The following is a 56693-nucleotide window of genomic DNA, read 5'->3' on the forward strand; positions in this document are numbered from 1 at the left end:
CGGGCCGTACGACGTCATAGCCGGTGGGGCCGCGGTTACTGTTTCGGGCCCGATACTATTTATACCTGTTTTCTATCATGTTATTAGGGGAAAGATTTTCCTGAGCAGCAGAGTACATGATTTTAGTCGGGACTTCTATAGTACACACCAAGCATCTAGTCTTCTTAGCTGTTGCTAGGACCAGCAACTTTTGCCGTTACACTCAGGTACAGTTTACGCCGTGCTTTTTGTGTTTATCTTCACGGAATTACTGATTCTGTTGCATGGTATTTACTTATCCGTGGTTTTTGTGGGGGCTGATGGCTGTTGCCATTCCTATTGCTATTCACCTTTTTGAGTTGCGTCGGCCTCAGCGGGTGTTGTTTTCCAACGTTGAATTTATCCGGGAAGTAAAGCTGGTAACGGCCCGACAACGCAAGTTGAAGCATTTGTTGGTATTGGCTGCCCGCATAGGGCTTGTTGTTTTTCTGGTATTACTATTTGCGCAGCCTTTTATTCCGGCTCCTGAGCAAGTTGCTACCGGTAATGTATTGCAGGTGGTACTTGACGACTCGCCCAGCATGCGCCAGTTGGGGCCTAATGACCAGCCGGTATTTGAGCAGGCTATTGATCAGGCAACAGATCTGCCCTTGGCTTTTCCGGCATCGACGCGATTTGTACTTGCGACAGGCAGTCCTGATTTGCTGAGCGCTGCGGCTTTCCGCAATGCTGTTGAAAAAGTGGAAATAAGTAGCCAAGCAGGTGAGTTGGCTAGGGCCTTGGCTCAGCGCCAGCAATTGAGCCAAAGACTTGGCACTGGGCCATTGTTTGTGTTTTCCGATTTCCAAAAGAACGACTTTTCGGCTCGAAGCCTACAATTGCTTGATTCAACTCAGCAGGTGTTTTTGGTGCCTGCAATGGCTAGGCCCTCGGCTAATGTGTTCGTAGACAGCGTGTGGCTGGATGATGGTTTTGTGCGAAACAATGTTGACCTGACTTTGCGCATCCGGCTGAAAAACGGGGGACAGGAACCAGCTGAAAAGTCTCCGGTCAAATTATTTGTTGGGTCAGGCCAGGCCGCTACCTTTCAGGCTACTGTGCCGGCAGGGAAGACGGTTACAACGCAGGTACGCCTGCGCCTGACCGGGCTAAATGTGCAAGAGTGCCGCATAGTGGTTGATGACTTTCCGGTGGATTTTGATAATACATATTATTTCACGTTGCAACCTGCGGCAAAAATCAGTGTGGTAGAAGTGGCTGCTACTGAGCAACTCGACCGGTTGTATGGTAATGAGCCTTTGTTTGATTACCAGTTTACCAGTGCCCAGACTGCCGACTACCGTAAACTCACAGAAGGAAACCTGTTGGTATTGCGCGAAGCGCCAGTGCTGAGTGCCGGCCTGCGCGAAAACCTGCGTCGGGCAGTGCAGCAGGGGGCTACGCTGGTCGTAGTTCCTCCGAAGGAGAGAAACCGCCAAGATGCATACGGGCAGTTATTCCGTGAACTGGGATTGGGGCCGGTGCAATGGCAATCGGTGCCGTCAACTGGGCCAGTGCTGCAGGATGTGGCCTTACCCGATAGCCGTAATCCTTTCTTTAAGGATGTATTTGCGGGTGTTAATCCGCGTGCGGATATGCCTAAAGCCGCTCCGGTGCTGCGTTGGGCGCGCACGGGTACGGAGGTACTGCGGATGCGTGATGGGGAAAGCTTCCTGGCTGGCTTCTCGAGCGGTGAAGGTATGGTGTACGTTTTTTCGTCGCCCTTTAGCGCTCCTTATTCCGACTTCGCGCAACACCCGTTATTTGTGCCGGTGCTTTATAAACTAGCCATGCAGAGCTACCGGCAACAGCAGCAACCTGCTTATCGGCTTAACCAAGCCGTTGTGAATGTACAACTACCAGCTGCCGGAGCCGGACCAGAGACGGTGTACCGCTTGGTGCAGGACAGCCTGGCATTTATCCCAGGGTATCGTCGTCAGGGAAATATACTACAACTGGAAATGCCGCCGGGACTGCAGCAGCCCGGATTCTATAAGCTAGAGCAATCAGGCAACCCGATTGCTACACTGGCTTTCAATGTTGACAAGCGCGAATCAGACTTGGCTAGCTATTCGGCGACGGAGCTGCGGGCGTTGATTGGCCCTAACCGTCCTAATGTGCAGGTATACGAAACCAGCGGAAGCCAGACGGCCGCTGCTCAGTATAAGGCCACGCGGGTAGGAACGCCGCTTTGGCAGTATTGCATCTGGGGGGCGCTGGTCTGTCTGCTGTTGGAGGCGCTGTTGCTGCGCTGGCAGCGGCGACCTGCACCTGTGCCGGCTATAACGGCATAAGCCGATAGGTTCCGGTTTTGCCCGGCAGGAAGCAGGGATATGGTAAAGATTGGTTGCGGCGGCGGCTGTATCTTGCAGCTTCATTTTACTTCTGCTTTGCAATCTACTACTGCTTCTGTCCCGAACCCGATACTGCGCACTGCCATGCTGTGCGGGGCCATTACTGGGGTGCTGTGCTTTGCCTGGGTACTGTTTCTGTATTTCAGCGACAACAACCCTTATGGTCCTAAACGGACACTGGCCGACTTTTTCCCACCTTTGGCTGCCATTGCCAGCCAGGTGATGTTGCGGCGCTATTACCAGCCCGATGGACCAGGGCTCTGGAAAAGTATTGGAGTGGGGCTGCTGACAGCATTAATAGGCGCAGTAGTGTCGGCAACGGCTTTTTACCTGTTTTCGCGGCTTACAGGGCCGGAGTTGATCGAACAGCATTTGGCTGAAGTATATAAACTGCTGGAAAGCACGAAGGCGCTATATCTGAAAGAGGCCAACGGCTTGCAGCAGTACGAAGCCACGCTACGTAACCTAGCCCGTACGCCGGCTGAATTCGCGCAGGATGAATTTTCAAAGAAGTTGTTTTTCGGGGTGCTTATCAGCATTCCGGGTGGAGTGTTCTTGCGGAAATAATATACCTTCCCGCATTCATTCACTCACTTTCCCATTTTGCTCATGGAAAACACCGCTACTCCTGCTGTAACCCCCGTTTCCGTTGGTATTCGCTACGGTCTGCTGACGGGTATCGTCACCGTTATCTACTCCCTGATCCTGAAGGCAGCCAACCTGGAGCAAATGCCCGTTATGGGCCTGTTGACGTTTGCTATCTTGATTGTAGGAATTGTGTTGGCACATAAATTCTACAAGAAGGCTTCCGGTGGTTTTATGAGCTACGGGCAGGGCCTGGGTATTGCCACCGTTGCCGGTGCCGTTATTGGTGTCCTGAGTGGCATTTTTAATTATATATATGTCAATTTTATCGATACAGAATATGCGCAGCGGGCAGTGGCTGCAGCCCGGGCCAAGATGGAGGCCGACGGTCAACTCAGTGAAGAGCAGATCGATCAGGCAATGGAATGGACGTCGAAAATGATGCCCACCGGCCCGTTAAGCATCTTCTGGACTATTCTGGCAACGGCTTTCTTCGCCTTCCTGCTGGCCCTTGTTATATCCGCCTTCACCAAAAATACCCGTCCTGAGTTTGAGTAAGCGCCTGCCGCAGCACTTTCCGGTGGAGCTGTCCATCGTCATTCCGCTGCTCAACGAAGCCGAGTCATTGCCTGAGCTAACGCGCTGGATTCACCGCGTGTTGGCTCAGTATGGGCTGACCTACGAGGTCATTCTCATTGATGACGGCTCGACCGACGACTCCTGGGAAGTTATTGAGGAGCTAGCGGCCACCAACACGCACCTACGGGGCATCCGTTTCAACCGTAACTATGGCAAGTCGGCGGCCCTGAATGTGGGCTTCAAAGAAACCACCGGCCGGGTGGTGTGCACCATGGACGCCGACTTGCAGGACTCGCCCGAAGAACTGCCCGAACTCTACCGCATGATTACCCAGGACGGGCTTGACCTGGTGAGCGGCTGGAAGAAAAAACGCTTCGACCCGCTCAGCAAAACCATTCCTACCAAGCTTTTCAACGGCGTCACGCGCTGGATTTCGGGCATCAGTCTGCACGATTTCAACTGTGGATTGAAAGCGTATGACAGCCGGGTGGTGAAAAGCATAGAGGTGTACGGCGAAATGCACCGCTACATTCCTGTTATTGCTAAATGGGCCGGTTTCCGGCGCATCGGCGAGAAGGTGGTGCAACACCAGGAGCGTAAATACGGCACCACTAAGTTTGGGCTGGAGCGGTTCGTGTATGGCTTCCTCGACCTGATGAGCATCACGTTTGTGAGTCGGTTCCGGCGGCGGCCGATGCACTTCTTCGGGGCAATGGGCTCGGTTTCCTTTTTATTCGGGATGCTGATTACGCTCTGGCTGGTGGTGGATAAGGTATGGCACTCCTGGCAGAACGTGGCCACCCGCGCCGTTACCGACCAGCCGCTGTTCTTTCTGGCCCTGGTCGCGGTTATTGTGGGTGTACAGCTGTTTCTGGCTGGTTTCCTGGCCGAAATGGTGCAGCTAAACGGCGACAACCGCAACGACTATTTGGTCAAGGAACGGCTGAACCTGAAGTAAATCAGACTGTCATCCTGAGCATTCCCAACAATATGCGCGTCGTAATCATCGGGCCGGCATACCCGTTGCGGGGAGGCCTGGCCAACTACAACGAACGGCTGGCCCGGGCCTTCCGGGAGGCCGGCGACGAGGTGCGGCTCGTGACATTCTCGCTACAGTATCCCGACTTTCTATTTCCGGGCCAGACCCAGTTTAGCACTGGTCCCGCGCCCGAGGGTTTGGCTATTGAGGTCAGTCTGAACTCGGTGAATCCACTTTCGTGGTGGAAAGTAGGGGAGAAGCTGCGCCGCGAGCAGCCCGATTTGGTGATTTTTAGGTTCTGGCTGCCGTTTATGGGGCCGGCGCTGGGCACTGTGGCCCGCCTCGTGCGCCGCAACCGCCATACCCGCGTAGTGGCCATCACCGACAACGTAATTCCCCACGAGGCCCGCCCCGGCGACGGGCCGCTGACGCGCTATTTCCTGAGTGCCTGCCAGGGCTTCGTGACCATGAGCCGGGCGGTACTGGCCGATTTGCGCCGCCTCGGCTTCCAACAGCCCGCTCTATATCGCCCGCATCCGCTCTACGACAACTTCGGCTCCATCAAACCCAAAACCGCCGCCCTGGCGGCCCTGCAACTCGATCCGGCCTTTAGCTACCTACTGTTCTTCGGTTTCATCCGCGCCTACAAAGGCCTCGATATCCTGCTCGAAGCCTTCGCCGATGAGCGGTTGGCCAAACTACCGGTTAAGCTGATAGTTGCCGGCGAATACTACGAGGACGCCGCACCATACGAGGCGCTCATCCGACAGCACAGGCTGGAAAACCGCCTTGTCCGCGCCACCGACTTCATCCCCAACGAGCAGGTGGCCGACTACTTCTGTGCCGCCGACATCGTGGTGCAGCCCTACAAAAATGCCACCCAAAGCGGCGTCTCGCAGATTGCCTACCACTTCGGTCGCCCGATGCTGGTAACGGACGTGGGCGGGCTGGCCGAACTGATTCCGGACGGGGAAGTGGGCTACGTAGTGCCGCCCGCGCCCCGCGCCATTGCCGACGCGCTGGTGGATTTCTACACCCAGCAGCGGGAGGCCGAGTTTATGGCCGGAGTGGCGGTGAAGCGTAAGGAGTTTTCGTGGGAGGTGATGGTGGCCGCCTTAAAGGAAGTGGCGGGCTGAGCGCCTGTCATTGCGAGGCCGGAAAATATAACACGTGAAGTCCTATCCATCAGGAGTCCCTCGCATTCCATTGTACCGGCCAACCGTCCATACCTAAATAGGTGTTTCAGCCCCGGAGGGGCGACATATCGGTAGCCAGAACGAGCTGAGGAAAAACTAGAGCCCCAGCGGGGCGACACTGGTCTTTGGACGATTGATGTCGCCCCGCTGGGGCTTTAGGCTGGAGGAACGGGTAGTTTCCTACCGATATGTCGCCCCTCCGGGACTGTCCCATTCGTAAGGGTGGAGAGTAGTTAGTCGCTCAGCGGATACCAGTCTGCGGCAAAAAGCCAGAAGACCATTGCCAGCAACCAGAACAACCAGAGGCGGCGGCGGAAATGAGATTTCTGCTTGGTTGCGGCGGCAGCAACCTTAGATACTACGAGCACCAGCAGTGGCAGGCTCATCACTAGAGCCACAGCGGCAGCACTTCTTCGTAGAACCGCTACGGGGTTTGGCTTTATAAACAGAATGGTCCCAGTATCCGGATCGCCGTCCCTAATAAAATCACCAGGTGAGTAGATGCCAATCAACAGGCTAACCAACACCGCTGTGATGAGAGTCAGAAAGAATACGGTTTTGTAGGGGCCTTTCACTGGCAAAAGCACCTAAATGTTAGCCACGCTCGCCTTTACCGCCTCAAACACCTTTTCCGCCGGCAAATCCTCCATGCAGCTCGTGCCCAGCTTACAGGTGCCGCGGTAGAAGCAGACGCAGGGGCGGTTGGGCTGCACGAGCTGGCCGCGGCCGTAGAGGTCGAATTCGTGGGGGTTGAAGATATTGTTCATCAGAATCGTGGGCTTTTGGAGGGCGATGCTGATGTGCATGCCCATAGTTACCTGCGTCACGATACCCTGCATCTGGTGCATGAGGTTGATGAACTGAGGCAGCGGAAACGTGCCGAGGTAGGCCGCGCCGGTGGCGGCGTGCAGCTCGCGGTTGCGGGCGTCTTCGGCCTCCCCGCCCAGCAGTACGGGCGCGTAGCCGGCTGCTTGCAACTGCGTGATGAGCGTGGTCCACTTTTCGGTGCTCCACAGGCGCGTCGTCCATCGGTCGCCGCAGCCGGTATTCAGGCCGATGCGGGGGCCGGCGTCGGTGGGAAGCCGGCTCCAGTCGTAGCCCTTGTCGTCATGGGTGTCGAACACGTATTCCTCGCCCCGGAAATCGAAGCCGCAGAGCTCGAAAATCTCCTGCACGTAGGGCTTGGTGTTGGCCAGGCTAAGCTGGTCGAACACGCCGGTGAGGTACTTGTGGCTGGCCAACTCGTTCACCGGCCAGGGCACGCCATCGGCGGGGCGCAGGGCGTAGCCGAACTTCTCGGGGGCCTTAATCGTGTTCAGCAGCGCGCAGGCTTCCTTTTCCTTGTCGAGGTTGATCACGATATCGAACTCGCGGGCCTGCAGCTGCAGGGCGCTGGCGAAATCGAACTTCAGAATTTCCTCAATAGCGTGCTGGGGCAGGATGGCGGGCGTGAGCGTGAGCCAGGTGATGAAGCAGCCCGGCCGCTCCTGCCGCAGCCGCCGCAGCAGCGGTGTGGTCCGAATGACGTCGCCGATGGCCCCAAGCTTGATAATCAGAATCCGGCTCGTAACGGGCGCGTACACCGGGCAGTCGGCGCAGGTGTAGCCGTTGGTTTTGTTGGGCCGGCAGGGCAAATCGCCCCGGAAATGGCGGCAGTCGGGATGCACGGGCAGGCCGTTGAGGTCGGGCATGGGAGAGAGAAACGAAGGAAGCGGGCTGGCGGTAGAGACTACAACGGCCACGAATGAGCTGGTAAAAGTAGCAGGATGGGGGCAACCGCAACGGCATTGACTGCTTGCAGCAAACGTGTGTCATTAGTATGTGTGGCATTGTATATTGACACACAAATTAATGACACATATTTCGCCGGCTGCTTTTCGCTTCAGACTATGCGCAAATTTTCCCGCCACCATCCACCTTCGCCTTACCTGAATACGTCGAAAGCGGTGCAGGCCGGTTTTGGCCTGACGCAGCAGCAGTTGGCGTACCTGCTGGGCGTGTCGCGCTCGACCCTAACAATGGACGGCCAAGACGGCACGGGTCCTGGCAGTATCCGCTATCTGCCAACGGCGGCCGAATTGCGGCTGGTGGCCCTTCAGCAGCAGCTGCCCGCCCCCTACGGCCCGGCCCCTACGCCCGCCGCCGCCACCGAAGCGCCCGCGCCGCTGCTGCCCGATGAGCGGGAAACTCTGGAACTGCGGCAGCAAAAGATAGCGCTGGAGAAATATCCATTGGAAAAGCAGCTGGCCCGCTGCCAGACGCGCCTGGCCCAGGCCCGGCTCCGGCAGCAGGCCCTTCCCCAGCTACAGGCCACGCTGGCCCCCGACGATGCCTTTGTTGCGCAGGTAATCGACCACCTCACGCAGCAAGCCGCCCAAACGCTGGCCTACGACAGCAGCACGGCGCAGCTGCTGGAGCTGCGCCTGCGCCTGCTGGACTATGAAACCGCCGAAATCGAGCGGCTTCTGGAAAATTAGGACCGTATGCCTGTACCACGAAATAGAATTTCGCGGTACAGACCTCTACATGCCCACGTAGTTCTGCGGCGTGATGGCACGCAGTTCCTGCTTCACGGCGTCGCTTACATCGAGGCCGTCGACAAACCCGCGGATGGTGTCCTGCGAAATGGCCTCGCCGGTGCGGGTGAGGGCTTTGAGGGCGTTGTAGGGGTCGGGGTAGGCTTCGCGGCGCAATATGGTTTGCAGCGCCTCGGCCACCACGGCCCAGTTGGCTTCCAGGTCGCGGTGCAGGGCGGCTTCGTCGAGGGCCAGCTTGCCGAGGCCACGCTGCAACGCCGTGAGGGCGATGAGCGTGTGGCCCAGCGGCACGCCCAGGTTACGCAGCACCGTCGAGTCGGTGAGGTCGCGCTGGAGCCGGCTGATGGGGAGCTTGGCCGCCAGGTGCTCCAGCACGGCGTTGGCCAGGCCCAGGTTGCCCTCGGCGTTTTCGAAATCGATGGGGTTCACCTTGTGCGGCATGGCCGAGGAGCCCACTTCGCCGGCCTTTACCGTCTGGCGGAAGTAGCCCATGGCAATGTACTGCCACACGTCGCGGGCCAGGTCGATAAGGATGGTGTTGAGCCGCTTGAGGCCGTCGCAGAGGGCCGCCAGGTGGTCGTAGTGCTCGATTTGGGTGGTGGGGTGGCTGCGCTTGAGCCCCAGCCGGCTTTCCACGAACTGCTGGGCAAACTGGTGCCAGTCGAGGGTGGGGTAGGCGACGTGGTGGGCGTTGAAGTTGCCCGTAGCGCCGCCGAACTTGGCCCCAAACGGCACCTGGCCCAGCAGCTCTACCTGGGCATCGAGCCGGGCCACAAACACCTCAATCTCCTTGCCCAGGCGGGTAGGGGAGGCCGGCTGACCGTGGGTGCGGGCCAGCATGGGCACAGCGGCCCACTCCTGGGCGCGGGTGGCCAGCTGGTTGCGCACGGCGGCGTAGCCGGGTAGCAGCGTGTGCAGCAGGGCGTGTTGCAGGCTTAGCGGAATAGCGGTGTTGTTGATGTCCTGCGAGGTAAGGCCGAAGTGGATGAATTCCACGAACTCGCCCAGCCCCAACGCCGAAAACCTGTCGCGCAGAAAGTACTCCACGGCCTTTACATCGTGGTTGGTTACGCGCTCATGGGCTTTCACGGCCTCGGCATCGGTGGCGGTAAAATCGGTGTAAATAGCCCGCAACGACCCAAACGAGGCCGCATCTACGCCCGCCAGCTGGGGCAGGGGCAGCTCGGCCAGGGCAATGAAGTACTCTACTTCCACCAGCACGCGGTAGCGAATCAGGGCCAGCTCCGAAAAATAGGCCGTTAGCGGGGCCGTCTGGCGGTGGTAGCGGCCATCCAGGGGCGAAACGGCGGTAAGCGGCGTGAGGGTGGCGGTGTCAGGCATCAGCAAGAAGGGAAGGAGTGAGTTCGCAGGCAAATATACTCTCATCCGTAATCCGGCGTCCGTAACGCCAACAACCTACTTAGCGGATGCTAGCCGGAAATAGTTTCCGGCCACGCTGTTCACCTTCCGGATGTCGAATTGTCCATAACAGGAGTTTTCGTTCATTTAGGCACTTAGGGCGCAGGGCTTTTTGTTTACCTTTGCCCTTAAGCTACTTGGCCGGTGGCGGGTTCGGCCCGTTGCTGGTTCGCCCGGCTCTGGCCTTCCGCTTTCTCCCCGATTCGTGCACATCACTCCCGTCATTAAGAAAAGAATTGGTATCGGCCTGGGCATCCTGGCGGTGCTGCTGCTGGCTGGTTTGGGCCTGTTTCTGGTTAAGCGCCAGCAGTTGCTCGAAGCGGCCCTGGTACGAGTGAAGGCCAAGGTAGAAGCCAAGTTTCCGGTAACGCTCACGCTGGGTCCGGCCCGATTCACAGACCTGAATACGGTAGAGCTGCGCGGTATCAGTGTAGTGCCCACGGCCCCGCTAACCGACACGCTGCTGCGCGCCCGCACCGTGCGTGCCTCGCTCAGCGTGCGTAGCCTGTTTGCCGGCCGGCCCGTGTTCAGCAACCTCGAAATTGATACCGTGCGCCTCACGGCCCGCCAGACCGCCAACGGAACCGACAACTACTCCTTTCTCTACAAGAAGAAAAAGGGAGAGCCTACCGTGGTCCGCGACACAACCAAGGGTACTAACTACGGCCTGTTAGCCAATCAGCTGCTCGAAGCCACCTTCGATAATGTGCCCGACGAGGCCGATTTCCGCGAATTTCTCATTACCTACGACGCGCCGCGCCACCGCGCCCGCCTCGTAATGCCGCGGCTGGCCATCCAGAGCGGTGAAATTTCGGGCGAGATGACGGCCCTGATTGACTCGGTGGAAAACCGGGTGGGCATTACCGGCTCCATCGACGCCGGCAGCTACGAGGTGGACGCCCAGGTGTTCGGGCTCGATAAGCGGCCGGTGGTGCTGCCTTTTGTGCAGCGCCGCTACGGCGCCCGGGTGCAGTTCGATACCGTTCGCATCAGCCTTTCCGACAAGACTTTCCGGCGCGATGAGCTGCTGCTGACCGGCACGGCTTCGGCCGTCAATTTCATTGTTAACCACCCCAAACTGTCCGATCAGGATGTGCGCTTCCCACGCGGGGGCATCGATTTCGTGACCCGGCTGGGGCAGGCGTCGTTTGCGCTCGAAAAGGGCACCCGGGTGCTGCTCAACCGCATGGAGTTCTTTCCGGAGCTGAGCGTACGCCGCCGGCCGGTGCCCGAGCGGGTTATCGGCAAGAGCATCAATGGCCTGACCAGCCGCAGCCAGGCGCTGGCTGGGATGGTGGTGAACCTGGATGTAGCGTCATCGGAAACCAAGGCCAACGACTTTTTCGAGGCCCTGCCCGAGGGCATGTTTGAAACCCTGGAAGGCACCCGTGCCGAGGGCACGCTGCAGTACAAGCTGCACGCCGCCCTCGACATGAACCAGGTAGATAGCCTGGAGTTCGATTCGAGCCTGCGGGCTACCAAATTCCGCATCACCCGCTTCGGGCGCGAAAACCTCAACAAGCTCAACGAGTCGTTCCGCTACACGGCCTACAACGACAAGGGCGACTCGGTGAAGGTGTTTACCGTGGGCCCCGAAAACCCTGAATTCACGCCTTATAACCAGGTTTCCGATTACCTGAAGTACGCCATCATGACGGCCGAAGACCCGCGTTTCATGACCCACCGCGGGTTTATGGAGAAGGCCTTTGTGAAGTCGGCCATCCAGAACCTGAAGGAGCGGCGCTTCGCCCGCGGCGGCAGTACCCTCTCGATGCAGCTGGTGAAAAACGTGTTCCTGACCCGCAAGAAAACCATTGTACGCAAGGTCGAGGAGGCGCTTATCGTCTGGATTATTGAGAATACCCGGCTGGCCAGCAAGCAGCGGATGCTGGAAGTGTACCTGAACATCATCGAGTGGGGCCCGAAAATTTACGGTGTGCACGAGGCAGCCGAGTTTTACTTCGACAAGTCGCCCGCCAACCTCAATCTGTCCGAAAGCCTGTATCTGGCCAGCATTATTCCGAGCCCGAAGCGCTTTAGGGCCGGCTTCAACCAGTACGGCGACCTGCGCAGTTCGTCGCGTTATTTCCGCCGCCTGATTGCCCAGCTGATGGCCCGTCGGGGGTACATTTCGGAGAGTGAGGCAGAAAGTGTGGGCGGCCTGAGTTTCAGCGGGCGTGGCCTGCAGGCCATGAACTTTAGCGCCCGTCCCGATACCACCCGCCTGTCTCTGGCTCCCGACTCGACCCGATTCGACGAACCCATCGACCTGCTCGACTTGCTCGGCACCGATGTGCCCGTCAGCCAGGAGGTTCCGGCAGGCACGGCCGTTCCACCGAAGCCGGAGTAGCAGGAGGGGTGATTTCCTGTAATCTGTGGTTCATTCCTGCCTCTATTGCGCCCTAGCTCAAGGCGCAGTGGCCGACGTAGGAGCGGGGCTTGTCCCCGCCCGCCGTTAGAACAATTCGTTGGATGACTTCTTAGCTGCCTGGCAAAGCAAGTAGTAACGGCAGACGGGAACAAGCCCCGCCCCTATATCGGTCACTGCCGAGCAACCTACCCAGCAATAGCAAAAGCCCCAGTGAGGCGACACCCATTGTTCAACGAATGGTGTCACCCCACTGGGGCTTTTGCTATTCTTGGGTAGGCTGATGCTACTGATATGGCGCGGATCTGTAGCAGGCTAACCCAAATGGTCCTTAGTCCAAGCTATCTGAATCGTTGATTGGCGGCGGCCGATGTGCCCTACTGGGGTTTGACCAGCGCACAGCTACTCGCCTGTTGTCTTGCTTTCCTGCGCAACAGGTTTCGGGAACAGCAACGACAGAACCACCGACATGACCAGAATGAACCCCACCGTGCCCAGCGACCAGCCCATCGAGACATGCACGTCGAATCCTTCTGCGAGCAGCTTGCCACCGATAAACACCAGGATAAGTGCCAGCCCGTAGTGCAGGTAATGAAACAGGCGCATCAGGCCTTCGAGGGCGAAATACAGCGCCCGCAGGCCCAGTAACGCAAACACGTTGCTGGTGTACACGATAAATGTGTCGCGCGAGACGGCCAGAATAGCCGGTATGGAGTCGGCGGCAAAAATCACGTCGGTGGTTTCCACCATCACCAGCACCACCAGCAGGGGCGTGGCGAACAGGACGCCGTCTTTGCGCACGAAAAAATTGCCGCCGTGCAGCTGGCTGGTGATGGGCAAATGGCGACTCAGGAACTTGACTATTGGATTATTGTCGGGGTCTATTTCGGGCTCGGAGCCACTGGTAGCCATTTTGATACCTGTATACACCAGGAAGGCCCCGAGCACATACATGAGGAAATGGAACTTGGCCAGCAGCGCCGCCCCCACCAGAATAAATACTGCACGCAGCACCAGGGCCCCGATAATTCCCCAGAACAGGATTTTATGCTGGTATTGCGCCGGCACCTTGAAATAGGTGAAAATCAGTAGAAATACGAACAGGTTGTCAACGCTCAGCGACTTCTCGATGAGGTAGCCCGTTAGAAACTCCAGCGCCGCGGCTTTACCCAACCACTGGTAAACCAGATAGTTGAAGCCCAGCGAAAGCGCAATCCAGAAAGCGCTCCAGCTCAAGGCTTCGCGCATACTCACAACGTGGTCTTTGCGGTTGAAAACGAGCAGGTCGAGCAACAGCAGGGCGAGCACAACTACGTTGAAGCCAACCCAGAACAGCGGGGAAATTTCCATTAGTGGCAAGATACGCGGCCGCCGCCAAAAGGCCGGGCCGGGGCATAACGGTTAGGCGGTTGTCTGGTGCGTTTACGAGTCGGTGGGGCCGGCCGTGGCAGCCGTCGTCAGGGGGCTGGGTTGGTGGGCAGGGCTGGTAGCCGCCGCCGTACGGTCGAAGCGGCGAAACAGGCTACTGAGTTTCATTTGTACTACGCCAAAAAAGGCTTCTTTGAAGATGCCTTTACTCATCTTGGACGTGCCCCGGGTGCGGTCGGTAAATACAATCGGTACTTCCTTGAGCCGGAATCCATACTTATGGGCCAGCCACTTCATCTCAATCTGGAAAGCATAACCCACAAACCGGATTCGCTCGCGCATAATTACCCGCAGCACCGGGGCCGTGTAGCACTTGAAGCCGGCCGTAGCATCCATGATGGGCATACGCGTTACTAAGCGCACATAGGCCGACGCGAAATACGACATCAATACCCGGCTCATGGGCCAGTTTACTACATTCACCCCCTCAATGTAGCGCGAGCCGATGGCCAGGTCGTAGCCCTGGGTGGCGCAGGCATCGTAGAGGCGCGTCAGGTCCTCGGGGTTGTGCGAGAAGTCGGCGTCCATTTCGAACACATACTCGTAGCCGCGAGCCAGGGCCCAGCGGAAACCGTGCAGGTACGCCGTGCCCAGCCCCATTTTGCCGCTACGCTCCTCTAAAAACAGCCGCTCCGGAAACTCCGCCATCAGCTCGCGCACAATGGCAGCCGTGCCGTCGGGCGAGCCATCGTCGATGATGAGCACGTCGAACGGCTGGGGCAGCGAGAATACCTTACGGATAATCAATTCCGCGTTTTCTCGCTCGTTGTAGGTTGGTATCAGAACGAGGCCGTCAGTCATTGCCGTAAAGGTAAAATTTTGCGCGAGGAGCGGGGCCGCCGAACGAAATACGGCTGCCGACAGCGCAAGTGATGAGGCAAAAGGCCGGCAAGCTGTCCGAAAGATGCGCCTGGCCCGCCGCGGGTTGCTTGTCGCAGGCCAGATAACCGCTCTGCGGCCTGTGGGTTCAGCGAATATAGGGTTTCGGCGCTTGTTGCCGTTGGGTTGATCTGAGGTCTAATGAAACCCGGTGCCACGCCCTCGAACCGTTATACCTGGCCCGGCAGCTGACCACCCCGAGCCTACCGGACCGCCGCCAGCGTGGCGGCCAGCTGCCGGGCATGGCGCACGCAGTCGGGCACGCCGGCGCCTGCCCGCCAGTTGGCTGTGGCATACAGGCCCTGGGCCTGCAAGGCATCGGCGGCGGCGTGAGCGGGCACAATACGGGCATCGAACTGCGGGATGGCACGGGGCCAGAAATAGCGGTGCTGCCAGACGGGCGCCGCCCCGGCTTTCAACCCATAAAAGCGGCTAAGCTCGGCATGTACGGCCGCCAACTGCTCGGCGGCGGGCTCCAGGGCCTGGGGCTCGTACTGGGTGCCGCCCACAAACGTGGTGAACAGTACCTGTCCGGCCGGGGCGCGGTTGGTAAAAAGCGAGCTGGTCCAGATGCTGCCGGCTGCGTAGGGCTGCTCGGCCTTGGGGTGCAGGGCCCCAAAACCATTGAGCGGATGGCCCACATCGGCGCGCTGGTAGGCGGTGTACACAGCGGCCATAGGCGGGTAGTACACGGCGGCCAGCGCGGCGGCCTGCTCCGGAAACTGCTCGGCCAGCAGCGGCGCGGCGGCGTAGGTGGGCAGGGCCAGCACCACCTGCTTGTACAGGCGCGGCGCGGGGCCGGCAGTGGTTTCCAGCTCCCAGCGGCCGTCGTCGTTGTGGCGGTGCAGGCGGGTGGCGGCCTGCCCGAAATGGGCCCGGCGCAGCTTGGCGGCCAGCGTGGCGGGCAGCGTTTGGAGGCCCCCGGCCAGCGACACCACGCGGCGGCGGCCGGCTTTGCTTTTTCCCTGCATCAGCCCGCGCAGCACCGAGCCGTGCTGCTGCTCCAGGGCGGCCAGTTGCGGGAAGGTTTTGTGGAGCAGCAGCTGCGAAGGATCACCGGCGTAGATGCCTGAAATGAAGGGGTTGAGCGCATACTCGACTACCTCGGGGCCAAAGCGCCGGGTGAAAAACGCGCTTAGCGTTTCCAGTTCGTTTACGGGCTCCGGCTTGCGAAACAGCTCCCGCACAATATAGTAGCGGCCCTTCAGGCTGAAAAACTTGCTGGTGAGCAGGCCGGGCGGGGTGCCGGGCAACGGTTGGTAGGCGCCGCCACGCAGCACGTAGCGGTTCTGGCTCACGGCGGCCGCATCCTCAATTTTATCGTTCAGCCCCAGCTCGCTCAGCAGGGCCGCCAGCTCGTCGGAGAGCTGCAGCGAGTTGGGTCCCACTTCGAGCAGGTAGCCGCCGTGCTGTTCCGAGCAGATGGTGCCGCCCGGCCGCGTACTGGCCTCAAACAGGTCGTAATCAATACCCGCCCGCTGCAGCCCCCAGGCCAGTGTAAGGCCCGAAATACCCCCGCCGATAATTGCAATAGCCATTTTCGATATGCTGATTATTTGGTGTGCCGCTGTGCTGATGCCCGGGCAAAGATACGGCCCTGCTTGGCGAGGTGAACAGTGAGCCCCCCGCCAGCGCGGCCGTAGGAGCGACTAGTTCGACCAGCACCAGATCCTGTGGTGCGCTGCCGTTCGAGAAAACACGCTTCTATCTTTGCCTGCGCATCAGCTCAACAACCTCATGAACAAAGCCGTTTTTCTGGACCGCGACGGAGTGCTTAACCGCGAAATCGGGACGTATGTATGGGAGCCGAGCCGTTTTGAGGTGCTGCCGGGGGTGCCCGAGAGTCTGGCCCGACTAAAGGCCGCCGGTTACCTCCTGATTGTGGTAACCAACCAGGCGGGTATTGCCCGTGACCTCTACACGGCGGCCGATGTGCAGGCCTGCCACGCCAAGCTGCAGCAGGCCGTGGGCGGACTTATCGACGCCCTGTACTTCGCCCCCGGCCACCCCAGCGTGTCGGAGAGCCTGCGCCGCAAGCCCGATTCGCTGATGCTGGAACAGGCGCTGGCGCGTTTCGGGCTCGATGCGGCTCGCTGCTGGCTGGTGGGCGACCGGCTTCGCGACATGGCTGCTGCCGAAAAAGCAGGCGTACGCGGCTTGCTGGTGGGCCCCGACGAGCCGGCCGGCTACACCCCCCGCACCGCCGACCTGCCCACCGCCACCGATTTTATACTGGCTGCTGACGCGGCAGTAGTAGTAGCCCAATAAAGCAACCGGCCGCCGACGTTCTGCGGTGGCAGAAGCCGGCGGCCGGGCGAGGCAGCTGCGGAGCGAACTGTTACGGCTGACCGGAGGCAGCGGCCGCGCTGGCCAGCCAGGGCGCCACTGGGGTAGCCTGGTGCGAAGCAGGCTTTACCGAAGTGAAGGCGGGGCACTGCGTACGGCAGGATATGGCTCCGAAGGACAGGAAGAGTCCGAAAATAAGAAGCTTTTTCATGGCAAAATGCTAACTGGATGGTAGAGGGTGGGTGCTAAGCGCAACGCTTGCAGCTCCCAAACGATTCAATTGCCACCAAATTGCCCTGTTAGCCAAAAGTATCTACCCGCCGTAATGCAAAAACGCCTTCCCGGATAGAGAAGACGTTTTAAAGGCGTGAGGCCGAAGCGGGGCCGCTACTGCCGGTCGGGGGCGGCAACCGGACCCTGGGCCGTGATGGTCGACGAAACCCGGTTGGCATCCTTGATGCCGCTGTAAGCCGGGCAGTTGGATTTTTTGTTGCAAGAGCCGAGGCCGAGGCCGGCAATGCAAGCGAGGAGTAGGAGTTTTTTCATGCGTGAAAACAAGAGTAAGAGCACCGCCCAAAGAAGATATCGGCCATAAAGATAACCGGCTGGAACCCGCCTTGCAACTACCCGGCCAACGCTGTGGCCGTAGGCCATGCGGAGGCCCAAAAAAAGCGGGAGCCCCGGCCTGGGACTCCCGCTTCTGAGCTGGGTAGGAGAGAGGACAAGCCCCATGTCGCTATACCTGATAGCCCAGAATCCGCAGCATCGACTCGCCGGTCTGTTCCTCGGCAAACACCCGGTCGGTGAGGTTGCCGTCGGCGTCGCGGTCGAGAATTACCATTTTGGGGGCCGGAATCAGGCAGTGCTTTACGCCGCCGTAGCCCGAGAGGCTTTCCTGGTAGGCGCCCGTGTGGAAGAAACCCACATACAGCGGCTCGGCGTCGGTGGCGGGCTTGCGCTCGGGCAGAAACACTTGGTAAATGTGCTTCTCGGAGTTGTAGTAGTCCTGCGAGTCGCAGGTGAGGCCGCCGAGCTGAATTTTCTTGTATTTCTTGTCCCAGCCGTTGAGGGCCAGCATGATAAAGCGCTGGTTCAGGGCCCAGGTATCAGGCAGGTTAGTGATGAACGAACCATCAATCATGTACCAGAGCTCCTTATCGTTCTGCAGCTTTTCGTCCAGAATCGAGTAGATGGTAGCGCCGGATTCGCCCACCGTGAAGATGCCGAACTCGGTGAAAACATCGGGCTCGGGCACGCCTTCTTCGGTGCAGATGCGCTTGATGGTCCGCAGCACCTCCTCAATCATGTACGGGTAGTCGTACTCCTTCTGAATGGAGGTTTGGATGGGCAGGCCGCCGCCGATATCAATGGTTGTGAGCGTGGGGCACACCTTGCGCATCTCGCAGTACTGGTGTACAAACCGGCTCAGCTCCGACCAGTAGTAGGACGTGTCCTTGATGCCGGTGTTGATGAAGTAGTGCAGCATCTTCAGCTCGAAGCGCGGGTCGTCCTTGATTTTGCTTTCGTAGAGCGGCAGCGCATCGGCGTAGCGGATGCCCAGGCGCGAAGTATAGAACTGAAAGCGTGGCTCCTCATCCGACGCCAGCCGCATACCCAGGCAGCACGATTCGCGCACGTTTTCGTGGTAGTAATCCACCTCGTTGGGCGAGTCGAGGATGGGCATGCAGTTGCCGAAGCCGTCGTTGATGAGGCGGGTGATTTCGCGCTTGTACTCCTCGGTTTTAAAGCCGTTGCAGATGATGTAGGTGTCCTTGGTTACCCGGCCCTTGGCGTACATGGCCCGGATGATATTGGTGTCAAACCACGACGAGGTTTCGATGTGGACGTTGTTTTTGAGGGCTTCCTCCACCACAAAGCTGAAGTGCGAAGCTTTGGTGCAATAGGCGTACGAGTACTTACCCCGGTAGCCCGTCTGCTCGATGCCGCGCCGAAACCACTCCTGGGCCCGCTGAATCTGGGAGCTGATTTTGGGCAGATAAGCCAGCCGCAGCGGCGTGCCGTGCTTTTTTACCAGGGCCATTAAGTCGATGCCCTCGAAGCGCAGCTCGTTATTCTCAACCTTAAACTCGTCGGTCGGGAAATCGAAGGTTTGGGAAATCAGGTCGTGGTAAGTGTCCATGTAAGGCATTGGAGGTTTTTAGAGCTTAGGGCCTGAAGCATACTGCTTAGGCAGGAAACAAACTGGAGCAGAACAATAAAGCGTGAAGCAACAGGGAGCGGCGGATGGAGAAAAACTTTTCTCGGCGCACAAAGCACAATCAACTAAGCCTTAAATTGCAGATGCAAAGATACCCCCTCGCGGGGGTTTTGGTTGTGCTCTGTTCGTTGGTTGCGCCGGAAGGACCGTGCGCGTCAAGCCTGAGAGGATTTCCCACCCACTCAATCGGCAAGCATTTGGTCAGTATTGAGTAATCGGTATTGCGTAGGGAAATGACGTTCTACTAGGCCACGCAGGTCAAGCCAACGTCATCTCACTACTCACTACCTACCAATCAATACGCCACTAACCACCCTAACCCTTTTTCTGCCAATGTAATATGCGACGTATCAAGCTGCTGGAAGTCCGCTCCGAACTTGGGGCCGGAACCCGGGGGGCCAGTATGGGCATCGATGCCCTGAAGGTGGCCTGCCTCAACAAGGGCTCCGATTACTTCCGCCGGTTCAACTCGGTGCAGGTACCCGACCTGAACCATGTGCTGTTCGAGAAAAACCATTTCCCCTTCGCCCGCCACATCGACTCTATTTACCAGGTGCAGAAGGGTATTGCCAGCACCGTGGAGCAAACGCTGCGCCTGGGCGAGTTCCCGCTGGTGCTGGCCGGCGACCACAGCAACGCCTCGGCCACCATTGCCGGCATCAAGGCGGCCTACCCCCACAAAACGCTTGGTGTCATTTGGGTGGATGCCCATGCCGACATCCACTCGCCCTACACCACGCCCTCGGGCAACATGCACGGCATGCCGCTGGCCCTGAGCCTGAACGACGATAACCGCGAATGCCAGCGCAACCAGCCCGCCGCCGAAACCGAATTTTTCTGGCAGCGCCTGCGCGATTTGGGCGAGCCCGGCCCCAAAGTAGCCCCCGAGCACCTCGTGTATGTGGTTGTGCGCGACACTGAGGCCGAGGAAAACGCTATTATCGAGCGCCTGGGCATTAAAAACTACCAGCTCGATGAAGTCCGCAGCAAAGGCATCCGGCAGGTAGCCCGCGAAATTTATGAGCGCCTGCGCTTCTGCGACATGGTGTACATCTCGTTCGATGTAGACTCGCTGGATTCGCGCTTCAGCAAGGGTACCGGTACGCCCGTTGAGGACGGTCTGAACGTGGAGGAAGCCATTGGCCTGTGCCGCGCTCTGCTCGAAAACGACCGGGTAGTGTGCTTCGAGATGGTGGAAATCAACCCCACCCTCGACCAGGAGAACACTATGGCCAATAACGCCTTCGACATCCTCGAAGCCGCCACCGACGCCATTCAGACCCGTCTGCGCCTGGCCGAAGTGATAAGCCGGTAGCGATAATCCATTGAAAACCAATAGCATGTTGCGCTCAGCGCAGCATGCTATTGGCTTATACCGGCATTGCGGTAGCATAGCTACTCCGCCGCCTGGCCATCGGCTAACTATTTCATCCCTCTCCCGTTATCTTGCGACAAAGTTTGCCTTATGCCCAATCAGTCGCCGACTCCTTTGAGACCCCTTTCTCAGTTGCCTAAAGCCCGTACCGGCATCGAGGGGCTCGATGAAATAACCGAGGGAGGCCTTCCGCTGGGTCGGCCTACGCTGGTGTGCGGCAGTGCGGGCTGCGGTAAAACCCTGCTCGGCATCGAGTTTCTGGTGCGCGGCATCCTCGATTACGACGAGCCGGGCGTGCTGATGGCCTTCGAGGAAACGGCGGCCGAGCTGGCCGCCAACGTGGCCTCGCTGGGCTTCGATCTGCCGCAGCTGGTGGCCGATAAAAAACTGCGCCTCGACCACGTACACATCGACCGGGCCGAAATTGACGAAACCGGCGAGTACGACCTCGAAGGGCTGTTTATCCGGCTGGGCTACGCCATCGATACCATCGGGGCCAAGCGCGTGGTGCTCGATACTATCGAGTCGTTGTTTTCGGGCTTCACTAACGAAGCTGTGCTACGCTCGGAAATCCGCCGGCTGTTCCGCTGGCTGAAAGACAAGGGCGTTACCACCGTTATTACAGCCGAGCGAGGCGAGGGCACGCTTACGCGCCAGGGCCTGGAGGAGTACGTGTCGGACTGCGTAATTCTGCTCGACAACCGCGTAATCGACCAGATTACCACCCGGCGGCTGCGCATTGTGAAGTACCGCGGCAGCACCCATGGTACCAACGAATACCCCTACATCATCACCGAGGAGGGGCTCTCGGTACTGCCCGTTACGTCGCTCAAGCTCGAACATAATGTGTCCGACGAGGTGGTATCGACCGGAGTGGCTGACCTGGACGCCATGTTCCGGCGCGGTGGCCTTTACCAGGGCAGCAGCAGCCTGGTTACAGGTACAGCGGGCACAGCCAAAACGACGCTGGCCGCCTCGTTTGCCCTCGAAGCCTGCCGCCGCGGCGAGCGGTGCCTGTTTTTCGTCTTTGAGGAGTCGCCGGCCCAGCTGCTGCGCAACATGGCCACGGTGGGCCTCGACTTGCAGCCGTTTATTGACAGCGGCCAGTTGCGCATCGAAGCCAGCCGCCCTACACTCAACGGCCTGGAGCGCCATTTGGTCACCATTCACCGGCTCATTGGGCAGTTTAAGCCCCAAACGGTCATCATCGACCCCATCAGCAACCTTGTTTCGGTGGGCAGCCATTCGGAGGTGAGCAGCATGCTCACGCGGCTCGTCGACTTTTTAAAGGTGCAGGGCATCAACGCGCTGTTTACGGCCCTTGTGAGCGGCAACCGGGGCCAGCAGGAAATGACGGATGAGGGAATTTCTTCGCTCGTAGATACCTGGATTCATGTGCGCGACCTGGAGGGGGTGGGCGAGCGGAACCGCGGCATCAGTATTCTGAAGGCCCGGGGCATGGCCCACTCCAACCAGGTGCGCGAGTTTGTGATAGGCGAGCAGGGCATCCGGCTGCTTGATGTGCTGGTGGGCCCAACCGGCATTATTACCGGAGCCAGCCGCCTTGCCCAGCACATTCAGGAGCAGGCCCGCCAGCTGGCCGCCGCCCAGGAAGCCGAGCGCCGCGACCGGGACCTGGAGCGCAAGCGCCGGGTGCTGGAAGCCACCATTGCCAACCTGCGCACCGAGTTCGAATCGGTGGAGGAGGAGCTGCGCCGGGTGAACTCGGAGGAGCAGCAGCGCCACGATACGCTGGCCGAGGAGCGCCGGCAGCTGGGCCACAGTATCTCGGCCCAACTGCCGGCTACGCCCAACGGTTCGGGCGCGTAGCCGTTAGCAGGTGAGGGAGGATCAGGTGGCAGCTTCCGACTGGCTTGAATTTCCAGTCCTCAAAACCCGTAAATGAAAACTATGAGCGAGGATATGTGGGAGCTGCGGTTGTACGTAGCCGGGCAGACGGTAAAGTCGATGACGGCGCTGGCTAACCTGAAAACCTATTGCGAAAAGCACCTGAAAGGGCGCTACCGCCTGGAAATCATCGACCTGCTGGAGCATCCGCAGTTGGCCGAAGGCGACCAGATTCTGGCCATTCCTACGTTGGTGCGCAAGGTGCCCGCGCCCATCCGCAAAATCATCGGCGACCTGTCCAACCACGAGCGGGTGCTGGTCGGACTCGATCTGCGGGCCCTCGACCCCTCCTAGGCGCGCCATGATGCAGCAATGGCCCCCCACCGATGCGCGTCCGCCCGACTACGTGCTGGAGCTCTATATTACCGGTGCCACGCCCAACTCAATGCGGGCCGTGCGCAACCTCAAAGACATCTGCGAGCAGTACCTGGCCGGGCGCTACGAGCTGACTATCATCGACATCTACCAACAGCCCGAACTGGCCCAGACGGCCCGCATTGTTGCCGCGCCTACGCTTATTAAAGTAAGCCCCGAGCCGCAACGCTGGCTGGTGGGCGACTTATCGGACCGGCCGCGGGCGTTACGCCTGCTGGGTCTGGACCCCGGTTTCGGCCCCGAGCTTGACCCCGAATCATAACCAGCTCAACTCAGCTAAGCTACCAGGCAATGCGTGCCGATTCCGACCCTACCTCTCCAACGCCCGCCCAGCTGGCCCGCGAAAACGAAGAGTTGCGCCAGCAGCTCTTCGAAGCCGAAGAGCTGCTGACGGCCATCCGCACCGGCAGCATCGATGCGCTGGCCGTACAGGGGCCCGAGGGGCCACGCATTTTCACGCTCGAAGGCGCCGACCAGAGCTACCGTACCCTGATTGAGCAGATGAACGAGGGCGCGCTGCTACTCTCGCCCGATGCCACGGTGCTCTATTGCAACGCCTGTCTGGCGGGCCTGCTCGAAGCGCCGCTCGAAACGATGATGGGCAACTCGTTCAGCCAGTTTGTGCCCGCTGATTTCCGGGAGTATTGGCATCAACTGGTAGCAAACGGCTGGGCCGGGAAAAGCAAGGGCGAAATGCCACTGCTTACCGCCGGCGGTCGGCTGCGGCCCGTGGCGTTGGCCCTGAACGTGCTGGGCTCGGCCGCCGAAGCACCAGTGCTGGCCGTTATTGCCACCGACGTATCGGCGCGGCGCGAAATCAGTGTAATTCGGGCGCGGGTAATGGCCCAGAACGCACTGCTGGAACTACAGCAGCAGGAGCTGCGGGTGCAGGCGCAGGCAGCGGCAGAAACCAGCCGCATTCTCGAAGGTATTCCGCACGTTACCTGGACGGCCGACCCCCAGGGCCTGCCCACTTACCTCAACCGCCACTGGTACGACTACACCGGCCAGCCGCCGGCAGTGCGTTTTGCGCCGGGCAGCACCCTTTCGTATCTGCATCCCGACGACCTGCCCAGTGTACTGCAAAGCTGGCGCGAAGCCATTGCCAACGGCCAGGGCATAGAAGTGGAGTGCCGCATTCTGAGCGCTCAGGGCCATTACCGCTGGATGCTGGGCCGCATCCGGCCCTCGCGCAACGAGGCCGGCGAGCTGGTGCAATGGATTGGCACCTACACCGATATGCACGACCAGAAGCTGGCCCTGGCCCGCGTGGAAGAAACCCGGCAGGAGCTGCGCGACAACAACGCCCAGCTCATCCGCATCAACGCCGACCTTGATAATTTCATTTACACCGCTTCCCACGACCTTCGCTCGCCCATTACCAACATTGAGGGGCTGCTGGAAACGCTGAATCAGGAACTGCCCGCCGAGCAGCGACCCGATGCCGTGGAGCCCGTGTTGCGCATGATGCAGGACTCGGTGGACCGCTTTAAGCGCACGATTGAGAACCTGACCGATATTTCGAAGCTGCAGAAAGACAGCTCCCTCCCCCGCACACCCGTGGCGCTGGCCCCGCTTATCGAAGATGTGCGCCTGGACCTGCAGCCCCTGATTCAGACGGCGGAAGGCGAGCTGGAGGTGGCTATTGAGGAGTGCGCAACCGTGGTGCTGGCCGAAAAAAACCTGCGCTCCATTGTGTACAACCTGCTCAGCAACGCCTTCAAGTATCACCACCCGGCCCGGCCCGCCCGCGTGCGCCTGCACTGCGGCCCAGCCGAGCCGGGCTTTATAGCCCTGCAGGTGCACGACAACGGCCTGGGCCTTGACCTGCGCGAAGACCGCCAATTGTTTACCATGTTCCAGCGCCTGCACGACCACGTGGAGGGCTCGGGCATCGGGCTATACATGGTGAAGAAAATAGCCGAAAATGCCGGCGGCCGCGTTGCCGTGGAAAGCCGGCTGGGCGAAGGGTCGGTTTTCACGGTGTTTCTGCCCGAGTAAGGCACGGCGTAGCCGGCTTTGGCAGGCCGGGAGGGGCGCTGCAAAAAATCGGTAGGCATCCGGCCGCACTTTCTACCTTTGCATACAAGGAGGCCCCGGCAGTTTCGGGGGTGGCGGCCGTTGCCGCGGCCGCAGTGCGCGCCTTCGTTTCCCGCCGCTCGTGCCGCTGCGGCCCCTACGATCCTATCCTGTGCAGCAACTCGAACAAAGCCTCAAAACCGCCCTCAGCGCGGCCATTCACCACGTATTCGGGGCCGATGTGCCCGCCGCGCAGCTGCCGCTGCAGGCCACCCGCAAAGATTTCGCGGGCCAGTTTACGCTCGTTACTTTCCCGCTCACCAAAACCCTGGGCAAGGGCCCCGAGCAAATCGGGCAGGCGCTGGGCGAGTACCTGCTGGCCCACGAGCCGCGGGTTTCGGGCTTCAACGTGGTGAAGGGCTTTCTCAACCTGGAAATTGCCGACAGCGAGTGGATGCGGGTGTTTGAGGCCCTGCGCCAGCGGCCGGCCGGCACGCCCGTAGCCACCGGCGGCCCGCAGCGCGTGGTAGTCGAGTACTCGTCGCCCAATACCAACAAGCCCCTTCACCTGGGCCATTTGCGCAACAACTTTCTGGGCTACTCGGTGGCCGAAATCCTCAAAGCCACCGGCGCCGAAGTCACCAAGGCCAACCTGGTGAACGACCGGGGCATCCACATCTGCAAATCGATGCTGGCTTACCAGTACTATGGCCAGGGCGAGACCCCGCAGAGTGCTGGCATCAAGGGCGACCACCTGGCGGGCAAGTATTACGTGCTGTTCGAGAAGCATTACCGCGAGCAGGTGCGCCAGCTCGAAAACGAGGGCGTGGCTCCCGAGGTAGCCAAAAAGAAGGCTCCGCTCATGCTCGAAGCCCAGGATATGCTCCGGGCCTGGGAAGCCCAGGATGAGGCCGTGGTCAGCCTCTGGAAGCAGATGAACGGCTGGGTGTACGAGGGCTTCGACGCCACCTACCAGAACATCGGCGTCGATTTCGACAAGTTCTATTATGAGTCGCAAACCTACCTGCTGGGCAAGGAGCGCGTAGAAGAAGGCCTGCAGAAAGGTGTGTTTTTCAAGAAGGACGACGGTTCGGTATGGGTAGACCTGAAAGAAGAAGGTCTCGATGAGAAACTACTGCTGCGCGCCGACGGTACCAGCGTCTACATCACCCAGGATTTGGGCACGGCCGAGCTCAAGTTCGAGCATTTCGGCTACGATTTGAGCGTGTACGTGATTGCCGACGAGCAGAACTACCACATGCAGGTGCTGCGGGCAGTGCTCCAGAAGTTGGGCAAGCCCTACGCCGACGCCATCCATCACCTCAGCTACGGCATGGTGGATTTGCCCTCGGGCAAGATGAAAAGCCGCGAAGGCACCGTAGTCGACGCCGACGAGCTGGTGCGCGAAGTGGTGGACGCCGCCCGCGCCGCCACCCTCGAAAAGGGCAAAACCGAGGGCCTGAGCGACGACGAGCTCGAACGCCTTTACCACATGCTGGGCCTGGGCGCGCTCAAGTACTACCTGCTGAAGGTGGACCCCAAGAAGCGCATGCTCTTCAACCCCGAGGAGTCGGTGAAGCTCGAAGGCGACACCGGCCCGTTCATCCAGTACAGCCACGCCCGTATTTCCAGCATCCTGCGCAAAGCCGCCGAGCGCGGCGTAGTGGCCGGTGGCGGCTCGTTGGAAGGGGTTACTGAGCTGCAGGGCACCGAGCGGGACCTGATTCAGGAGCTGGCACGCTACGAGGTCGTGGTGGCCGAAGCCGCCCGCGTGCAGTCGCCTGCTTTGGTAGCCCAGTTCGCCTACGATGTGGCCCGCGCCTACAACCGCTTCTTCGCCGAAGTGCCCATCGTGGCCGAAGCCGACGAAACCAAGCGGGCCTTCCGCGTGGCCCTCTCGGCTCAGACTGGCCGCGCCCTCAAAACCAGCATGGGCCTGCTCGGCATCGAAGTCCCCGAGCGGATGTAAAAAGAGCCCCAGCGGGGCGATATATCGGTAGCTATGAAGAAGCTGTAAAATCCAGAGCCCCAGCGAGGCGACACCAGCCGTCGAACGATGAGTGTCGCCCCGCTGGGGCTCAAAACTACGCTTGTGCGTTGGTCGTGAAACCCCAAATTTCTGATCCCTAGAGTTTTCAACTTAAAATTTGTCCCTAATGAAAAGCGTTGCCGTGTACTGTGGCTCGGCCACCGGAACCAACCCTGCCTACCAGCAGCAGGCCGTAGAAATGGGCCGCCTGCTGGCCGAGCGCGACCTGACGCTGGTGTACGGCGGTGGCCGCGTGGGCCTGATGGGGGTGGTGGCCGACAGCGTGCTGGCCCACGGCGGCCAGGTGGTGGGCGTGATTCCCGACTTCATGATGGGCAAGGAAATTGAGCACCGGGGCCTTACGGAGCTGCACATTGTGGCCAGCATGCACGAGCGGAAGCTGCTGATGGCCGAGCGGGCCGAGGCCTTCTTGGCCATGCCCGGCGGCTACGGCACGCTCGAAGAACTGTTTGAGGTACTTACCTGGGGCCAGCTGGGCCTGCACCCCAAACCCATCGGGGTTCTGAACGTGGAGGGTTTCTACGACCACCTGCTGCGCGCCCTCGACCACATGGCCGACGAGGGCCTGTTGCGCCGCGAAAACCGCCAGCAGCTCCTGAGCCACCCCAGCCCCGCCGCTCTGCTCGACGCCCTGGCCGCCTACGTGCCAATTCCGGTAGAGAAGTGGCTGCGGCCCGGCGAGGAATAAACTATAAGAACGTCATTCAGAGCGAAGCGAAGAATCTCGCGGTCCAAGGTAATCCTGTCGTAGGAAATTACTTTGGCCCGCGAGATTCTTCGCTTCGCTCTGAATGACAAACTACTTACTTAGTCATCAGCTCACGCATTCACCGCTTCCGGCACGCGGTAGACCACGGCGTTGCAGTTCATGCCGGCCCCAACGGAAGCAAAAACCAGCACCTCGCCGGGTGTAATGGAGTATCCTTCGAGCTGGCCTTTGGCCAGCAGATCGAGCAGGGTAGGGATGGTGGCTACCGAGGAGTTGCCGAGCCAGGAGATGGTCATGGGCATGATGTCGGCGGGAGCGGGGGCGTCGCCGGCCAGGGCGTAGAGCCGCTTGAGGATGGCCTCGTCCATTTTGCCGTTGGCCTGATGAATGATCAGGCGGCTCATATCGGCTACCTGCAGGCCCGCTTTTTCCAGGCAGTCTTTAATGGCCTGGGGCACGGTTTTGAGGGCGTACTCGTAGAGCTTGCGGCCTTCCATCTGCAGGAAAAGCTCGGTGCCGGTGTAGGCCGGGTTGCGCGAGGTGGCCATACGCAGCAGCAGTGCCGCCTGAACCGTGTCGGAGCGCGAGCTGTGGGCTAGGATGCCCTCTGGCAGACCCGTCGCCGTGTCGGTATCGGCGGTTTCACGAGCCTCGAGCAGCACTGCGCCGGCCCCGTCGGAGTAAATCATGCTGTCGCGGTCGTGCGGGTCGCACACGCGCGAGAGGGTTTCGGCCCCGATGACGAGCACGCGCTTGGCGTCGCCGGAGCGCAGGTAATAATCGGCCTGAATGACGCCCTGCAGCCAGCCGGGGCAGCCAAAGGGTAGGTCGTAGGCCACGCAGTGCGGGTTTTGGATGCCGAGCCTGTGCTTGACGCGGGCGGCCAGGCTGGGCACGAAATCGGAGCGCCGGTTGTCGGCCGTAATGTCGCCGAAGTTGTGGGCGACCAGAATATAATCGAGCTGCTCGGGGTCGGCGGTGGGGCAGGAGGCAAACAGGTCCTGGGCGGCCAGCAGGGCCAGGTCGGAGGCCACTTGGTGGTCTTCGGCGTAGCGCCGCTCGCGGATGTCGGTAATCTGGGCGAAGCGCTCCACGATTTCGGCGCCCGGCTTGTCGAGTCGTTGGCCGTTGCCGTCGAAAAAAGCGCTGTCGATGAAAGCATCGTTGCTGACGATGCGGGCCGGGATGCAGGACCCTGTTCCGGTAATGACTGAGTGCAAAGCCTTACGCATGAGCAGGTTGGACTGAAGAAACTGATGTGCTATTCAACGAAAGTAAGCCCTTTTTAACTAGGGCTGAGCTCCGATGTTCAAAATTCCGGCTTTTATAATGGCTGATGTTGGCGGTCATCCTCACTCGAACATTCGGGAAGTTGGGTGTGTTGTCAGCCGCAAACTTCGCACTTCCCGTATGAAAACGCTACTTCTGTCCGGCCTGCTGCTTGTTGCCACGCTGGGCACGGGGGGCTGCACATCGGCCCCCGGCACCTCGCCCGTATCTGCCACTTCCCCTGTTACCCCCACTTCTATGTCCGAAACCACCGCCGCTTCCGTCTACGATTTCACCCTCAACGATATCAACGGCCAACCCGTGCCGCTGAGCCGCTACCGGGGCAAGAAGCTGCTACTCGTGAACACGGCCTCCGAGTGCGGCTACACGCCGCAGTACCAGGAGCTGGAGCAGCTTAGCCGCCAGCACGCCGACCAGGTAACGGTGCTGGGCTTTCCGGCCAACAACTTCGGCGGCCAGGAACCCGGTTCCGACGCCCAGATTGCCTCCTTCTGCGAAAAGAACTTCGGCGTTACGTTCCCGCTGTTCAGCAAGGTTTCGGTGGCCGGCCCCGATGCCGCTCCGCTTTTCCAGTACCTAGGCAGCAAGGCCCAAAATGGCGTAACCGACGAGAAGCCGAACTGGAATTTCTGCAAATACCTGATTGATGAAACCGGCCACGTGGTGGCGTTCTTTCCTTCGAAGGTGAACCCCATGGGTGAGGAACTGCTGTCGGCCATTGGCAGGTAGAGCTATCAGCACGTTGTAGGGGCGGGGCTTGTCCCCGCCCGCCGTTGAACGATTATCGTTGAACAAGTACCGCTGAAGCGGCGCGAATGGCGGGCGGGGGCAAGCCCCGCCCCTACAGCGTGCTGATACCGGTTCTGGGCCCCACGCTATGCGCCGTAACGGTTCTGGTATATTCGCGGCTGTTCTACCAACTTCCCTGCTGCGCCCAATGCAAACCGTTATTTTCGATATGGACGGCGTGCTCGTCGATACCGAGCCCGTACACCGCTATGCCTATTTCCGGCACTTCGATGAGTTGGGACTGGCCGTGACGGATGCCGAATACGCCACGTTCACCGGCCGCTCGACCAAGAACGTGTACCAGCACCTCAAAAGCCAGTATGGCTTAGCGCAGGAGGTGCAGGAGCTGGTGCTGGCCAAGCGGGCGCACTTCAACCGAGCTTTCGACGAGAAGCCCGACTTCGACCTGCTGCCCGGCGTGCGCGCCCTAATGGAGGACCTGCACCGACACGGCCTAGAAATGCTGCTGGCCTCCTCGGCCTCGCACTCCACCATCGATAGGGTAATGCGGCGCTTTGCGCTGGCGCCCTATTTCAGCCACCGCCTCAGCGGCGAGGATTTCCCGCGCTCCAAACCCGACCCGGCCATTTTCGCGCACGCCGCCGCCGTGGCCCGCTCACCCACCACCGAGTGTGTGGTTATTGAGGACTCAACCAACGGCGTAGCGGCGGCCAAGGCAGCGGGCCTGTACTGCATCGGCTACAACAGCCCGCACTCGCCCAGCCAGGATTTGCGGCGGGCCGATTTGGTAGTGGCTGATTTCGGGGAGCTGAGCGCGGCCCGGATTGCGGCGCTGGCTGTGGATTAGGGCGTAGTTTTGTTAGGTGAGGAGCCACAAGCAACGATGCGCGAAGCTCCAGTTTCGCGCATCGTTGCTGACTATTAACGATTTCGTTCAACGATGCGCAAAGCTGGAGATTCGCGCTACAGCACCCCCTCATGACCTTTTCTGCTAAAGCCTGGGTTTCGGCATTTCGGCCGCGAACGTTGCCGCTGGCACTGGCTAGTATTATGGCCGGGGGCTTTCTGGCGGCCAGCCACGGGCAGTTCCGGCCCGCGGTGGTGGCACTGGCGGCCCTTACAACCGTGCTGCTCCAGATACTGAGCAACTTGGCCAACGACTACGGCGACTCGCAGAACGGAGCCGACAGCGTGCACCGCGAGGGGCCGCTGCGGGCCGTGCAGAGCGGCGCCATCACGCCGGCTCAGATGCGCCGGGGCATGGGGCTGTTCGGGGCCCTGTCGTTGGGGAGTGGGGTGCTACTGCTGTGGGTGGCGCTGGGCGTGGCCGGGGCCTGGGTATTCGGGGCGTTTCTGGTGCTGGGGCTGTCGGCCATCTGGGCGGCCGTCAACTACACGGCCGGCAGCAAGCCCTACGGCTACGCCGGGCTGGGCGACTTATCGGTGTTTGTGTTTTTTGGGCTGGTAGGCGTGTGCGGCACCTACTTTCTGCAGGCCTACAGCCAGGTGCCCACCGTGGCGCAGGCCCTCCCCTGGCCGGTGCTGTTGCCGGCGGCGGCGCTGGGCTGCTTCGCTACGGCCGTGCTCAACGTGAACAACATCCGCGACATCCGCTCCGATGCGCTGGCCGGCAAAATCACGATTCCGGTGCGGCTGGGGCCGGTGCGGGCCCGCCGCTACCACTGGCTGCTGCTGGCGCTGGGCTTTGCGGCGGCCGTGCTCTACGTGGCCTTCACCTACCACTCGCCCTGGCAGTGGCTGTTTTTATTGAGCGCCCCGCTGCTACTGCGCAACGCCCGCGCCGTGTGGCAGCGCCAGGACTCCCGGCAGCTCGACCCGCTGCTCAAGCAAATGGCCCTCACCACGCTCGTTTTCACCCTGCTGTTCGGGCTGGGACAGGTGCTATAAGAGCCCGCAGCCAAGGGTGTTGGTGGAGGTTGCAGAAATCGATACCTTGGCTCCATGCGCGGCCTCAACAAAGTAACGCTTATTGGTAACCTGGGCAAAGACCCCGAAGTGAACGTGCTGGAAGGCAACGTGGCCGTAGCGAAATTTTCGCTGGCCACCTCCAAAACCTGGCGCGACAAAGCCGGCCAGCGCCATACCACCACCGACTGGCACAGCGTGGTGCTGTGGCGCGGCTTGGCCGAGCTGGCCCAGGCCTACCTGCGCAAGGGCAGCCTCGTTTACCTCGAAGGCAAGCTCAAAACCCGCCATTACGACGATGCGGCCGGCCAGCGGCACTACGTGACGGAAATCATCGGCGAGCAACTGCTGATGCTGGATAAAAAAACGGGCGAAATGCCACCACAGGCATGAAAGCGGCCGTATCGTTGCGCCTGACGGCGGCCCGCACCGATTTCCAGGTGTTTTTTCCGTATTCCGACACTGCCGTGCGCACGGCGCTGTTGGGGGCAGGGGTGCGCTACGAAGCCGCCGCCCGCGGGTATCTGCTGCCCGCCACGCCCGCCGCCGTAGCGCCTGTGCAGGCGGCTTGCGCGGCGTTGGGCATAGCAGTGCAGGTGCCCATTGTGCCCGCGTTGGCTGCGCCCCTCCCGCCACCTACTCCGCACGAGGCCCTGCTGGCCCGCTACTGCCAGTTTATCGCCCTCAAGCGCTATAGCCCTCATACGCTAAAGAGCTACCGGGCTGCTTTTGAGAAGTTTGTAGCGCATCATGCGCCCCGGCTGCCCCTAGAGCTGAGCAAACCCGACGTACTCGACTACTTGGCCGGATGCGTAGGGGCGGGCATTTCCGAAACCTACCAGAACCAGTTGATTAACGCCATCAAATTTTACTATGAGCAGGTGGAGGGGCAGCCGCGGCAATACTACGCCATTCCGCGGCCCAAGCGCCCGCTCACCAACCCGAAGGTGCTGGCCGCCGAAGATGTAAAGGCCATCTTGCAGGGAACCGATAACCTCAAGCACCGCGCCATGCTCATGCTGGCTTACGGTTTGGGGCTACGCCTGGGCGAAGTGCTGGCCCTTACGCCCTCCGACATCGACAGCCAGCGCATGGCGCTATATGTGCGGGGTGGCAAGGGCAAAAAAGACCGCGACCTGCCGCTACCCGAAACCCTGCTGCAGCTGCTGCGCGAGCAGTTCCGTCAGTTCCGGCCCCTGACGTTTCTGTTTGAGGGCCAGCAGCCCGGCGAGCCATATAGTGCGCGCAGCCTGCAACAGGTAGTGAAACAGGCGGCCCTGCGCGCCGGTATTCGCCGGCCAGTGACGCTGCACATGTTCCGGCACTCCTATGCCACTCACTTATTGGAAGCCGGTACCGATATTCGCATCATTCAGGACTTGCTGGGCCACAGCAGCATCAAAACCACCGAAATTTACACGCATGTTGCCCAACGCACCCGCCCGGCTTCCCCACTCGACAGCCTCGGCCTTTAACTGGCAAGTAGCGGATAGCAGCCCAAATTCGGTATGCTATCCGCTACTCACTTGCGTACTAAGAAAAAATACCCGCTATTCGGGCAACCGCTGAGTAGCGGGTATCGTAATGTTAGTGGCAATGCCAAGCCAAAACAAGGAACAATGAAACCTGAATTGAAAAGGATAAGAAAAGTAGAATATGATATAGATCCAAATAGATACGAATTACGTAGTGGAAGCGAAACAAATGCTCCATTGTGTCCATATGGAAACATTTACAAATGGGTAGTATTTGACTTAAAAGCAAATGAATATGTTAGATTTGCGAAATCTGTGTTTAAATTACTTATAAATAAAAATGGTAAATGAATAATAAAAAATATGGTATAGAGGGATTTGATGCCCCAGAACTGGAAAAATTTAAATGGATTGATGCAAATGGAAAAGATACTGAACCTATACAATTATCTAATTTTAAAGGAAAGTTTATTGTTTTGTATTGTTTTCAAAGTTGGTGTCCTGGCTGTCATAAAATAGGCTTGCCTTCGTTACAACAAATGGTCACTGCATTAAAAAACAACCAAGCTATTAAATTCTTTGCTATTCAATCAGTGTTTGAAGGTAAAAATCAAAATACTTTTGAAAAGCTAAAAGAAACACAAAAGCAGTATAAGTTGGAAATTCCTTTTGGACAAGATGAAGGAGATGAAAGCACGCAAAATATTTCAACAGTAATGTATCATTATAGAACAGGAGGAACTCCTTGGTTTATTTTTATAAACCAAGAAGGAAAAGTAGTATTCAATGATTTTCATTTGAATACCGAAAAAGCAATTGAATTTTTACAAACAATTAAATAAATTTTATATGCAAAAATGGATAGATGTAATAAGATTAGCCAATAATGGCAATCTTAACCCAGACCAAAGAATAGAAAAATCGGAAGAGGAATGGAAATCACTTCTTACCGAAGAACAATTTTACGTAACTCGTAAAAAAGGAACAGAAAGAGCTCATAGCTCCGAAATGTGCAATTTGTTTGAACCCGGCAAATATGCCTGTGTTTGTTGTAACACTGTACTTTTTGACAGCGAAGAAAAATTTCAAAGTGGAACTGGGTGGCCTAGTTTTACACAGCCGATAAAAGAGAATACAATCAATTATATCAAAGATGTTACGTTTGGTATGTATCGAATAGAGACAACTTGTAGCACTTGTGATGCTCATTTAGGTCACGTGTTTCAAGATGGTCCTATGCCAAGTGGATTGAGATTTTGCATAAATGCTGTTGCTCTGAAAAAAGTAAAATCTGATGAGAAAAAAGTTACATTTGGTGGTGGTTGTTTTTGGTGCACAGAAGCTATGTTTCAGCAATTAAAAGGAGTTGTAAATGTAGAGAGTGGTTATAGTGGTGGTGAAATTATAAATCCTACATATAGAGAAGTCTGTTCTGGAACTACTGGTCACGCTGAAGTAATTGAAATTACTTATTTACCTTCTGAAATTAGCTTTGAAGATTTAGTGAAAATCCATTTAACTACTCACAATCCTACGACTATAAATAAACAAGGTGCTGATAGAGGAACACAATATCGTAGCATTATTTTTTACAGAACAGACGATGAAAAAATGCAAGCATTAAAGGTCATTGAAGATGTTCAATCTGCCTACGATGATATGATAGTAACAGAAGTGAAAATGTTTGAACATTTCCATAAGGCAGAAGCCAATCACCAAGACTATTACAATCGCAATAGCGAAACTGGTTATTGTATGGCAGTAATAAATCCAAAATTAGCAAAATTAAAATCGCTTTATCAGGATAAACTAAAGAAATAATGGACGAAGACATAAATTTTTAATGAAGCAATTTAAAAAATAAAGAATGAAAAATAGTCTTGATAAAAATGCAAAATGGCTCTTGCTTTTTGGTATTTTATTAACATTTTTATTTCCATTACTACTTCCATTGCTCAATAAAACAGGCATTGGTAATTTTGGCGTTGTTGGCGATGCGATTGGCGGTATAACAAATCCTATTTCTCAACTCATTGGCTCTATACTTCTATATTTAGCGTTAAAAGCTCAACTTTCAGCAAATGGCATAGTGCAAAATCAAATAGAAAAAGACAATATAAAGGAAGAACAACAACACAATACAGAACAAATACGGACTTTTTATTCTTTCTTTCAAGAAACAATAAAAAATTTCAGTTATGAGTTTTCTGATGCAAATGGAAAACAACTGTTGTATGGAAAAAGAGCCATAAAATGTTTCTTAAATGATTTGGAACAAATGAAAGTAGATATTCATAATACAGATGATGTACTTATGTATGATGGAGTAAGAGAATTATTAAGTATTTTGAAAAGTGCAGAAGAATTATTCAATCGCATTGATACTATTTCTTCAAAATCACAACATATTTTATTTTATAGAACTCTTTTGCAACACGAATTATTATTCAATATTTTTCCTTATCAAGACCTTGATGACGATATTAATATTAAAACTGGAAAATGCACTATTTGTGCAGATGCACATTCATATTATCCTCCTATTATATTTGATAAAATTAAACTTTTAGAATCTAAATTTATATAAAAATGGCAACAGTAATTAAAATTAAAAACATTGAAGAAGGCTTCCAAAGTATTATCACTAATGGTAAGCACACCATTATTGGTGACGAACCTATCACAAGTAAAGGAACAGATTTAGGTTTAGCACCCTCAGAACTTGTTTTAAGCGGTTTGGCAATGTGCAAAGTCGGAACTGTCCGTTTTATTGCTCGCAAAAACAACTGGGAGATAGAGAATGTAACAGCCGAACTAGTGCAAGAAGTAGCAAGAGGGGAAGGAGGGCTAAAAACCACTATTCAAATTAAAATGATTATTGAAGGTAATCTTTCCGAAGAGCAGAAAGAAGAATTGATAAAACAAGCCGACCGTTGTTATATCCACCGTTTGTTAAATAGCGAATGGGATATAATGCCTATAACGCTTTAAATCAAATGCACTGCCACTAACAAGGTATTGCCAAAAGCGGGGCTGAAGGAATTCTAATCAACTTTTCTGTAATATTTGAACTGCGGTATTTCTATTGAAGTTCTGTGCAAAAAAATCCCCGCCTTCGGCAATACCCAAACCGTTAGCATACAAATTAAAGCAAAGCGGCCGCTGCTTCTGATGAAGCAGCGGCCGCTTTTTGTATCTGCCCAAAGCATTCTTGTGCCTTACTGCTTGCCTGGCATCACTTTCTTCACCAGCCGAACCACCTGGTCGACCAGGAAACCTAGCGCAAGGCCGCCGATACCGCAGGCCAGCACTTTGGCCAGCCACGCCACTATTGGCACTGAGGCCAGCGCCAGTTCCAGCTCGTGGAGCAGGTGGGCGGTGTAGGGGATGCCGTGGGCAATAATTTCGGCTCCTACCCACAGCATAGCGGCGGTGCCCACGTAGCTGAGGATGCTCAGGAAGTTGGGCATGAACTGCACGATGCCGCGGCCAAATTTCTGAACGCCAGGGCTGCCTTCTTTCTGCGCCAGATGCAGGCCGATATCATCGGCTTTCACAATCAGGCCCACAAAGCCGTACACGGCCACGGTAATGAACACGGCCACGGCCAGCATCACGATAACCTGGTTCACCAGCGGCGAATCGACCACCTGGCTGTAGGCAATGGCCATAATTTCGGCCGACAGGATAATATCGGTGCGTACGGCCCCGGCTACGCGCTGCTGCTCCAGCTCCTCCGGCGTGATGGTCTGCACCTGCCCGGCTTCCGGGTCAACTTCGGGGTGCTTGCTGAACATCGAATGCACCTTTTCGTAGCCTTCGTAGCACAAATACGCGCCGCCCAGCATCAGAATAGGCGTGATGGCCCAGGGCGCAAAGTACCCCAGCACCAGGGCTGCCGGCGTGAGGATGAGCAGCTTGTTGAACAGTGATTTTTTGGCAATCTGGAAGATGATGGACAGCTCGCGCGAGGGGTTCAGGCCCACCACGTACTTGGGCGTCACGGCCGTATCATCAATCACGATGCCCGACACCTTGCCGGTCGTTTTGGCCACCTGCGCCGGCACATCGTCCAGGCTGGCGGCACTGACTTTCACCAAAGCCGCCACATCATCTAATAAAGCAAAAAGTCCGGAGGCCATAAAGTGGGTTGAGTGATTGGGGTGTAAAGGTCGTTTGCAAAGCCAAAAGAACGTCATGCTTCATCTGGCGTCCGCGCAGTCGAAGTAGCTCTACCGGTTCGTTGCAGTTGCTCGACGAAGCAGAACGTCATGCTTCGACTGCGCGGACGCCAGATGAAGCATGACGTTCTGCTTGATTTTAAGTGCTTTCTAAACAGCTTCGTTGGGGTGATAGGAAGGCGGGTCTTTGCGCCTCCTCGTTGAATGATGCCCTTTACGCTTCCTGCGCCTGAATGGCCGTCAGCAGCACGGTGTTATAGATGTCATCGACGGTACAGCCGCGGCTGAGGTCGTTTACGGGTTTGTTGAGGCCCTGCAGCATGGGGCCGATGGCCAGGGCCCCGGTTTCGCGCTGCACGGCTTTGTAGGTGTTGTTGCCGGTGTTCAGGTCGGGGAAGATGAGCACGCTGGCCTGACCGGCCACCGGCGAGCCGGGTAGCTTCTGCTGGCCCACGGCCAGGTCCACGGCCGCGTCGTACTGGATGGGGCCTTCCACGAGCAAATCGGGGCGCAGCTGCCGCACCAGGGCCGTGGCCGCGCGCACCTTGTCCACGTCGGTGCCCTCGCCCGAAGTGCCCGACGAGTAGGAGAGCATGGCGATGCGCGGTTCGATGCCGAAGCGCCGGCTGCTTTCGGCCGACGAAATGGCAATTTCAGCCAGCTGCTCGGCGGTGGGGTTGGGGTTCACGGCGCAGTCGCCGAACACGGCCACGCGGTCGGGCAAACACATAAAAAACACCGACGACACCACCGATACGCCCGGCTTGGTTTTGATGAACTGCAGCGCCGGCCGGATGGTGTGCTGGGTGGTGTGCGCCGCCCCCGACACCATGCCGTCGGCCAGGCCCTTGTACACCAGCATCGAGCCGAAATACGACACGTCGGTCATCAGGTCGCGGGCCATTTCCAGGTTCACGCCCTTGGCTTTCCGCAGCTCGTGCAGCGTCTGGGCAAATTCGGGGGCCAGCTCGGAGGTTTGGGGATTGAGGAGCTGCACCCGCGCCGGGTCGAGGGGCCGGCCCAGGCGCCGGGCGGCCGCCAGAATCTGGTCGGGCTCGCCCAGAATGATGAGCTCTACCACATCCTGCTCCAGCAGCCGGGCCGCCGCCAGCAGCACCCGGTCGTCGGTGCCCTCGGGCAGCACAATGCGCTTGCGCTGGGCCCGCGCGCCCTGCAGCAGCTGGTACTGGAACATATGGGGCGTGAGGCCGCGGGGCGCAAACGTGCTCAGCTCCTGCAGCAGCCGGGCAGTATCGAAGTGGCGCTCGAAGGTTTGGATGGCCAGCCGGATTTTGCTTTCCTGCCCCGGCCCGATGCGCGACTGAATGCGGCCCACCCGAGTAGTCGCCTCGAACGTACCCGGCTCGACCAGCAGAATGGGCACCACCTCGGGCAGGCCTTCAATCAGGCGCAGCACCGACTCCTCGGGTCGGTAGCCGCCCGAAAGCACCAGCCCGGCCACGCGGGGGTAGTTGGCCGAGCTGTTGGCCTGCAGGGCCGTGAGCAGAATGTCGGCCCGGTCGCCGGGCGTGATGATGAGCACGTTTTCCTGCAGGCGCCGCAGAAAGTTGGGCACCTGCATGGCCCCGTTGATGAAGTGGTCGACGGGATTGGCCAGCAGCTCGTGCCCGAACAGCAACTCGCCGCCCAGCTGCTCCTGAATCTCCCGCATCGTGGGGCTGCGCAACGCCTGGCTTTCCGGAATAACGGCCAGCAGCGTGTCGGGCGAAAGTTGGGCCGCCAGCCGGGCCTGCACCTCGGCCAGCTGGGCGGGCGGCACCCGGTTGAGCACCAAAGCCAGCACCCGCACATCCTCGTTCTCAGCGTCGCGCCTAATAGAAAGCGCTGCATCCACGAGCTGGTCGACTGATTTGCCCAGGCCCGATATCAGCAGCATCACCGGAATGCTGAGCGTGTGGGCCACTTTCCAGTTCAAATCGAGCTCCAAGGCCAGGCCGGTGCCCACAAAATCGGTGCCCTCCACCACCACAAAATCGTGCGCCTCCTCAATCTGCTTGTAGCGGTGGATGATAGTGTCGAGCAGCTGGCCGGTGCGGCCGCTTTCGAGCAGGCGTAGGGCCTGCTGGCCGGTGTAGGCGTAGGTATCGGCGTAGGGCTGGGGCAGCTGGAAGTGCCGGAGCACCGTGTCGATGTGCGCGTCGGGCTGGTCGGGGCTGCCATCGGCCGGCGTGATGATGGGTTTGAAGTAGCCCACCTTCTGGGCCTGGCCCAGCAGCAGGTTCACCAGCCCCAGCGTCAGCACCGATTTGCCGCTGTAGGGCTCGGCGGTGGCAATGTAAACGGCTTTACTCATGGGTCGGAGGGTTTTCGCGCGGAAATTCGTGGAGAAAGAGAACTAGGAAACCTCCGCTCCGGCAAAACTACGCACTACTCGTCTGCCGGCCCGATTTGCCGGCTGCCGTTCGTTCTTTACCTTGCCGCCGGTTGGGCCCCGGCCGCCAGCGCGGCGGCTAGCTGGGCAGCCCACTTAAGGTACTGGCATGAATAGTTCGGTGTGGCTTATTGGGCTAGGAGGGTTTATCGGGTCGGTGAGCCGCTACTGGGTGCAGCAGTATTTCCTGCGGCTGCTGCCGGGGGCCTTCCCGCTGGGCACGTTCGTGGTAAACGTGCTGGGCTGCCTGCTGGTTGGGCTGCTACTGGGAGTTTTCGAGCGGCATGCGGCCATGCCCGCGCCCTGGCGGCTGTTCCTCACCACCGGCTTCTGCGGCGGCTTCACCACGTTTTCCACCTTCGCCTACGAGAGCGTAGCACTGGGCCGCACCGGCGAGCTGTTGCTGCTGGCCTTGTACGCCGCCGGGAGCCTGCTGCTGGGCATGCTGGCGGCCTTTGTGGGCTTGTGGGTGGCGCGGTTCATCTAGCCTGCCAGACTTCTTTACCAAACCGCCAGCAGCAGCACAAACGCCCTGAAAAGCACACGCAGGTGGCGCAGGGCAGTGGTGAGCTGGTTTTCGACTGAGCGGCGGGAGATATCCAGCTGCTGGGCAATTTCGTCGTTGGAGAACTGCTGCACCCGGCTGAGCAGGAAAATCTGCTGGCAGCGGCGCGGCAGCTGGCCCAGGGCGGCGGCCAGGCGCTTTTCCAGGTCGAGGTCGAGCAGGCGGGTTTCGCCCAGGTTGTAGTCGGCGCGGGCGGGGCTGAGCGTTTCGGGCGCGTCGGTGTAGTGCAGGGGGCGGGCGGCGGTGGCGCGCTGGTGCCGGGCCACATGGTAGCGAGCCGCCGCCGCTAGGTAGGCCGGGAAGTAGTCGATTTGCAGGCGGTGGCGCTCAGTCCAGAGCCGCAGGAAGATATCGTGCACTATTTCCTCGCAGGCCTCGCGGGATGCCAGTCGGGCGTAGGCGGCCGCAAACATCCGCTGCCAGTACCGCTGGTAAAGCGCCTCGAAGGCCCCGGCGTCGTCGTGCTGTATTGCTTCCCACAAAGCGGCATCCGTAGCAGACATGGCCCCGCGTTTAAAGGTCCGACCCCAATCCTGGTTGACCAAATATAGAAAACTGCCGCTTAGAAGCCGCATTCCGCTACCTGAGTTGTTGCCGCCCGCCCCCGAATGGCATCCGCAACAAAACGCAGATAAGAGTATAACAATGGAAATTTTATGAGCTTATCGTTAGGGTGTTGATAAGTATAATCGATAAAAAGACGAATTATTTTTAAAAAGTAAGTGTGTGCGGGCGGCCTTCCGTCTCTTAGCTGGTAGAAGCCCGCCCCATGACCGACGAAGAATACCTGACGCTGTACGAACGCTACTATGCCGGCACCGCCACGCCCACTGAGCGGGCGCGGTTTGAGGCCAGTCTGGCCGAGGCCGAACTGCCCGAACTGCCCTGGCGTGAGGGGCCGCTCGGGGCTCCTGGTCCGGTGCGGGCGGCCATCTGGGCGCGGCTGGCCCGCAGTATGCAGCGCCGGCCCGCCCTCCGGCGGCGGCGGGCCTTGCTGGCCGCCAGCCTCGCGGTGGGCCTAATCGGGATGCTGGCTTTGTGGCTGCCAAACCAGTTGGCGCCGGGTGCCGGGCCCGCTCCGCTGGCCACCACCCGCCCCGCGCCCTCGCGGCTGGAACCCGGCCGCAACCAAGCTTTGCTGACGCTGGCCGACGGCCGTACTGTACGGCTGGCCGATGCCGGGCCGGGGCTGCTGGCCCAGCAGGGCGGCCGGCAGGTGCGCCAGACGGCCCCCGGCGAGCTGAGCTACCAGGGCGCGGCCGGCAACTCCGCAGCCGCCGACAGCCTGCTGCGCAACACCGTGCGCACGCCCCGCGGCGGCCAGTACCAGCTGCAGCTGCCCGACGGCAGCCGGGTGTGGCTGAACGCCGACTCCCGGCTGGAGTTTCCGGTGGCCTTCGGGCGCCGGCGGCGGGTGGTGCAGCTCACGGGCGAGGCGTATTTTGAGGTGGCCAAAGACGCCGCCCGGCCTTTCGAGGTGGAAGCGGGTGCGGCCCGCGTGACGGTGCTCGGCACCCACTTCAACATGCAGGCCTACCCCGACGAGCCCGCGCCCGTGACCACGCTGCTCGAAGGAGCCGTGCGTCTGCGCCAGGGCGCGGCCCAGGTGCTGCTGCGCCCCGGTCAGCAGGGGCGGCCCCGGCCCGATGGCACCATTGCCGTGCGCACGGTAGACGCCCGCAGCGCCGTGGCCTGGAAGGAAGGCCGCTTCGTGTTCGATGATGAGCCCCTGGAGGGCATTATGCGCCAGGTGGCCCGCTGGTACGACGTGCAGGTACGCTACGAGGGCCAGTTGAGCAATAAGAGCTTCCACGGCTCCATTTCCCGCTTCCGCGAGGCCGCCGACGTGCTGCACATGCTGGAGCTGACCGGGGCCGTGCATTTCACCACCGAAGGCCGCCGCATTACTGTCCGTGAGTAATGAGCTATTAGCTGTCAGCTGATAGCCGTTAGCTTCCTCCTTATCTGACAACCAGCAACTGACAACGAGGAATTAGCAACCAGCAACTGTCAACGAAAGCCATTCATCTTCCCCCGTCAACCCCTAAAACCTTACCCGTATGAAGCGACACGTTACTTCCTTGTTGACGGCGGTGGGCCGGCCGGGCCGCGCCCGGGCCACGGGCCTGCTGGTGCTGCTCAGTGGCTGGCAGGTGCAGGCCGCCTCGTTCGCCCAAACCATCACGCTGGCCGAGCGCAACCAACCCCTGACGGAGGTGCTGCGCAAGATTGAGCTGCAGAGCGGCTACGCGCTGCTCTACAACACCCAGATGATGCAGTCGGCCCGCCCCGTTACGCTGAGCGTGCGCGGGGCCTCCCTGACCGAGGCGCTCGACCAGTGCTTTGCCGGCCAGCCGCTCACCTACACGCTCGAACAGAACGCCATTGTGGTGAAGCCCCGGCCCGCCGCCGCGCCGGCCGCCCCGCGAGCGGCCGCCGTGGCCCGGCCGGTAACGGGCCGCGTAACCGACAGCCAGGGCCAGGGCCTGCCGGGCGTAACGGTGCGGGTGCTGGGCACCACGGCCGGCACCACCACCGGCCCCGACGGCGCCTTCCAGCTCGAAGTACCCGATGGCGCCACTACGCTCAGCTTCTCGTTCGTGGGTTTTGCCACCCAGGAAGTGCCGCTGGGTGCGCGCACCGACTTCAGCATCCGGCTGGCCGAGGCCTCGGCGCTGCTCGATGCCGTGACGGTAACCGGCTACACCAGCTACGCCCGCGACAACTCGGCCAGCGCCGCGACGGTGGTTACGAGTGCCAAAATTGAGCAGGTGCCGCTGCCGGGCATCGACCAGATTCTGCAGGGCCGCGTGCCGGGCCTCAACGTCATGTCGAACTCGGGGCAGCCGGGCAGCGCCACCACCAGCGTGACCATTCGGGGCCTGGGCACGCTTAATGGCAGCTCGTCGCCGCTCTACATTATGGACGGGATTCCGATTGAGTCGAACTACTTCCAGACGCTGAACGCCAACGACATTGCCTCCGTGACGGTGCTCAAGGACGCCTCGGCCAAGGCGCTCTACGGCTCGCGGGGCTCCAACGGCGTTATCGTCATCACCACCAAAAAGGGCCAGGCCGGCCGCCTGGCGGTTGATTACACGGTGCAGACGGGCTTTTCCAACCTTACCTCGCCGCGCTTCGTGATGATGGACACCGAGCAGCGGCTGCGGTTCGAGCAGGAGGTGGGCCAGGAAACCGGCCGCACCATCGGGCCGGGCTGGACGTACTCGCCCCTGAACCCGGCTTACGCCAAGCTCACGCCCGCCCAGCAGCAACGGTCCAACTTCATCCTCGACAGCCTGGGCGGCATCAACACCGACTGGCGCGACCAGTTTTTCCGGCGGGCTACTTTCACGGAGCACCAGGTGAGCTTGAGCGGCGGCGGCGAGAATGTGCGCTTCTACAACTCGTTCAACTACTTCTCGCAGGACGGCATTGCCCGCCGCACCGGCATGGACCGCTACACGGTGCGCAGCAACGTCGATTTCAAGGGTAAGAAGCTGAGCGGCAGCGTGAATCTGCTGCTGGGTTTGTCCAACTCCAGCTTCACGGAAGGGGAGGGCGCTACCGGCGTGGGCAGCAGCATGGCCTCGGTGTACTACGCCCTGCCCTACGAATACCCCTACGCCGCCGACGGCACCATGGTGCTGCCCAACACCAAGGGCTACTCCTACCTCGATGAGCGCGAGGGCACCATTGGCCTCGACCGGCTCAACAACTCGTCCAACAAAACCCAGCAGGCCAAAACCACCCTGGGCGGCTCGCTCAGCTACACCATCGTGCCCGGGCTTGTGGCCACCACCCGCGCCGGCCTCGACTTCCGCAACTCGCTCGACCAGATTTACATCAACCCCGACTCCTATTACGGCTCGCGCAGCAACTCCAACACGCTGGGCGGGCGCGGGCGCTTCGAGGAAAGCGCGCGCCAGACCTACAGCATCGTCTCGACCACCGGCCTGAACTTCAACCGGATGTTCAATGAGGTGCACGACGTGGAAGTGGGTGCCTACTTCGAGTCGCTGTTCGACAACTACCGGGGCTTTGGCTACGCCGGTTTCGGGCTCGATGGCCGCCTGCCCGAAACGCCGGCCGCCATTACCACCAGCACCACCTACCTGCCCCGGCTGAGCGGGTTGCGCACCCAGAGCGCGCTGCACTCGTTTATTGGCACCGGCCGCTACACCTACAACGGCCGCTATACGCTCACGGGCAGCTACCGCGTCGATGGCTCTTCTAAAGTGCCCAGCAAGAACCGCTGGCGCAGTTTCTACTCGGTGGGCGCCAACTGGAACATCAAGGACGAAGCCTTTTTGCGCGATGCCAGCCTGCTTTCAACCCTGCGCCTGCGCGGCAGCTACGGCCTCACGGCCAGCCCCTTCGGCGGCGACTTCCTCTACCGCGCCACCTACGACGTGGGTAGCTCCTACGGCGGGGCCACGGCCCTGCGCCCCACCAACCCCGGCAACCCCAACTTCGACTGGGAATATGTGGCCGAAACCAACGTGGGCCTCGATATCGGCCTGCTGCCGGGCAGCCGCATCCGGCTGGTGCTGGATGCCTACAATCGGATAACGCGCAACATGTTCGTCGATCAGCCGCTGTCGGCGACGGCGGGCTTCGCCACCTACTCGCTGAGCACCGGCCGCCTGCGCAACCGCGGCATCGAGGCCGATTTGCAGGGCGACGTGCTCAATAAGGGCGATGTGCGCTGGACGGTGGGCACCAACGTGGCCTACAACAAAAACGAGATTCTGGAGCTGGGCAACGGCCTGGATAACCTGCCCGACGGCGACACCCGCCTGCTGCGCATTGGCGAGCCGATTGGCTCGTACTACGCCCCGCGCTGGGCCGGCGTGAACCCCGAAAACGGCGACGCGCTCTATTATAACCTCGACGGCACGACCACCAACGTGTACAACGCCAACGCCCAGAGCACCGTGGGCGTGGGCGTGCGCTACCCCACCATCACGGGCGGCATTTCGACTGATGTGAGCTGGAAAGGCCTGTCGCTGAGCGCGCTGTTCGTGTATGTGTCGGATGTGAAGCGCTGGAACAACGAGGATTTCTACAACGAAAACCAGCGCTACATGACCAGTAACCAGAGCGTGCGTATGCTGAATGACCGCTGGAAAAAGCCCGGCGACAACGCCACGCTGCAGCGCATCGACGTGCCGCGCAACTTCACCTCCAAAGACATTCAGGACGCTTCGTTTGGGCGCCTGCGCAACGTGCAGCTGGCCTACGCGCTGCCCGCACCGCTGGTGCAGAAGCTGGGCGTGGTGCGCGGCGTGCGGCTGCAGCTGCAGGCCCAGAACCTGTTCACGTTCACCAGCTGGCGCGGGCTCGACCCCGAAAACAACAGCCAGTACGGGCGCTTCCAGTACCCCTCGGCCCGCACCTACACCGCCGGCCTGACGGTGAACCTGTAGCTGCCTGGCTTAGTCCTCCCATCCTCTAGTCTTTCCTGCTCATGAAATTCTATTCCTCCTCTAAATTGCTGCACGGGGCCCTGGTGCTGGCGCTGCTGGCCGCGGCCCCAGCCTGCAAAAAGCTCGACCTCGACCCCACCGACACCATCGACCCCGACAAGGCCTTCCGCAACGTGGCCGACCTGAACCTGGGGCTGCTGGGCGCCTACGCCGTGCTCGACAACTCGCTGCTGCTAAGCGCCGTGACGGTGGCCGACGAGGTGACGCTGCCCATCGAAAACACGGTGTCGAACAACGACGCCTTCCGCTGGCAGTACAACGCCACCAGCTCGTCGGTTACCGGGGCCTGGGCCAGCCTTTACCAGGCCATCGACAGGGCCAACCGGGTGCTGGCCGCCGTCGATAAAGTCGGTGGCACGGCCACCGACCAGACCTTGAAAAACCAGTACCAGGGCGAGCTGCTGGCTTTGCGCGCCTACGCCCACTTCGAGCTGCTGCGCGGCTACGCGGCCGATTACGAGCCCGGCGCATTGGGCGTGCCCTACATGAAGGAGTCGAAAATCAGCAGCCCGGCCCGCGCCACCTTCGAGCAGAACGTGGCCGACATCAAGGCCGACCTGGCCCAGGCTAAAACCCTGATTCCGGCCTCGTTCACCGACAACACCCGCATCCGGCTGGTGGCCGTGGCCGCCATGCAGGCGCGTCTGGCACTCTACGAGAAAAACTGGGCCGACGCCATTACGTATTCGTCGGAAGTCATAACGGCCCTGCCGCTGGCCACCCGGGCCCAGTTTCCGGGCATCTGGACTGATGCCAATTCCAGTGAAGTGGCCTGGAAGCTCAAGCGCGTAACCGGCGACTCGCGGCTGGGCGACTCGTTTTTCCGGCAGTCGGGCGGCATTGTGCTCTACGCGCCCGCCCTCAAGCTGCTCAACGCCTTCGACAAAACCAACGACGTGCGCTACGGGGTCTACATCAAGTTCGACCCCACCCGCACCGGCACCAAGTCGCAGTACCTCGTAAACAAGTACATTGGGGGCACTGCCTCGGCGCCGGGTTTGGTAGATGTGAAGCTGTTTCGCACCGGCGAGATGTACCTGATTCGGGCCGAAGCCCAGGCCGAAAGCGGCAACCTCACGGCCGCCGCCGCCGACCTCAACGCCCTGCGCGCCGCCCGCCTCAGCGGCTACACCGCCCAGTCGTTTGCCGATAAGGCCGCGCTGGTGGCCGCCATCTACACCGAGCGGTTCAAGGAGCTGGCCTTCGAGGGGCAGCGCTTCTTCGATCTGAAGCGCCGCAACCTGCCCGTCGAGCGCCTCGCGGCCGATGCCGCCAACGCCTCCGGGGCCGTGCTGCTACCGCCCACTCAGGCCCAGTACAACTTCCCGATTCCGTTCGTGGAGCTGCAGGTAAACCCCAACATGGTGCAGAACCCCGGATACTAGCCGGAGCCCAGACCGCCTCTCCGAAATGGAGAGGGGAGCCACAGTAGCAGTAGCGCGAACTTTGTAGTTCGCGCCCCACGCCGTTCAACGTCATTCTAACGGCACCGGCGCGAACTACAAAGTTCGCGCTACTTCGCAACGCCTGATAGCCGTTATTGAAGCCTCAACCAAATGAAAACATCTAAACTCCTCGGCTTGCTGCTACTGCCGGCGCTGCTGGCCGCGGGCTGCCGCAGCTCTATTCCGGCCCCGGTTACGCCTAAGCCGCCCGTGGGGCCAGGGGCGGGGCCGGTAATTCGGCCTGCCTCGCTGGGCCTCGTGGGCGACACGGCCGACGTGCGCCCGGCCGTGAGCGGCGGGGTGGTGCTGATGGGCGGTGGTACTGACGTGGACGCGGCGTTCCGCTGGATGATTGCGCGGAGCGGCGGCGGCGACGTGGTGGTGCTGCGGGCCACCGGCACCGATGCCTACAACCCCTATATTGCCGGGCTGGGGCCCGTCAACTCGGTCGAAACGCTGCTCATCAACTCCCGCGAGCTGGCCAACAACCCGGCCGTGGCCCGCACCATCCGCAACGCCGAAATGGTGTTCATTGCCGGCGGCGACCAATCCAACTACATGAACTACTGGCGTGGCACGCTGGTGCAGGACGCGCTCAACTACCTGGCCCAGACCCGGCAGGCGCCGCTGGGCGGCACCAGCGCCGGCTGCGCCATTCTGGGCAGCGCCTACTTCAGCGGCGAAAACGGCAGCCCCACCGCCGCCGAGGCCCTGGCCAACCCCTATGCGCCTACCATCACGCTCTACCACGACGATTTCCTGCGCGTACCGGTGCTGCAAGGCGTGCTCACCGACCAGCACTACCTCACCCGCGACCGGCCCGGCCGGCACGTGGCCTTCCTGGCCCGCGCCTGGCAGGACTGGGGCCTGCTGGCCCAGGGCATTGCCGTGGACGAGAAAACGGCCGTTTGCGTGGCCCCCGACGGCATAGCTCAAGTGTTCGGCCGGAGCAAAGCCTACTTTCTGCGGCCCACTGCGGGTCGCCCACCCGAGCGCGTGGCCGCCGGCCAGCCGCTGCAGTGGCTCCGGCAGCAGCAGGCGCTGGCTGTGTACGAGGTAACCGGCTCCGAAACGGGCCAGGGCCGCGTATCGGTCACCGACCTGAGCCCGGCCGCCGCCCAGGGCGGCACTTGGCAGTGGTGGTGGGTGGATAACGGCCAGCTTTTCCAGGCCCCTCAGTAGCGCCGGCCGGGCCTGCGTTGCGGCCTTCAGTATCATTCTTACTTCTTTTCTGACTCTATGCGCTTTCCTTTTCTTCCCGCTTTCCTGAGCTTGGGCCTGCTGGCCGCCGGCTGTAATTCGCCCACCAGCCCCACCGATACAGCCGCCGAAACGGCCGCAACTCAACCCGCCGACCAGACCAAATACGTGCTGATCGTGCACGGCGGGGCCGGTACCATCCTCAAGTCGACCATGACGCCCGAGAAGGAGGCCGCCTACCGCGCTGCCCTCACCAAGGCCCTGCAAACCGGCTACGACCAGCTGCAGGCCGGCAAAACCAGCCTCGACGCGGTGGAAGCGGCCATTCATATTCTCGAAGATTCGCCGCTATTTAACGCCGGCAAGGGCGCAGTCTTCACCCACGCCGGCCGCAACGAAATGGACGCGGCCATCATGGACGGCCAGACCCTGCAGGCCGGCGCGGTAGCGGGCGTCACCGTCATTCGCAACCCCATCAGCGCTGCCCGCGCCGTGATGGATAAGTCGGAGCACGTGATGATGGTGGGAGCGGGGGCCGAGCAGTTTGCCCGCCAGACCGGCCTGACGCTGGTTGACCCTAGGTATTTCTACACCGACGAGCGTTGGAAAGGCCTGCAGGATGCTATAAAAGAAGATTCGACCAAAAGCCGCCTCGACCACGACGACAAGAAAACCGCCCGGCTCGGCGGTGGCCAGCACGACTACAAGTTCGGCACGGTGGGCTGCGTGGCCCTCGACAAGGCGGGTAACCTGGCCGCCGGCACCAGCACCGGCGGCATGACCAACAAGAAATTCGGCCGGGTAGGCGACGCGCCGCTGATTGGGGCCGGCACCTATGCCAACAACGCCACGGCGGGCATTTCCTGCACCGGTTGGGGCGAGTTCTTCATCCGCAGCGTGGTGGCCCACGATATTTCGGCCCTCATGGAGTACAAGGGCCTGAGCGTGGATGAGGCCACGCGCACGGTGCTGGCCAAAGTGGAGAAGCTCGGCGGCGACGGCGGCCTGATTGCCCTTGACCGCCAGGGCCACGCCTCGCTGCCCTTCAACACCGAGGGCATGTACCGCGGCACCATCACCGCGGATGGCAAAATCGAGGTCAAGATTTACAAGGAATAACCCGGCCCGCCGTGGCAGTAAAGGTCCCGGCTGCTTAGCCGGGGCTAGTTATTCGTGTTCTCTGCTAGCTGTTTTCCTATGAAAAATCTACGTTTTCTGTTGCTGCTGCTGTTGCTGCCCGCGCTGCCGGTGTGGGCCCAGCAGGGCAAGCTGTTCATTATCGGCGGCGGCGCCCGCTCGCCCGAGTTGATTCAGGACATGGTGACTACCGCCGGGCTGGGCCCGCGCGACTACGTGGTGGTGCTGCCCATGGCCAGCGCTGAGCCCGAAGCCTCCTTCGCCAGCATTGCCGGGCAGATTCGCGTTGCCACGCCACGGCCGGTGGTGTGCCTCAATCTGGCCCTGCCGGCCGCCTCGGCCCGCCGCCGCCGGCAGCAGATTGACTCGTTGCGTCGCGCCCGCCTCATTTTCATCACCGGCGGCGACCAGGACCGGTTTATGCGCGTAGTAGCCGGCACCCCCATCGAAACGGCCATCCGGGCCGCCTACACGGGCGGGGCCACCGTGGCCGGCACCAGCGCCGGGGCCGCCGTGATGAGCCGCCACATGATAACCGGCCGCGAACTGCTGCCCGACACCACCTACCACGAAACCTTCCGTAAGCTGCAGCCCGGCAACATCGAGTTCAAGCCCGGCCTGGGCCTCATCGACTCGGTTATCGTCGATCAGCACTTTGTGCGCCGCAGCCGCTATAACCGGCTCATTTCGGCGCTGGCGGCCTACCCCGGCTTCACCTGCGTGGGCATTGATGAGGGCACGGCCTTAGTGGTGCAGGGCCGCCGCGCCCGCATATCGGGCGTGAGCCAGGTTATCCGGCTGGCCCGCCCGGAGCAGCTGCGCACCACTGACGGCCTATTGAGGCTCAAAGATGCTGAACTAAGTATCTACGCCGATGGCGACATATTTGAGTGGTGAGAAAATAGCAGAATTTGTGAAAGCAAAAGAGCCGTGCTTCTATATAGAAGCACGGCTCTTTTGCAGCTGTTACTGCTTCCTAGTACCCGGAGCCGGAATCGAACCGGCATATCTTTCGATATCGGTGTTTGAGACCGACGCGTCTACCAGTTCCGCCATCCGGGCGTCTAATCCGTTCCGACAGGTAGCTTAGGAGCGGGCTGCAAACTTAGAAAGAGATTCGCGAATGCGCAAGAGGTAACGCTTTTTGAGGTAATAGGTTTGCACCTGCTGCAAAGCCTGGGTCCGGGAATCACCGGGTAGCCCTTCGTAGCCAGCCAGCACCGGCTCGATGCCGGCATCGAGCGTATCGCTCAGGGTGTTAACCGCTGCTTCGACCTGGATTACAATGGCCGGGTCGGGCTCAAACTCCAGCTCCATCAGCTGCTCATTAAGCTCCATTACCTCCATTAAAAAATCGGGTGGGAGAGCCTGCTTGCCTTCTTCCAACAGGCCATGGCGGCTCAAAATGTAGGCCATGCGCTGGTCGGGGTGGCTGAGCGTGCGGTAGGCGTCGGTGTTGAGGGTGGCTAGGTGCAGGATTTCCTGCTGCCGCTCGGCGCTGGCCGTGCCGTGAAAATCGGGGTGGTACTCCCGGCTCAGGGCGTAGTATTTGCGCTTAAGCGCCGCTTCATCAGGACGAAACGTTTCGGGTAGTTCGTAGAACTCGAAGTAATTGGGCGTTTCGGGCATAGGATTAGGACAAATGGGGTGGCCCAGCGGGCATGCAGGGCTGTCAGGTTCAACCCAAAGCCGACCAGATAGGTTACGGGGGCCGGCCGAAAAGGAAAACCGGGTTAGGCTTTGGCCGGAGCGGGCAGTATGGCCGGTTGCACCGAAAAAGCCAGTGGCGGAGCCGCAAACAAAGCCTTGGTAGCCGGCCAGACCTGCCCGAATAAGGCCGAGCGGCGGTACGCATTCAGCGCCTCGGCCGATTCCCAGTGGCTGTGGGTGCAGTACACGCGTGGGTCGTCGGCATCCTGCCACAACTCCAGGTGGCGGCAGCCCGGCATCTGCCGGATCTGGTCCTCCGAGTCCTGAAAGATGCGCAGGAAAGCAGGTACATGCTCAGGGGCGAAGGTGAGGCGAACAATTCGGATCAGCATCGGCGTAGCAAGTGAAGGGGATAATCGGTGCAGCTGTCAGAGTGGCCGATTTTTATTAACATAATGTAAGCACGAAACGAATTTCCCTGCTTAGAATACTCCCAAGGCTTATTTTCTCAGCCCAGATAGCGAACATCTACTTGCGAATCGAAATGCAGCCCGAGTAGTTCGGATGCATTGCCTTGGTTGATTCCGATGCAAAGCCGGTCCTGGCTATTAAAGATGCACACGGCCTCGCCCGGGTCGGCGGCCTGGAAGTGGGGCGCAACGGAGCGCACGGTTTCGCGGGCAAAGTGGATGGTAAAAGGCCGGTCGCGGCCGATAACTTCCAGGGCCGAGCGGGAGATGTCGGTTATCAGGTTGCCGTAGTGGTCGACGTGCACCACATGGCCCGTGATGCGGTTATCCTGCAGGCGCAGCTGGCGGTTGAGCAGCTCGTAGGGCTCGGCCAGCGCGGGGCCGAGGTCGGCCAGCGGCCGGCCCTGGGCCAGGTGCACGGCGGCGGGCACCAGCAGGTCGCGGGTGGGGGAGGCGGTGGGCTGCTGGTCAGGGTTGAGGCGCACCAGCTGTTCGGGGGCGCCGTCGCAGAGTAGGGGTAGCAGGCCGTTGTCGGCGGCCACGAAGTAGTGGCCCTGAAAGCGGGCGGCCAGCCACGCGGCGTGGGGGGTACCCAAATCGTTTACGCCCACCAGATGCACGGTGCCAGCTGGGAAATCGGCGTACACGGCCCCCAGCACATGCACGGCGTGGGCAATATTAAACGGCTCGATGCCGTGGGTAAGGTCGAGCACCGGCAGCTCGGGGGCCAGCTGCAGAATTCGCGCCTTCACGGCGGCCACGTAATGGTCGCGGTAGCCGAAATCTGACAGAAACGTAATCAAACCCATGACCGGAAATTGGGAGTTATTCGTACTATTGCTTTGAGCCCCGTGGGGGTGGCAAAAGTAGGCCTTTTGCCCGGAACCGGATAGGGCAACGATAACCCAAGTTTTGCTGTTATAGGCAGCAGGAGCCCGCATCCGTCGGGTGCTCAGCCCCTTATTTTTCTCTTCCCGCTTTTAAAAACTTCTAGTTTGGTCGAAAAAGTCATCACGTTGGAAAATGTGTCCCTGGTAGAGTTCCTGGGACCCGACAACCAGAATATCCGCCAGCTTGCGGCGGCCTTCCCGGGCAGCAAAATTGTATCCCGGGGCAACGAAATCAAGATTCAGGGCCAACCGGCCGTCATCAGCCGCATCAACGAAATCCTGTCGGCACTTATCGAGCACTACCACGAGTACGGTACCATCAGCGACAAAACGGTAAACCAGTATCTGTCTTCGGCCAACGAGGAAGTGGAGGAGGCCCGTATGGCGGCCGCGCCCGATGTGGTTCTATTCGGGGCCAAGGGCGGCGTTATCAAGGCCCGCACGGCCAACCAGCAGCGCTTGGTAGATGCCGTGATGAAGAACGATTTGGTGTTTGCGCTCGGGCCGGCTGGTACGGGCAAAACCTATATTTCGGTGGCTTTGGCCGTGCGCGCGCTCAAGAACAAGGAGGTTAAGAAGATCATCATTTCGCGCCCGGTGGTGGAAGCCGGCGAAAGCCTGGGCTTTTTGCCCGGCGACATGAAGGAGAAAGTCGACCCCTACCTGCGGCCTATTTACGATGCGCTGGAGGACATGCTACCGCCCGAGAAGTTCAAGTTCTACATGGAGAACAAGACCATCGAAATTGCGCCGCTGGCCTACATGCGCGGCCGCACGCTCAACCACGCCTTTGTGCTGCTCGATGAAGCCCAGAACACCACGCCCTCGCAGCTAAAGATGTTTCTGACCCGTATGGGCCCGCACGCCAAGGTGATGGTGAACGGCGACCGAAGCCAGATTGACCTGCCCACCAAGCAGAAATCCGGCCTCAACCAGGCCCTCGATATTCTGCGCGACGTGCCCGGCATCGGCTTCGTGGAAATGACGGCCGAAGACGTGGTGCGCCACCGCCTGGTAAAGGAAATTGTGCTGGCCTACGACCAGTTCGATACCGAGCAGGAGCAGGAGCGCGCCGACCAGGCCAACCGCCCTGTGCGCCCCGCCCAGCGTTATTAACTGTAAAATCAAGGAGAAAAAGTCAAAAATAAAAGCTCCGTTGTCATCTTGGCAGCGGGGCTTTTACTTTTGGCTTCTCTCCTTGACTTTACTTTCAACGCCTATGCAAGTTCGCCGCATTACCACCGACGCCGACCTGGAAACGGCGCTGGCCATTCGCCACACCGTGTTTGTGCTGGGCCAGAACGTGCCCGCCGACCTGGAGCACGACGCCCACGACCGTACCGACGCCACCCACTACCTGGCCCTGAGCGCCGCCGGCCAGCCCTGTGGTGCTGCCCGCTGGCGCCCCACCGAAGCCGGCGTAAAGCTGGAGCGCTTCGCCGTGCTGGCCGAGTACCGCAACCAGCAGGCCGGCGCGGCCCTGCTCGCCGCCGTACTGCACGATGTGCAAGCAGCGCATCCGGCCGCCCTCGTGTACCTGAATGCCCAGCTGCCCGCCGTGCGCTTTTATGAGCGGCACGGCTTCCGGAAAATAGGGGAGAAGTTCACGGAGGCCGATATCGAGCACTACAAGATGGCCTTCGGGAAGGGCTGAAATCTGAGGGGCGCTGAAAAACAATGCGTTGCTGATGCTTGCAATCCGCTGTATTTTCTTCACCTTGATTGCCAGATACCTGCCTCAGCCAAGCCGTTTGGTTTAAAGCGGTTGGCCATCAGCTAAAAGCTAACAGCCCAACGGAGTATGCAAGTCAAATGGGCCCCGAATGCCTTCGTGCGCCTTGTGCTGCCGCTGATGGCGGGCATCCTGACGTATTTGTATTATGGCACAGTGTTGCCCGACCTCTGGCCGCTGCTGCTGGGGTTGGGGGCGCTGTTTGCCGGCGTGCAGTGGTGGGCAGCGCGGCGGCCCGGACCCGGCCCCACCGATGCGGCGGGGTTGCTAGCCGTATTGGCCCTGTACGTAGCGGGCCTCACGCTCACGCAGCAGGCCACCGAGAGCCGGGCGAGCAACCACCTGTACCGGTTTGGCGGTGAAGTTGAATTTTACCGGGCCGTGGTGGACGATTATACCGTGCGGCGGCCCGCCACCTACGCCACCACCGTGCGGGTTTCGGCGGTGCGGGTGGCGGGGCAGTGGCGGCCGGCGGTGGGCGGCATCCGGGTGTCCATTCCGCGCACCGACTCGCTACCGGCCCCGCAGTACGGCGACCTGTGGCTGGTGCGCGGGGCGCCCGCCCCGAGCAAGGCCCCGCTCAACCCGGGCGAGTTCGATTACCGCCGCTACCTGCAGTATCATCAGGTATACCACCAGCAGTTCATCCACCCCGACCAGTACCAGCGCATTGGCATAGCGCCCCCGAGTTTGTTGCGGGCCATAGCCATGCGGGCGGCGCGGGTGGTAGAGGGCGTGTTCAAGCACTATGTGCATGCCAAACGCGAATACGCGCTGGCTTCGGCGCTGGTGCTGGGCCTGAAGGACGACGTGGACCAACAGACCAAAGAGGCCTATGCCAACACCGGCACTACCCACATTATGGCCGTTTCGGGTTTGCAGGTGGGGCTGTTATTTGGGGCCGTGAGCTGGCTACTGGGTTTGCTGCCGGGCCGCCGGGGGCCGCTGATGCGGCTGGCTACGGCGCTGGCCGGGCTGTGCGTTATCTGGAGCTACGCCTTCCTGACGGGCCTTTCGGCCTCGGTGCTGCGGGCTACCGTGATGTTCTCGTTTTTAATCGTGGCCCGCGCTTTCAGCCGGCAGACGTCGATGTACAACCTGCTGGCCGTGGCTGCCTTTTTCCTGCTCTGCTACGACCCCTATCTGCTCTGCGACGTGGGCTTTCAACTCTCGTTTCTGGCTGTGCTCAGTATTGTGTATCTGCAGCCGCGTATTGCCGCCTGGCTGCACCCGAGGGCTTATTTCCTGGCCCGGCAGCGGCCCTGGCAGCCGCCGGCGGTGCAGCGGCTCTGGAAATGGACGGGAGTAGGGCTTGATTGGGTGTGGAAGGCCACGGCGCTGTCGTTGGCGGCTCAGGTGGCCACGTTTCCGCTGGGGTTGTTCTACTTCCACCAGTTCCCGCTCAGCTTCCTGCTTTCCAACCTCGTGGCCGTACCTATTTCCAGCCTGGCCGTGTACGTAGGCCTGGCGCTGCTGGTACTTAAAGGCCTGGGCTGGCTGCTGGGGCTGGTTTCGGCTACCGCTGCCCACGGCTTCGACTACCTGATTAAAGGCCTGGCGTGGGTGTTTGAACACATGATCTGGCTTTTCAACGAGTATATTTTTCTCATTGGCCGCTCGTTGCCTGGGGCGCTGGTATCGGGCATCCACATCACGGCCCCGCAGGCCTGGCTGGTGTTTGGGGTAATATTGGCTTTGCTGGCTTTCCTGGCCCTTAAACGGTTGCAGTGGCTGGTGCTGGCCTGCACGTTTATGAGCGTGTTTGCCGGCAGCCGCGTGTGGGCCGCCCGCCGGCTGGCTCCCAACGAGCAGCTGGTGGTGTACAGCATCCCGCGCCGCTCAGTGGTGGGTTTCTGGCAGGGCGCGGCCGCCGATATTGTGCCCCTCGATTCGTTGCCGCTCACCGAAACCGAACGCACTTACCGCATTGTGCCGGGTAGTATTCGGCGCAACGCCCGGCGCGTAAGCTATTGGCCCGGCTGGCAGGGAGGGCCGGTGCCGGCTGTGGTTGCCGAGCCGGGCTTGGTGCTGGCCGGCTGGCGGGGCCGGCAACTGGCGTTCATCAGTGGGCGGCTAAGCGGCAGTACTCAGCCGCTGCCGGGGCTGGTGGCCGTGGTGTTGCGCCGCAACGCCCGCGTGCAGCCCGCCGAGGTGGCCGCTTTATTTGGCACGGCTCCGCGCATCGTGTTCGATTCGAGTTGCAAAAGCTGGTACGTGGCCCGCCAGGATTCGCTGTTCCGGGTTGCCGGTTTCCGCACCCACGATGTAACGTTGGCCGGGGCGTTTGTGGTGGGCCGCCAGCCATAGGAAACCCAAAATACTGCCCGGTAATAGTCGGATTTCGCCCGTAGTTCGTATTATCGTAGCATCAATTTTGCTGGGTTTGGATTTTCCGACCTTCTTTTGGCACCGCCCGGCCCCTCGCTGCTTGCACCCACCGGCCCTGCTGCCTCGCCCCATCTTTGCCCCACCCATTCCGACTATGGAAGACATGCCCACCCAGGAACTAGAAGAACTGCGCTATATCCGCTACGATGTTCAGGAATCCATTGGCTACATCACCCTCAACCGCCCCGACAAGCGCAATGCCCTGAATGCCAACGTAGTTACCGAGCTTAAGCAGACGTTTGCCCATGCCGAGGAAGATGAGGCCTGCAAAGTAATTGTGCTGCGGGCCGAGGGCGACGTATTCTGCGCCGGGGCCGATTTAGGCTATATTCAGGAGCTGCAGAACTTCGGCTACAACGAAAACCTGGCCGATTCGACCCACCTCATGCAGCTGTTCCACCAGATTTACACGCTCAACAAAGTGGTTATCG

At 59.9% G+C, this 56693-nt stretch carries 51 protein-coding genes, 1 tRNA gene and 2 pseudogenes (1 of these 54 running past the window's edge); 37 read left to right on the forward strand and 17 right to left on the reverse strand.

Features of this window, described 5'->3' with window-relative positions:
* Positions 1-263 precede the first annotated feature (263 nt).
* From J7E24_RS04585 to J7E24_RS04605, 5 genes are read left to right on the forward strand one after another with little or no spacing between them, the layout of a single operon-like run.
* The gene (locus J7E24_RS04585) at positions 264-2312 is read left to right on the forward strand and encodes a BatA domain-containing protein (RefSeq protein WP_251047022.1); all 2049 of its coding nucleotides are present in this window, start codon (positions 264-266) and stop codon (positions 2310-2312) included.
* A 39-nt stretch (positions 2313-2351) separates the two neighbouring features.
* Entirely contained in the window at positions 2352-2939 is a 588-nt protein-coding gene (locus tag J7E24_RS04590; protein WP_215135623.1) for a DUF4199 domain-containing protein, read from the forward strand.
* A gap of 42 nt (positions 2940-2981) precedes the next feature.
* Complete coding sequence (locus tag J7E24_RS04595; RefSeq protein WP_215135625.1) at positions 2982-3515, forward strand: DUF4199 domain-containing protein; 534 nt, start codon at positions 2982-2984, stop codon at positions 3513-3515.
* A complete protein-coding gene (locus J7E24_RS04600) occupies positions 3508-4494 on the forward strand; it encodes a glycosyltransferase family 2 protein (RefSeq protein WP_215135627.1) in 987 nt (328 codons plus the stop codon). Before J7E24_RS04595 ends, J7E24_RS04600 begins: the two co-directional genes overlap by 8 nt.
* A 32-nt stretch (positions 4495-4526) precedes the next feature.
* Positions 4527-5651: a glycosyltransferase gene (locus J7E24_RS04605; protein WP_215135629.1), complete on the forward strand. Its 1125-nt coding sequence runs from the start codon at positions 4527-4529 to the stop codon at positions 5649-5651.
* A gap of 293 nt (positions 5652-5944) precedes the next feature.
* Here the strand turns inward: J7E24_RS04605 and J7E24_RS04610 are convergent, their stop codons facing one another.
* Both J7E24_RS04610 and J7E24_RS04615 read right to left on the reverse strand, forming a co-directional pair.
* Entirely contained in the window at positions 5945-6286 is a 342-nt protein-coding gene (locus J7E24_RS04610) for a hypothetical protein (protein ID WP_215135631.1), read from the reverse strand.
* A 12-nt stretch (positions 6287-6298) separates the two neighbouring features.
* Positions 6299-7402: a glycosyltransferase family 9 protein gene (locus tag J7E24_RS04615; protein ID WP_215135633.1), complete on the reverse strand. Its 1104-nt coding sequence runs from the start codon at positions 7400-7402 to the stop codon at positions 6299-6301.
* A gap of 198 nt (positions 7403-7600) precedes the next feature.
* Here J7E24_RS04615 and J7E24_RS04620 point away from each other — a divergent pair, with 198 nt between their 5' ends.
* Positions 7601-8188 (forward strand): hypothetical protein, encoded by a 588-nt coding sequence (locus J7E24_RS04620; protein ID WP_215135634.1) that lies wholly within the window; start codon positions 7601-7603, stop codon positions 8186-8188.
* Positions 8189-8233: 45 nt separating this feature from the next.
* Here the strand turns inward: J7E24_RS04620 and purB are convergent, their stop codons facing one another.
* Positions 8234-9589 (reverse strand): adenylosuccinate lyase, encoded by a 1356-nt coding sequence (gene purB, locus J7E24_RS04625; protein WP_215135635.1) that lies wholly within the window; start codon positions 9587-9589, stop codon positions 8234-8236.
* Between the two features lie 283 nt (positions 9590-9872).
* On the opposite strand from purB, the gene J7E24_RS17845 reads away from it, so the two are divergent.
* The gene (locus J7E24_RS17845) at positions 9873-12017 is read left to right on the forward strand and encodes a transglycosylase domain-containing protein (RefSeq protein ID WP_215135637.1); all 2145 of its coding nucleotides are present in this window, start codon (positions 9873-9875) and stop codon (positions 12015-12017) included.
* 420 nt (positions 12018-12437) lie between these two features.
* Here J7E24_RS17845 and J7E24_RS04635 read toward each other — a convergent pair whose 3' ends face one another.
* The 3 genes from J7E24_RS04635 to hemG form a co-directional block, all read right to left on the reverse strand.
* A complete protein-coding gene (locus J7E24_RS04635) occupies positions 12438-13385 on the reverse strand; it encodes a TerC family protein (RefSeq protein WP_215135639.1) in 948 nt (315 codons plus the stop codon).
* Positions 13386-13457: 72 nt separating this feature from the next.
* Positions 13458-14264, reverse strand: coding sequence for a polyprenol monophosphomannose synthase (locus J7E24_RS04640; RefSeq protein WP_215135641.1), 807 nt, complete (start codon positions 14262-14264; stop codon positions 13458-13460).
* A 281-nt stretch (positions 14265-14545) separates the two neighbouring features.
* On the reverse strand, positions 14546-15880 hold the full coding sequence (hemG, locus tag J7E24_RS04645) for a protoporphyrinogen oxidase (protein ID WP_215135643.1): 1335 nt from the start codon (positions 15878-15880) through the stop codon (positions 14546-14548).
* Between the two features lie 199 nt (positions 15881-16079).
* Between hemG and J7E24_RS04650 the strand changes: the two genes are divergently transcribed.
* A complete protein-coding gene (locus J7E24_RS04650) occupies positions 16080-16610 on the forward strand; it encodes a D-glycero-alpha-D-manno-heptose-1,7-bisphosphate 7-phosphatase (RefSeq protein WP_215135644.1) in 531 nt (176 codons plus the stop codon).
* Between the two features lie 70 nt (positions 16611-16680).
* Here the strand turns inward: J7E24_RS04650 and J7E24_RS04655 are convergent, their stop codons facing one another.
* The 3 genes from J7E24_RS04655 to J7E24_RS04665 all read right to left on the reverse strand — a co-directional run bounded on the left by J7E24_RS04655 (position 16681) and on the right by J7E24_RS04665 (position 18768).
* Positions 16681-16839 carry a hypothetical protein gene (locus tag J7E24_RS04655; protein ID WP_215135646.1) on the reverse strand — a complete coding sequence of 53 codons (159 nt, stop codon included), beginning with the start codon at positions 16837-16839 and terminating at the stop codon, positions 16681-16683.
* A 176-nt stretch (positions 16840-17015) separates the two neighbouring features.
* Positions 17016-17174, reverse strand: coding sequence for a hypothetical protein (locus J7E24_RS04660; protein WP_215135648.1), 159 nt, complete (start codon positions 17172-17174; stop codon positions 17016-17018).
* A gap of 190 nt (positions 17175-17364) precedes the next feature.
* Positions 17365-18768 (reverse strand): arginine decarboxylase, encoded by a 1404-nt coding sequence (locus J7E24_RS04665; protein ID WP_215135945.1) that lies wholly within the window; start codon positions 18766-18768, stop codon positions 17365-17367.
* A gap of 418 nt (positions 18769-19186) precedes the next feature.
* Here J7E24_RS04665 and rocF point away from each other — a divergent pair, with 418 nt between their 5' ends.
* The 7 genes from rocF to J7E24_RS04700 all read left to right on the forward strand — a co-directional run bounded on the left by rocF (position 19187) and on the right by J7E24_RS04700 (position 27261).
* A complete protein-coding gene (gene rocF / locus J7E24_RS04670) occupies positions 19187-20161 on the forward strand; it encodes an arginase (RefSeq protein WP_215135650.1) in 975 nt (324 codons plus the stop codon).
* A 174-nt stretch (positions 20162-20335) separates the two neighbouring features.
* A complete protein-coding gene (gene kaiC / locus J7E24_RS04675) occupies positions 20336-22051 on the forward strand; it encodes a circadian clock protein KaiC (protein WP_251047023.1) in 1716 nt (571 codons plus the stop codon).
* Positions 22052-22132: 81 nt separating this feature from the next.
* The gene (locus tag J7E24_RS04680; protein ID WP_410779719.1) at positions 22133-22423 is read left to right on the forward strand and encodes a circadian clock KaiB family protein; all 291 of its coding nucleotides are present in this window, start codon (positions 22133-22135) and stop codon (positions 22421-22423) included.
* A 7-nt stretch (positions 22424-22430) separates the two neighbouring features.
* On the forward strand, positions 22431-22766 hold the full coding sequence (locus J7E24_RS04685; RefSeq protein ID WP_251047024.1) for a circadian clock KaiB family protein: 336 nt from the start codon (positions 22431-22433) through the stop codon (positions 22764-22766).
* Between the two features lie 29 nt (positions 22767-22795).
* Positions 22796-24505 carry a PAS domain-containing sensor histidine kinase gene (locus J7E24_RS04690; protein WP_215135656.1) on the forward strand — a complete coding sequence of 570 codons (1710 nt, stop codon included), beginning with the start codon at positions 22796-22798 and terminating at the stop codon, positions 24503-24505.
* Between the two features lie 190 nt (positions 24506-24695).
* Entirely contained in the window at positions 24696-26492 is a 1797-nt protein-coding gene (gene argS, locus J7E24_RS04695; protein WP_215135658.1) for an arginine--tRNA ligase, read from the forward strand.
* 187 nt (positions 26493-26679) lie between these two features.
* On the forward strand, positions 26680-27261 hold the full coding sequence (locus J7E24_RS04700) for a TIGR00730 family Rossman fold protein (protein ID WP_215135660.1): 582 nt from the start codon (positions 26680-26682) through the stop codon (positions 27259-27261).
* 131 nt (positions 27262-27392) lie between these two features.
* On the opposite strand, the gene J7E24_RS04705 is transcribed toward J7E24_RS04700, so the two are convergent.
* The gene (locus J7E24_RS04705) at positions 27393-28514 is read right to left on the reverse strand and encodes a 3-oxoacyl-ACP synthase III family protein (RefSeq protein WP_215135662.1); all 1122 of its coding nucleotides are present in this window, start codon (positions 28512-28514) and stop codon (positions 27393-27395) included.
* A 178-nt stretch (positions 28515-28692) separates the two neighbouring features.
* Between J7E24_RS04705 and J7E24_RS04710 the strand changes: the two genes are divergently transcribed.
* The 11 genes and pseudogenes from J7E24_RS04710 (at position 28693) to J7E24_RS04755 (ending at position 35714) form a co-directional block, all read left to right on the forward strand.
* Entirely contained in the window at positions 28693-29301 is a 609-nt protein-coding gene (locus tag J7E24_RS04710; RefSeq protein WP_215135664.1) for a glutathione peroxidase, read from the forward strand.
* A 208-nt stretch (positions 29302-29509) separates the two neighbouring features.
* Positions 29510-30169, forward strand: coding sequence for an HAD family hydrolase (locus J7E24_RS04715; protein WP_215135666.1), 660 nt, complete (start codon positions 29510-29512; stop codon positions 30167-30169).
* A 131-nt stretch (positions 30170-30300) separates the two neighbouring features.
* Positions 30301-31230: a 1,4-dihydroxy-2-naphthoate polyprenyltransferase gene (locus J7E24_RS04720; protein ID WP_215135668.1), complete on the forward strand. Its 930-nt coding sequence runs from the start codon at positions 30301-30303 to the stop codon at positions 31228-31230.
* Between the two features lie 54 nt (positions 31231-31284).
* The gene (locus J7E24_RS04725; protein WP_215135670.1) at positions 31285-31641 is read left to right on the forward strand and encodes a single-stranded DNA-binding protein; all 357 of its coding nucleotides are present in this window, start codon (positions 31285-31287) and stop codon (positions 31639-31641) included.
* On the forward strand, positions 31638-32723 hold the full coding sequence (locus J7E24_RS04730; RefSeq protein ID WP_215135672.1) for a tyrosine-type recombinase/integrase: 1086 nt from the start codon (positions 31638-31640) through the stop codon (positions 32721-32723). Before J7E24_RS04725 ends, J7E24_RS04730 begins: the two co-directional genes overlap by 4 nt.
* A gap of 51 nt (positions 32724-32774) precedes the next feature.
* The gene (locus J7E24_RS04735; protein ID WP_215135675.1) at positions 32775-33074 is read left to right on the forward strand and encodes a hypothetical protein; all 300 of its coding nucleotides are present in this window, start codon (positions 32775-32777) and stop codon (positions 33072-33074) included.
* The gene (locus J7E24_RS04740; protein ID WP_028123737.1) at positions 33071-33565 is read left to right on the forward strand and encodes a peroxiredoxin family protein; all 495 of its coding nucleotides are present in this window, start codon (positions 33071-33073) and stop codon (positions 33563-33565) included. The genes J7E24_RS04735 and J7E24_RS04740 overlap by 4 nt, the downstream gene beginning before the upstream one ends.
* A 7-nt stretch (positions 33566-33572) precedes the next feature.
* Positions 33573-34013, forward strand: a pseudogene (gene msrB / locus J7E24_RS17965) (peptide-methionine (R)-S-oxide reductase MsrB); the annotation flags it as partial.
* Between the two features lie 69 nt (positions 34014-34082).
* Positions 34083-34544, forward strand: a pseudogene (gene msrA / locus J7E24_RS17970) (peptide-methionine (S)-S-oxide reductase MsrA); the annotation flags it as partial.
* A gap of 46 nt (positions 34545-34590) precedes the next feature.
* Positions 34591-35310: a hypothetical protein gene (locus tag J7E24_RS04750; RefSeq protein ID WP_028123740.1), complete on the forward strand. Its 720-nt coding sequence runs from the start codon at positions 34591-34593 to the stop codon at positions 35308-35310.
* Positions 35311-35312: 2 nt separating this feature from the next.
* A complete protein-coding gene (locus J7E24_RS04755; RefSeq protein WP_028123739.1) occupies positions 35313-35714 on the forward strand; it encodes an OsmC family protein in 402 nt (133 codons plus the stop codon).
* Between the two features lie 227 nt (positions 35715-35941).
* Here the strand turns inward: J7E24_RS04755 and J7E24_RS04760 are convergent, their stop codons facing one another.
* Both J7E24_RS04760 and pta read right to left on the reverse strand, forming a co-directional pair.
* A complete protein-coding gene (locus J7E24_RS04760) occupies positions 35942-36865 on the reverse strand; it encodes a DUF808 domain-containing protein (protein WP_215135677.1) in 924 nt (307 codons plus the stop codon).
* A 253-nt stretch (positions 36866-37118) separates the two neighbouring features.
* Positions 37119-39218, reverse strand: a complete 2100-nt coding sequence (gene pta, locus J7E24_RS04765) for a phosphate acetyltransferase (protein ID WP_215135679.1) — start codon at positions 39216-39218, stop codon at positions 37119-37121.
* A 187-nt stretch (positions 39219-39405) separates the two neighbouring features.
* Here pta and crcB point away from each other — a divergent pair, with 187 nt between their 5' ends.
* The gene (gene crcB / locus J7E24_RS04770) at positions 39406-39783 is read left to right on the forward strand and encodes a fluoride efflux transporter CrcB (protein ID WP_215135680.1); all 378 of its coding nucleotides are present in this window, start codon (positions 39406-39408) and stop codon (positions 39781-39783) included.
* Positions 39784-39797: 14 nt separating this feature from the next.
* Here crcB and J7E24_RS04775 read toward each other — a convergent pair whose 3' ends face one another.
* Positions 39798-40364, reverse strand: a complete 567-nt coding sequence (locus tag J7E24_RS04775; protein ID WP_215135682.1) for an RNA polymerase sigma factor — start codon at positions 40362-40364, stop codon at positions 39798-39800.
* 266 nt (positions 40365-40630) lie between these two features.
* Here J7E24_RS04775 and J7E24_RS04780 point away from each other — a divergent pair, with 266 nt between their 5' ends.
* From J7E24_RS04780 to J7E24_RS04805, 6 genes are all read left to right on the forward strand, one after another.
* Positions 40631-41782, forward strand: coding sequence for a FecR family protein (locus J7E24_RS04780; RefSeq protein ID WP_215135684.1), 1152 nt, complete (start codon positions 40631-40633; stop codon positions 41780-41782).
* Between the two features lie 139 nt (positions 41783-41921).
* Positions 41922-45290, forward strand: a complete 3369-nt coding sequence (locus J7E24_RS04785) for a SusC/RagA family TonB-linked outer membrane protein (RefSeq protein ID WP_215135686.1) — start codon at positions 41922-41924, stop codon at positions 45288-45290.
* A gap of 41 nt (positions 45291-45331) precedes the next feature.
* On the forward strand, positions 45332-46735 hold the full coding sequence (locus J7E24_RS04790; RefSeq protein WP_215135688.1) for a RagB/SusD family nutrient uptake outer membrane protein: 1404 nt from the start codon (positions 45332-45334) through the stop codon (positions 46733-46735).
* A gap of 171 nt (positions 46736-46906) precedes the next feature.
* On the forward strand, positions 46907-47977 hold the full coding sequence (locus J7E24_RS04795) for a cyanophycinase (RefSeq protein WP_215135690.1): 1071 nt from the start codon (positions 46907-46909) through the stop codon (positions 47975-47977).
* 57 nt (positions 47978-48034) lie between these two features.
* Positions 48035-49114: an isoaspartyl peptidase/L-asparaginase family protein gene (locus J7E24_RS04800; protein WP_215135691.1), complete on the forward strand. Its 1080-nt coding sequence runs from the start codon at positions 48035-48037 to the stop codon at positions 49112-49114.
* A gap of 78 nt (positions 49115-49192) precedes the next feature.
* On the forward strand, positions 49193-50029 hold the full coding sequence (locus J7E24_RS04805; protein ID WP_215135693.1) for a cyanophycinase: 837 nt from the start codon (positions 49193-49195) through the stop codon (positions 50027-50029).
* Between the two features lie 83 nt (positions 50030-50112).
* On the opposite strand, the gene J7E24_RS04810 is transcribed toward J7E24_RS04805, so the two are convergent.
* The 4 genes from J7E24_RS04810 to J7E24_RS04825 all read right to left on the reverse strand — a co-directional run bounded on the left by J7E24_RS04810 (position 50113) and on the right by J7E24_RS04825 (position 52061).
* Positions 50113-50194 (reverse strand) — tRNA-Leu (locus tag J7E24_RS04810).
* 24 nt (positions 50195-50218) lie between these two features.
* Positions 50219-50761, reverse strand: a complete 543-nt coding sequence (locus tag J7E24_RS04815; protein ID WP_215135696.1) for an iron-sulfur cluster co-chaperone HscB C-terminal domain-containing protein — start codon at positions 50759-50761, stop codon at positions 50219-50221.
* A 104-nt stretch (positions 50762-50865) separates the two neighbouring features.
* Positions 50866-51174, reverse strand: coding sequence for a putative quinol monooxygenase (locus J7E24_RS04820; RefSeq protein ID WP_215135698.1), 309 nt, complete (start codon positions 51172-51174; stop codon positions 50866-50868).
* Between the two features lie 116 nt (positions 51175-51290).
* On the reverse strand, positions 51291-52061 hold the full coding sequence (locus tag J7E24_RS04825; RefSeq protein WP_215135700.1) for an S-adenosyl-l-methionine hydroxide adenosyltransferase family protein: 771 nt from the start codon (positions 52059-52061) through the stop codon (positions 51291-51293).
* A gap of 186 nt (positions 52062-52247) precedes the next feature.
* Between J7E24_RS04825 and J7E24_RS04830 the strand changes: the two genes are divergently transcribed.
* The 4 genes from J7E24_RS04830 to J7E24_RS04845 form a co-directional block, all read left to right on the forward strand.
* Positions 52248-53258 carry a PhoH family protein gene (locus tag J7E24_RS04830; RefSeq protein ID WP_215135702.1) on the forward strand — a complete coding sequence of 337 codons (1011 nt, stop codon included), beginning with the start codon at positions 52248-52250 and terminating at the stop codon, positions 53256-53258.
* 103 nt (positions 53259-53361) lie between these two features.
* The gene (locus tag J7E24_RS04835) at positions 53362-53796 is read left to right on the forward strand and encodes a GNAT family N-acetyltransferase (protein ID WP_215135704.1); all 435 of its coding nucleotides are present in this window, start codon (positions 53362-53364) and stop codon (positions 53794-53796) included.
* A gap of 147 nt (positions 53797-53943) precedes the next feature.
* On the forward strand, positions 53944-56181 hold the full coding sequence (locus J7E24_RS04840; RefSeq protein ID WP_215135706.1) for a ComEC/Rec2 family competence protein: 2238 nt from the start codon (positions 53944-53946) through the stop codon (positions 56179-56181).
* Between the two features lie 175 nt (positions 56182-56356).
* Positions 56357-56693: the 5' portion of an enoyl-CoA hydratase/isomerase family protein gene (locus tag J7E24_RS04845; RefSeq protein ID WP_215135708.1), read on the forward strand. Its footprint extends 476 nt past the window's final position; the window shows 337 of its 813 coding nt (coding positions 1-337); it begins with the start codon at positions 56357-56359; its stop codon lies off the right edge, out of view.

The organism is Hymenobacter sp. ISL-91 (assembly GCF_018613725.1).
Lineage (GTDB): Bacteria > Bacteroidota > Bacteroidia > Cytophagales > Hymenobacteraceae > Hymenobacter.

Bases quoted from the DNA above. Each gene is read 5' to 3' on its own strand.
- J7E24_RS04775 (WP_215135682.1), bottom strand. From the start codon at position 40,364: ATGTCTGCTACGGATGCCGCTTTGTGGGAAGCAATACAGCACGACGAC.
- J7E24_RS04750 (WP_028123740.1), top strand. From the start codon at position 34,591: ATGAAAAATAGTCTTGATAAAAATGCAAAATGGCTCTTGCTTTTTGGT.
- J7E24_RS04740 (WP_028123737.1), top strand. From the start codon at position 33,071: ATGAATAATAAAAAATATGGTATAGAGGGATTTGATGCCCCAGAACTG.
- J7E24_RS04785 (WP_215135686.1), top strand. From the start codon at position 41,922: ATGAAGCGACACGTTACTTCCTTGTTGACGGCGGTGGGCCGGCCGGGC.
- J7E24_RS04665 (WP_215135945.1), bottom strand. From the start codon at position 18,768: ATGGACACTTACCACGACCTGATTTCCCAAACCTTCGATTTCCCGACC.
- J7E24_RS04760 (WP_215135677.1), bottom strand. From the start codon at position 36,865: ATGGCCTCCGGACTTTTTGCTTTATTAGATGATGTGGCGGCTTTGGTG.
- J7E24_RS04635 (WP_215135639.1), bottom strand. From the start codon at position 13,385: ATGGAAATTTCCCCGCTGTTCTGGGTTGGCTTCAACGTAGTTGTGCTC.
- J7E24_RS04780 (WP_215135684.1), top strand. From the start codon at position 40,631: ATGACCGACGAAGAATACCTGACGCTGTACGAACGCTACTATGCCGGC.
- hemG (WP_215135643.1), bottom strand. From the start codon at position 15,880: ATGGCTATTGCAATTATCGGCGGGGGTATTTCGGGCCTTACACTGGCC.
- J7E24_RS04705 (WP_215135662.1), bottom strand. From the start codon at position 28,514: ATGCGTAAGGCTTTGCACTCAGTCATTACCGGAACAGGGTCCTGCATC.
- J7E24_RS04835 (WP_215135704.1), top strand. From the start codon at position 53,362: ATGCAAGTTCGCCGCATTACCACCGACGCCGACCTGGAAACGGCGCTG.
- J7E24_RS04800 (WP_215135691.1), top strand. From the start codon at position 48,035: ATGCGCTTTCCTTTTCTTCCCGCTTTCCTGAGCTTGGGCCTGCTGGCC.
- J7E24_RS04690 (WP_215135656.1), top strand. From the start codon at position 22,796: ATGCGTGCCGATTCCGACCCTACCTCTCCAACGCCCGCCCAGCTGGCC.
- J7E24_RS04660 (WP_215135648.1), bottom strand. From the start codon at position 17,174: ATGAAAAAACTCCTACTCCTCGCTTGCATTGCCGGCCTCGGCCTCGGC.
- J7E24_RS04730 (WP_215135672.1), top strand. From the start codon at position 31,638: ATGAAAGCGGCCGTATCGTTGCGCCTGACGGCGGCCCGCACCGATTTC.
- J7E24_RS04720 (WP_215135668.1), top strand. From the start codon at position 30,301: ATGACCTTTTCTGCTAAAGCCTGGGTTTCGGCATTTCGGCCGCGAACG.
- J7E24_RS04615 (WP_215135633.1), bottom strand. From the start codon at position 7,402: ATGCCCGACCTCAACGGCCTGCCCGTGCATCCCGACTGCCGCCATTTC.
- J7E24_RS04710 (WP_215135664.1), top strand. From the start codon at position 28,693: ATGAAAACGCTACTTCTGTCCGGCCTGCTGCTTGTTGCCACGCTGGGC.
- J7E24_RS04595 (WP_215135625.1), top strand. From the start codon at position 2,982: ATGGAAAACACCGCTACTCCTGCTGTAACCCCCGTTTCCGTTGGTATT.
- J7E24_RS04640 (WP_215135641.1), bottom strand. From the start codon at position 14,264: ATGACTGACGGCCTCGTTCTGATACCAACCTACAACGAGCGAGAAAAC.
- J7E24_RS04820 (WP_215135698.1), bottom strand. From the start codon at position 51,174: ATGCTGATCCGAATTGTTCGCCTCACCTTCGCCCCTGAGCATGTACCT.
- crcB (WP_215135680.1), top strand. From the start codon at position 39,406: ATGAATAGTTCGGTGTGGCTTATTGGGCTAGGAGGGTTTATCGGGTCG.
- pta (WP_215135679.1), bottom strand. From the start codon at position 39,218: ATGAGTAAAGCCGTTTACATTGCCACCGCCGAGCCCTACAGCGGCAAA.
- J7E24_RS04825 (WP_215135700.1), bottom strand. From the start codon at position 52,061: ATGGGTTTGATTACGTTTCTGTCAGATTTCGGCTACCGCGACCATTAC.
- J7E24_RS04685 (WP_251047024.1), top strand. From the start codon at position 22,431: ATGATGCAGCAATGGCCCCCCACCGATGCGCGTCCGCCCGACTACGTG.
- J7E24_RS04605 (WP_215135629.1), top strand. From the start codon at position 4,527: ATGCGCGTCGTAATCATCGGGCCGGCATACCCGTTGCGGGGAGGCCTG.
- J7E24_RS04755 (WP_028123739.1), top strand. From the start codon at position 35,313: ATGGCAACAGTAATTAAAATTAAAAACATTGAAGAAGGCTTCCAAAGT.
- J7E24_RS04655 (WP_215135646.1), bottom strand. From the start codon at position 16,839: ATGAAAAAGCTTCTTATTTTCGGACTCTTCCTGTCCTTCGGAGCCATA.
- rocF (WP_215135650.1), top strand. From the start codon at position 19,187: ATGCGACGTATCAAGCTGCTGGAAGTCCGCTCCGAACTTGGGGCCGGA.
- J7E24_RS04790 (WP_215135688.1), top strand. From the start codon at position 45,332: ATGAAATTCTATTCCTCCTCTAAATTGCTGCACGGGGCCCTGGTGCTG.
- J7E24_RS04840 (WP_215135706.1), top strand. From the start codon at position 53,944: ATGCAAGTCAAATGGGCCCCGAATGCCTTCGTGCGCCTTGTGCTGCCG.
- J7E24_RS04815 (WP_215135696.1), bottom strand. From the start codon at position 50,761: ATGCCCGAAACGCCCAATTACTTCGAGTTCTACGAACTACCCGAAACG.
- J7E24_RS04700 (WP_215135660.1), top strand. From the start codon at position 26,680: ATGAAAAGCGTTGCCGTGTACTGTGGCTCGGCCACCGGAACCAACCCT.
- J7E24_RS04680 (WP_410779719.1), top strand. From the start codon at position 22,133: ATGAGCGAGGATATGTGGGAGCTGCGGTTGTACGTAGCCGGGCAGACG.
- J7E24_RS04585 (WP_251047022.1), top strand. From the start codon at position 264: ATGGTATTTACTTATCCGTGGTTTTTGTGGGGGCTGATGGCTGTTGCC.
- J7E24_RS04805 (WP_215135693.1), top strand. From the start codon at position 49,193: ATGAAAAATCTACGTTTTCTGTTGCTGCTGCTGTTGCTGCCCGCGCTG.
- J7E24_RS04620 (WP_215135634.1), top strand. From the start codon at position 7,601: ATGCGCAAATTTTCCCGCCACCATCCACCTTCGCCTTACCTGAATACG.
- J7E24_RS04725 (WP_215135670.1), top strand. From the start codon at position 31,285: ATGCGCGGCCTCAACAAAGTAACGCTTATTGGTAACCTGGGCAAAGAC.
- J7E24_RS04715 (WP_215135666.1), top strand. From the start codon at position 29,510: ATGCAAACCGTTATTTTCGATATGGACGGCGTGCTCGTCGATACCGAG.
- J7E24_RS04795 (WP_215135690.1), top strand. From the start codon at position 46,907: ATGAAAACATCTAAACTCCTCGGCTTGCTGCTACTGCCGGCGCTGCTG.
- J7E24_RS04650 (WP_215135644.1), top strand. From the start codon at position 16,080: ATGAACAAAGCCGTTTTTCTGGACCGCGACGGAGTGCTTAACCGCGAA.
- purB (WP_215135635.1), bottom strand. From the start codon at position 9,589: ATGCCTGACACCGCCACCCTCACGCCGCTTACCGCCGTTTCGCCCCTG.
- J7E24_RS04590 (WP_215135623.1), top strand. From the start codon at position 2,352: ATGGTAAAGATTGGTTGCGGCGGCGGCTGTATCTTGCAGCTTCATTTT.